This is a genomic window from Paracoccus luteus (genome assembly GCF_004522155.1).
Classification (GTDB): Bacteria; Pseudomonadota; Alphaproteobacteria; order Rhodobacterales; family Rhodobacteraceae; genus Paracoccus; species Paracoccus luteus.
On the sequence record NZ_SDEA01000008.1, the window covers coordinates 1 to 55,363 of the forward strand.

General features: G+C 70.0%; 55 protein-coding genes and 1 tRNA gene (1 of these 56 cut by a window edge). 29 read left to right on the forward strand and 27 right to left on the reverse strand.

Translation table 11 applies throughout. The annotated features are described in order from the left end of the window. Window positions 1–395 (forward strand): ribosomal RNA small subunit methyltransferase A (locus EPA64_RS10675; protein WP_281278573.1); only part of this gene is annotated, 395 nt, incomplete at its 5' end. 117 nt (window positions 396–512) lie between these two features. On the opposite strand, the gene EPA64_RS10680 is transcribed toward EPA64_RS10675, so the two are convergent. The 3 genes from EPA64_RS10680 to prfA form a co-directional block, all read right to left on the reverse strand. Beyond that, complete coding sequence (locus EPA64_RS10680; RefSeq protein ID WP_134726346.1) at window positions 513–1,436, reverse strand: DUF4167 domain-containing protein; 924 nt, start codon at window positions 1,434–1,436, stop codon at window positions 513–515. 231 nt (window positions 1,437–1,667) lie between these two features. Continuing rightward, entirely contained in the window at window positions 1,668–2,504 is an 837-nt protein-coding gene (gene prmC, locus EPA64_RS10685; RefSeq protein WP_134726347.1) for a peptide chain release factor N(5)-glutamine methyltransferase, read from the reverse strand. After that, a complete protein-coding gene (gene prfA / locus EPA64_RS10690) occupies window positions 2,501–3,556 on the reverse strand; it encodes a peptide chain release factor 1 (protein ID WP_134726348.1) in 1,056 nt (351 codons plus the stop codon). The genes prmC and prfA overlap by 4 nt, the downstream gene beginning before the upstream one ends. 150 nt (window positions 3,557–3,706) lie before the next feature. Here prfA and EPA64_RS10695 point away from each other — a divergent pair, with 150 nt between their 5' ends. Beyond that, complete coding sequence (locus EPA64_RS10695; protein ID WP_134726349.1) at window positions 3,707–5,014, forward strand: cytochrome c peroxidase; 1,308 nt, start codon at window positions 3,707–3,709, stop codon at window positions 5,012–5,014. Between the two features lie 85 nt (window positions 5,015–5,099). Here the strand turns inward: EPA64_RS10695 and EPA64_RS10700 are convergent, their stop codons facing one another. Next, the gene (locus EPA64_RS10700) at window positions 5,100–5,813 is read right to left on the reverse strand and encodes a YceI family protein (protein WP_246026718.1); all 714 of its coding nucleotides are present in this window, start codon (window positions 5,811–5,813) and stop codon (window positions 5,100–5,102) included. A 309-nt stretch (window positions 5,814–6,122) separates the two neighbouring features. On the opposite strand from EPA64_RS10700, the gene rpsF reads away from it, so the two are divergent. The 6 genes from rpsF (at window position 6,123) to EPA64_RS10735 (ending at window position 10,254) form a co-directional block, all read left to right on the forward strand. Next, entirely contained in the window at window positions 6,123–6,629 is a 507-nt protein-coding gene (rpsF, locus tag EPA64_RS10710; RefSeq protein ID WP_134726352.1) for a 30S ribosomal protein S6, read from the forward strand. An 18-nt stretch (window positions 6,630–6,647) separates the two neighbouring features. Next, window positions 6,648–6,875 carry a 30S ribosomal protein S18 gene (rpsR, locus tag EPA64_RS10715; RefSeq protein ID WP_025061827.1) on the forward strand — a complete coding sequence of 76 codons (228 nt, stop codon included), beginning with the start codon at window positions 6,648–6,650 and terminating at the stop codon, window positions 6,873–6,875. Window positions 6,876–6,886: 11 nt separating this feature from the next. After that, window positions 6,887–7,468 carry a 50S ribosomal protein L9 gene (gene rplI / locus EPA64_RS10720; protein ID WP_134726353.1) on the forward strand — a complete coding sequence of 194 codons (582 nt, stop codon included), beginning with the start codon at window positions 6,887–6,889 and terminating at the stop codon, window positions 7,466–7,468. A 426-nt stretch (window positions 7,469–7,894) separates the two neighbouring features. Then, window positions 7,895–8,113, forward strand: coding sequence for a hypothetical protein (locus tag EPA64_RS10725; RefSeq protein WP_134726354.1), 219 nt, complete (start codon window positions 7,895–7,897; stop codon window positions 8,111–8,113). A gap of 106 nt (window positions 8,114–8,219) precedes the next feature. Then, window positions 8,220–9,008: a hypothetical protein gene (locus EPA64_RS10730; RefSeq protein WP_134726355.1), complete on the forward strand. Its 789-nt coding sequence runs from the start codon at window positions 8,220–8,222 to the stop codon at window positions 9,006–9,008. Between the two features lie 73 nt (window positions 9,009–9,081). After that, window positions 9,082–10,254 carry a YihY/virulence factor BrkB family protein gene (locus EPA64_RS10735; RefSeq protein WP_134726356.1) on the forward strand — a complete coding sequence of 391 codons (1,173 nt, stop codon included), beginning with the start codon at window positions 9,082–9,084 and terminating at the stop codon, window positions 10,252–10,254. 65 nt (window positions 10,255–10,319) lie between these two features. On the opposite strand, the gene tig is transcribed toward EPA64_RS10735, so the two are convergent. From tig to EPA64_RS10755, 4 genes are all read right to left on the reverse strand, one after another. Then, window positions 10,320–11,654, reverse strand: coding sequence for a trigger factor (tig, locus tag EPA64_RS10740; protein ID WP_134726357.1), 1,335 nt, complete (start codon window positions 11,652–11,654; stop codon window positions 10,320–10,322). A 154-nt stretch (window positions 11,655–11,808) separates the two neighbouring features. Beyond that, window positions 11,809–12,654 carry a polysaccharide pyruvyl transferase family protein gene (locus EPA64_RS10745; protein ID WP_167626652.1) on the reverse strand — a complete coding sequence of 282 codons (846 nt, stop codon included), beginning with the start codon at window positions 12,652–12,654 and terminating at the stop codon, window positions 11,809–11,811. 23 nt (window positions 12,655–12,677) lie between these two features. Continuing rightward, window positions 12,678–12,762: transfer RNA gene (locus EPA64_RS10750), tRNA-Leu, on the reverse strand. An 83-nt stretch (window positions 12,763–12,845) separates the two neighbouring features. Continuing rightward, window positions 12,846–14,450 carry an NAD(P)H-hydrate dehydratase gene (locus tag EPA64_RS10755; protein WP_246026719.1) on the reverse strand — a complete coding sequence of 535 codons (1,605 nt, stop codon included), beginning with the start codon at window positions 14,448–14,450 and terminating at the stop codon, window positions 12,846–12,848. Between the two features lie 137 nt (window positions 14,451–14,587). Here EPA64_RS10755 and EPA64_RS10760 point away from each other — a divergent pair, with 137 nt between their 5' ends. The 6 genes from EPA64_RS10760 to gap all read left to right on the forward strand — a co-directional run bounded on the left by EPA64_RS10760 (window position 14,588) and on the right by gap (window position 20,535). Continuing rightward, entirely contained in the window at window positions 14,588–14,926 is a 339-nt protein-coding gene (locus tag EPA64_RS10760) for a P-II family nitrogen regulator (RefSeq protein WP_134726359.1), read from the forward strand. A 66-nt stretch (window positions 14,927–14,992) separates the two neighbouring features. Next, the gene (gene glnA, locus EPA64_RS10765) at window positions 14,993–16,399 is read left to right on the forward strand and encodes a type I glutamate--ammonia ligase (RefSeq protein ID WP_134726360.1); all 1,407 of its coding nucleotides are present in this window, start codon (window positions 14,993–14,995) and stop codon (window positions 16,397–16,399) included. Window positions 16,400–16,614: 215 nt separating this feature from the next. Next, a complete protein-coding gene (gene purB, locus EPA64_RS10770) occupies window positions 16,615–17,922 on the forward strand; it encodes an adenylosuccinate lyase (protein WP_134726361.1) in 1,308 nt (435 codons plus the stop codon). Between the two features lie 69 nt (window positions 17,923–17,991). Continuing rightward, window positions 17,992–19,029, forward strand: a complete 1,038-nt coding sequence (locus tag EPA64_RS10775) for a flagellar motor switch protein FliG (protein ID WP_134726362.1) — start codon at window positions 17,992–17,994, stop codon at window positions 19,027–19,029. A 147-nt stretch (window positions 19,030–19,176) separates the two neighbouring features. Then, the gene (locus EPA64_RS16320; protein WP_167626653.1) at window positions 19,177–19,320 is read left to right on the forward strand and encodes a hypothetical protein; all 144 of its coding nucleotides are present in this window, start codon (window positions 19,177–19,179) and stop codon (window positions 19,318–19,320) included. A gap of 192 nt (window positions 19,321–19,512) precedes the next feature. Then, window positions 19,513–20,535 carry a type I glyceraldehyde-3-phosphate dehydrogenase gene (gap, locus tag EPA64_RS10785; RefSeq protein WP_134726364.1) on the forward strand — a complete coding sequence of 341 codons (1,023 nt, stop codon included), beginning with the start codon at window positions 19,513–19,515 and terminating at the stop codon, window positions 20,533–20,535. Between the two features lie 49 nt (window positions 20,536–20,584). Here the strand turns inward: gap and EPA64_RS10790 are convergent, their stop codons facing one another. Continuing rightward, window positions 20,585–20,890 (reverse strand): antibiotic ABC transporter, encoded by a 306-nt coding sequence (locus tag EPA64_RS10790; protein ID WP_134726365.1) that lies wholly within the window; start codon window positions 20,888–20,890, stop codon window positions 20,585–20,587. 151 nt (window positions 20,891–21,041) lie between these two features. Between EPA64_RS10790 and pyrC the strand changes: the two genes are divergently transcribed. From pyrC to EPA64_RS10830, 8 genes are all read left to right on the forward strand, one after another. Next, window positions 21,042–22,085 carry a dihydroorotase gene (gene pyrC / locus EPA64_RS10795; RefSeq protein WP_134726366.1) on the forward strand — a complete coding sequence of 348 codons (1,044 nt, stop codon included), beginning with the start codon at window positions 21,042–21,044 and terminating at the stop codon, window positions 22,083–22,085. Beyond that, entirely contained in the window at window positions 22,082–22,750 is a 669-nt protein-coding gene (locus tag EPA64_RS10800) for an orotate phosphoribosyltransferase (RefSeq protein ID WP_134726367.1), read from the forward strand. The genes pyrC and EPA64_RS10800 overlap by 4 nt, the downstream gene beginning before the upstream one ends. 142 nt (window positions 22,751–22,892) lie before the next feature. Beyond that, window positions 22,893–24,383 (forward strand): replicative DNA helicase, encoded by a 1,491-nt coding sequence (locus EPA64_RS10805; RefSeq protein WP_134726368.1) that lies wholly within the window; start codon window positions 22,893–22,895, stop codon window positions 24,381–24,383. Continuing rightward, window positions 24,374–24,730, forward strand: coding sequence for a DMT family protein (locus EPA64_RS10810; RefSeq protein WP_134726369.1), 357 nt, complete (start codon window positions 24,374–24,376; stop codon window positions 24,728–24,730). The genes EPA64_RS10805 and EPA64_RS10810 overlap by 10 nt, the downstream gene beginning before the upstream one ends. Continuing rightward, window positions 24,708–25,892 carry a multidrug effflux MFS transporter gene (locus EPA64_RS10815; RefSeq protein WP_246026720.1) on the forward strand — a complete coding sequence of 395 codons (1,185 nt, stop codon included), beginning with the start codon at window positions 24,708–24,710 and terminating at the stop codon, window positions 25,890–25,892. The genes EPA64_RS10810 and EPA64_RS10815 overlap by 23 nt, the downstream gene beginning before the upstream one ends. A 142-nt stretch (window positions 25,893–26,034) precedes the next feature. Continuing rightward, window positions 26,035–27,432: a helix-turn-helix domain-containing protein gene (locus tag EPA64_RS10820; RefSeq protein ID WP_134726370.1), complete on the forward strand. Its 1,398-nt coding sequence runs from the start codon at window positions 26,035–26,037 to the stop codon at window positions 27,430–27,432. A 217-nt stretch (window positions 27,433–27,649) separates the two neighbouring features. Next, window positions 27,650–28,924 (forward strand): DUF5930 domain-containing protein, encoded by a 1,275-nt coding sequence (locus EPA64_RS10825; protein WP_134726371.1) that lies wholly within the window; start codon window positions 27,650–27,652, stop codon window positions 28,922–28,924. A 64-nt stretch (window positions 28,925–28,988) separates the two neighbouring features. Next, window positions 28,989–29,411 (forward strand): bactofilin family protein, encoded by a 423-nt coding sequence (locus EPA64_RS10830; RefSeq protein WP_425467028.1) that lies wholly within the window; start codon window positions 28,989–28,991, stop codon window positions 29,409–29,411. A gap of 207 nt (window positions 29,412–29,618) precedes the next feature. On the opposite strand, the gene EPA64_RS10835 is transcribed toward EPA64_RS10830, so the two are convergent. From EPA64_RS10835 to EPA64_RS10850, 4 genes are all read right to left on the reverse strand, one after another. Then, window positions 29,619–30,521, reverse strand: a complete 903-nt coding sequence (locus EPA64_RS10835) for a DUF2189 domain-containing protein (RefSeq protein ID WP_134726373.1) — start codon at window positions 30,519–30,521, stop codon at window positions 29,619–29,621. 56 nt (window positions 30,522–30,577) lie between these two features. Continuing rightward, complete coding sequence (gene coaD, locus EPA64_RS10840) at window positions 30,578–31,087, reverse strand: pantetheine-phosphate adenylyltransferase (protein WP_134726374.1); 510 nt, start codon at window positions 31,085–31,087, stop codon at window positions 30,578–30,580. Between the two features lie 80 nt (window positions 31,088–31,167). Then, complete coding sequence (locus tag EPA64_RS10845) at window positions 31,168–31,608, reverse strand: CBS domain-containing protein (RefSeq protein WP_134726375.1); 441 nt, start codon at window positions 31,606–31,608, stop codon at window positions 31,168–31,170. A gap of 57 nt (window positions 31,609–31,665) precedes the next feature. Then, on the reverse strand, window positions 31,666–32,586 hold the full coding sequence (locus tag EPA64_RS10850; RefSeq protein ID WP_134726376.1) for a LysR family transcriptional regulator: 921 nt from the start codon (window positions 32,584–32,586) through the stop codon (window positions 31,666–31,668). 109 nt (window positions 32,587–32,695) lie between these two features. Here EPA64_RS10850 and EPA64_RS10855 point away from each other — a divergent pair, with 109 nt between their 5' ends. From EPA64_RS10855 to EPA64_RS10875, 5 genes are all read left to right on the forward strand, one after another. After that, window positions 32,696–34,195, forward strand: coding sequence for a CoA-acylating methylmalonate-semialdehyde dehydrogenase (locus EPA64_RS10855; protein ID WP_134726377.1), 1,500 nt, complete (start codon window positions 32,696–32,698; stop codon window positions 34,193–34,195). A 149-nt stretch (window positions 34,196–34,344) separates the two neighbouring features. Next, window positions 34,345–35,490: an acyl-CoA dehydrogenase family protein gene (locus EPA64_RS10860; RefSeq protein WP_134726378.1), complete on the forward strand. Its 1,146-nt coding sequence runs from the start codon at window positions 34,345–34,347 to the stop codon at window positions 35,488–35,490. After that, window positions 35,490–36,491, forward strand: a complete 1,002-nt coding sequence (locus EPA64_RS10865) for an enoyl-CoA hydratase/isomerase family protein (RefSeq protein ID WP_134726379.1) — start codon at window positions 35,490–35,492, stop codon at window positions 36,489–36,491. The genes EPA64_RS10860 and EPA64_RS10865 overlap by 1 nt, the downstream gene beginning before the upstream one ends. A 1-nt stretch (window position 36,492) precedes the next feature. Further along, window positions 36,493–37,368, forward strand: coding sequence for a 3-hydroxyisobutyrate dehydrogenase (gene mmsB / locus EPA64_RS10870; RefSeq protein WP_134726380.1), 876 nt, complete (start codon window positions 36,493–36,495; stop codon window positions 37,366–37,368). A 100-nt stretch (window positions 37,369–37,468) separates the two neighbouring features. Continuing rightward, window positions 37,469–37,987, forward strand: a complete 519-nt coding sequence (locus EPA64_RS10875; protein WP_167626654.1) for an RcnB family protein — start codon at window positions 37,469–37,471, stop codon at window positions 37,985–37,987. A gap of 19 nt (window positions 37,988–38,006) precedes the next feature. Here the strand turns inward: EPA64_RS10875 and recN are convergent, their stop codons facing one another. The 8 genes from recN to murB all read right to left on the reverse strand — a co-directional run bounded on the left by recN (window position 38,007) and on the right by murB (window position 48,163). After that, window positions 38,007–39,662: a DNA repair protein RecN gene (recN, locus tag EPA64_RS10880; RefSeq protein ID WP_134726382.1), complete on the reverse strand. Its 1,656-nt coding sequence runs from the start codon at window positions 39,660–39,662 to the stop codon at window positions 38,007–38,009. Window positions 39,663–39,686: 24 nt separating this feature from the next. Next, entirely contained in the window at window positions 39,687–40,532 is an 846-nt protein-coding gene (locus EPA64_RS10885) for an outer membrane protein assembly factor BamD (protein ID WP_134726383.1), read from the reverse strand. A 116-nt stretch (window positions 40,533–40,648) separates the two neighbouring features. After that, window positions 40,649–41,602: a UDP-3-O-acyl-N-acetylglucosamine deacetylase gene (gene lpxC, locus EPA64_RS10890; RefSeq protein WP_134726482.1), complete on the reverse strand. Its 954-nt coding sequence runs from the start codon at window positions 41,600–41,602 to the stop codon at window positions 40,649–40,651. A 209-nt stretch (window positions 41,603–41,811) separates the two neighbouring features. After that, window positions 41,812–43,428 (reverse strand): cell division protein FtsZ, encoded by a 1,617-nt coding sequence (gene ftsZ / locus EPA64_RS10895; RefSeq protein WP_134726384.1) that lies wholly within the window; start codon window positions 43,426–43,428, stop codon window positions 41,812–41,814. Between the two features lie 197 nt (window positions 43,429–43,625). Then, window positions 43,626–44,972, reverse strand: coding sequence for a cell division protein FtsA (ftsA, locus tag EPA64_RS10900; protein ID WP_134726385.1), 1,347 nt, complete (start codon window positions 44,970–44,972; stop codon window positions 43,626–43,628). Between the two features lie 28 nt (window positions 44,973–45,000). Continuing rightward, window positions 45,001–46,065, reverse strand: coding sequence for a cell division protein FtsQ/DivIB (locus tag EPA64_RS10905; RefSeq protein WP_134726386.1), 1,065 nt, complete (start codon window positions 46,063–46,065; stop codon window positions 45,001–45,003). Beyond that, window positions 46,053–46,988: a D-alanine--D-alanine ligase gene (locus tag EPA64_RS10910; RefSeq protein WP_134726387.1), complete on the reverse strand. Its 936-nt coding sequence runs from the start codon at window positions 46,986–46,988 to the stop codon at window positions 46,053–46,055. The genes EPA64_RS10905 and EPA64_RS10910 overlap by 13 nt, the downstream gene beginning before the upstream one ends. A 239-nt stretch (window positions 46,989–47,227) precedes the next feature. After that, window positions 47,228–48,163 carry a UDP-N-acetylmuramate dehydrogenase gene (murB, locus tag EPA64_RS10915; RefSeq protein WP_134726388.1) on the reverse strand — a complete coding sequence of 312 codons (936 nt, stop codon included), beginning with the start codon at window positions 48,161–48,163 and terminating at the stop codon, window positions 47,228–47,230. 153 nt (window positions 48,164–48,316) lie between these two features. On the opposite strand from murB, the gene choX reads away from it, so the two are divergent. Together choX and betC are read left to right on the forward strand one after the other, a co-directional pair. Then, a complete protein-coding gene (choX, locus tag EPA64_RS10920) occupies window positions 48,317–49,258 on the forward strand; it encodes a choline ABC transporter substrate-binding protein (protein WP_134726389.1) in 942 nt (313 codons plus the stop codon). A gap of 94 nt (window positions 49,259–49,352) precedes the next feature. Then, window positions 49,353–50,855 (forward strand): choline-sulfatase, encoded by a 1,503-nt coding sequence (gene betC, locus EPA64_RS10925; RefSeq protein WP_134726390.1) that lies wholly within the window; start codon window positions 49,353–49,355, stop codon window positions 50,853–50,855. A gap of 2 nt (window positions 50,856–50,857) precedes the next feature. Here betC and EPA64_RS10930 read toward each other — a convergent pair whose 3' ends face one another. From EPA64_RS10930 to EPA64_RS10955, 6 genes are all read right to left on the reverse strand, one after another. Then, window positions 50,858–51,289, reverse strand: a complete 432-nt coding sequence (locus EPA64_RS10930) for a DUF1801 domain-containing protein (protein ID WP_134726391.1) — start codon at window positions 51,287–51,289, stop codon at window positions 50,858–50,860. 61 nt (window positions 51,290–51,350) lie between these two features. Further along, window positions 51,351–51,632, reverse strand: coding sequence for a hypothetical protein (locus tag EPA64_RS10935; RefSeq protein ID WP_134726392.1), 282 nt, complete (start codon window positions 51,630–51,632; stop codon window positions 51,351–51,353). A 4-nt stretch (window positions 51,633–51,636) separates the two neighbouring features. After that, window positions 51,637–51,903, reverse strand: a complete 267-nt coding sequence (locus EPA64_RS10940) for a DUF2484 family protein (RefSeq protein ID WP_167626655.1) — start codon at window positions 51,901–51,903, stop codon at window positions 51,637–51,639. 9 nt (window positions 51,904–51,912) lie between these two features. After that, window positions 51,913–53,337 carry a UDP-N-acetylmuramate--L-alanine ligase gene (murC, locus tag EPA64_RS10945; protein WP_134726394.1) on the reverse strand — a complete coding sequence of 475 codons (1,425 nt, stop codon included), beginning with the start codon at window positions 53,335–53,337 and terminating at the stop codon, window positions 51,913–51,915. Next, window positions 53,334–54,437: a UDP-N-acetylglucosamine--N-acetylmuramyl-(pentapeptide) pyrophosphoryl-undecaprenol N-acetylglucosamine transferase gene (locus EPA64_RS10950; protein ID WP_134726395.1), complete on the reverse strand. Its 1,104-nt coding sequence runs from the start codon at window positions 54,435–54,437 to the stop codon at window positions 53,334–53,336. The genes murC and EPA64_RS10950 overlap by 4 nt, the downstream gene beginning before the upstream one ends. After that, window positions 54,434–55,363, reverse strand: the 3' portion of a protein-coding gene (locus EPA64_RS10955; RefSeq protein WP_134726396.1) for a peptidoglycan glycosyltransferase FtsW. The gene runs 237 nt beyond the window's last position; only the last 930 of its 1,167 coding nucleotides appear in the window; its start codon lies beyond the right edge, outside the window — the gene reads right to left on this strand; the stop codon is at window positions 54,434–54,436. Before EPA64_RS10955 ends, EPA64_RS10950 begins: the two co-directional genes overlap by 4 nt.

Sequence of the window (55,363 nt, forward strand, 5' to 3'; positions counted from 1 at the left end):
TCCAGCGCGAGGTCGCCCAGCGCATCGTGGCGCGGCCGGGCGGCAAGGATTACGGGCGGCTGGCGCTGCTGGCGCAGTGGCGCTGCGACGCGCGCATCGTGCTGACCCTGCCGCCGCAGGCCTTCGTGCCCGCGCCCAAGGTCGAATCGGCGGTGGTCCACCTGACCGCCCTGCCCCGGCCGCGCTATCCGGCCGATGCCAGGGTGCTGTCCGAAATCACCTTCGCCGCCTTCAACCAGCGCCGCAAGATGCTGCGGGCATCGCTGCGCGGCGTCCATCCGGCGATCGAGCGCCTGCTGGAGGATGCCGCCATCCCCCCAACCGCGCGCGCCGAAGAGATCGGGCTGGACCGGTTCTGCGCGCTGGCGCGCGGCGTCGCGGCGGCGCGCGGCTGATCCGACAAGCGAACAGGCGCGCACTGTCGCGCGGCGGCGCAGCGGCTGATCCGATACGCGAACGGGCGGCCACCAGGGCCGCCCGTTTCGTTTTGCCGCGTTGACCGGCGTGTGCGGTCAGTCGGCCGCGGGCGCGGGGGTGTCGGCACCCTCGGGTTCGGCGCGCTTGCGCGTCCGGGGGGCCCGCGGCGCGGCGGGCGCGCCGGTGTCACCGGTCGCGGCCTTGCGCGGCGCGCGGCGGGGGGCGCGGGCGGGCGCCTCGGCCGGCTGCGCGGCGGCGGCGGTTCCCGCCGCGGCGGCAGGCTCGTCCTGCGGCGCAGGGTCGGCGCCGCGATCCTCGGGGGTTTCGACGGGGCCGTCCTGCGGGTCGATCGCCTCGGGGATGCCGCGATCCTCGGGCGCGCGGCGCAGGAAATCGGGCGCCGAATCGTCGGTCAGCGAGGCGGGTGCCGCCGCCGGCCGGGCCGGGGCGTCGCCGCGGTCGCGGCGGTCGTCGCCCCGTTCGCCCCGGTCGTCGCGGGCGCGCTGCTGGTTGCGGTCCTGCCGGTCGTCGCGGCGGTCGCGGTCCTCATTGCGGGGGTTCTGGCGGTCCTGCCGGTCGTCGCGGCGGTCCTGCCGGTCGTCGCGGCGTTCGCCCGACGGCTGGCCACCCTGCGGCTGCGGGTTGCCATAGCCGGCATGTCCGTTGCCGTTCCCGTTCCCGTTGCCGCCATTCCCGTTCTGGGCCGGACGGTCGTCGCGGTCGTCGCCCTGCCCGGCATAGTTGCCGCCGAACTGGCCCTGGCGCTCGGCCTGCTCGCGCTGCGCCTCGCCCAGCATGCGGGTGTAATGTTCGGCGTGCTGGAAAAAGCTCTGCTCGGCCACGCGGTCGCCGGACAGCTGCGCGTCACGCGCCAGCGCCAGGTATTTCTCGATGATCTGCTGGGGCGTTCCGCGAACCTTCCCCTCGGGGCCGGAACTGTCGAAGACGCGGTTGACGACGTTGCCCAGCGACCGGGGGTTGCGGGACTTGTTGCGCGAACGGGATTTGGAAGATCTCATCGGGCCAATGTCTTAGTCCGGCGCACGGGCGCCCGGATGGGGTTGGGGTCGGTGTTCGGCAACATGGCCCGGTTGAACCCGGGCAGTTCGCGGAAGCAGTCCGGCAGCTTGTGCGGGATGACCCGTGCAGGGGCGCCAAGGCCCCCGTCACCCGGCCTGCTAACCATGCGGATCGCGCCGTGGCAAGCAAAAACCGCCCTTAATCGCAGCAATGTGTCGCGGGGGCGGCATTCAGCCGCCGTTCTGGCCCAGCACGACCCGGTCGCGGCCGTCCAGGTCGCGGCGGACGTCGATCGCGGCCAGCCCCGACCCTGCGAACAGCGCCGTCACGGCAGCGGCCTGCGTCGGCCCGATCTCGACCGCCAGCCAGCCGCCGGGCGACAGATGCGCGGGCGCACCGGCCGCAATCGCGCGATAGGCCCCCAACCCGTCGTCCCCGTCGGTCAGCGCGCCCGCCGGTTCCCAGTCGCGCACCTCGGGCGCAAGCGCGGCCATCTCGTCCGCCGCGATATAGGGCGGGTTCGACACGATCAGGTCGAACCGCCCGCGAACGTCCGAAAACCAGTCCGAGACGGCAAGGTCCGCCGCGACGCCCAAGCCTGCGGCGTTGCCCCGCGCGACCTCGACCGCCGCGGCTGACACATCCACCCCAAGCCCCCGTGCACCCGGCCGTTCCGCCAGCAGCGACAGCAGGATCGCGCCGGTGCCGGTGCCAAGATCCAGCACCGACCGCCACGGCAGGTCCAGCACCGCCGCGACCAGCGTTTCGGTTTCAGGGCGCGGGTCCAGCGTGTCGCGGGTGACGTGGAAGCGGTGCCTCCAGAAATCGCGGGTGCCGGTGATCTGGCTGACCGGCTGGCGCGCGCCGCGCATGGTCAGATATGCGTCCAGCAGCGCGTCCTGGTCGGCGGTCATCCGGTCGTCCCCGATCAGGCCCAGCCGCGCGGGATCGACGGCCAGCGCATGGGCCAGCAGGCGGCGCGCGTCGGCGGCCGGGTCGGGAACCCCGGCCATCTTCAGCCCGGCCGCCGCCGCGTTCAGCGCCTGCCGCACGGTGCGCCGGCTCATCCCTCGGCCTCGGCCAGCCGGGCGGCCTGATCGTGGGCGGTCAGCGCGTCGATGATCTCGGCCAGGTCGCCCTGCATCACGCGGTCCAGCGCATACAGCGTCAGGTTGATCCGGTGGTCGGTCACCCTTCCTTGCGGAAAGTTATAGGTGCGGATGCGCTCGCTGCGGTCGCCCGACCCGACCTGCGACCGCCGGTCGGCGGCGCGTTCGGCATCGGCGCGCGACCGTTCCATGTCATAAAGCCGCGCCCGCAGCACCGCCATCGCGTTGGCGCGATTCTGATGCTGCGACTTTTCGGACGAGGTGACGATCAGCCCGGTCGGCAGGTGGGTGATGCGGACCGCCGAATCGGTGGTGTTGACGTGCTGGCCCCCCGCGCCCGACGCGCGCATCGTGTCGATGCGGATGTCGGCGGCGGGGATGTCGATGTCCACGTCCTGCGCCTCGGGCAGGACGGCGACGGTGGCGGCGCTGGTGTGGATGCGGCCGCCGGATTCCGTCTCGGGGACGCGCTGCACGCGGTGGACGCCGGATTCGTATTTCAGCCGCGCGAACACGCCGTCGCCCGAGATGCGGGCCATCGCCTCGCGCACGCCGCCCAGTTCCGACTGCGCCAGTTCCAGCAGCTCGAACCGCCAGCCCTGCATCTCGGCGTGGCGCTGATACATCCGCAGCAGGTCGGCGGCGAACAGCGCCGCCTCGTCCCCGCCGGTGCCGGGGCGGATTTCAAGGATCGCGGGGCGCGCGTCGGCCGCGTCGCGGGGCAGCAGCGCCAGCCGCAGCGCCTGTTCCAGGTCGGGCATCGACGCGCGCAGGCGGTGCAGCTCATCCTCGGCCAGCTCGCGCAGCTCGGCGTCGGCCAGCATGGCCTGCGCGTCCGCGACGCCCGCCTGCGCGGCCTGCCATGCGGCGATCTGGGCCACGACCGGCTTCAGCTCGGCGTATTCGCGGCTGACGGCCGCGATCTCGTCAGGGGGCGCGCCCGCGTTCAGCCGCGCCTCGAGATATTCGAAACGCTGGACGATCTGGATCAGGCGGTCGGCGGGCAGCATGGCGCGGGGATACCGGCAGGGCCCCGCCGCGGCAAGCCGTCGCGGATCGGCCGGAACCAGCCCGACGCGCAATGTTGATCTGGGTCAGGGGCGAGTCACGCCGCCACCCTTATACTGGCGGCCAACCGCACAGTTCCCAGCGAGGTAGCCATGATTTTCCGTTCCGCCCTCTTCCTGACCACCGCCTGCCTGTCCGCCCTGCCCGCGCTGGCGCAGCAGGCTGCGACCGACCCCGCCGCCGCGCAGGTCGAACAGGCCGAACAGGCCCAGCAGGTCGAGGGCGGGAACACGCCCGCCGCCGATCCGGCCGTCGCCGCCAAGGCGCAGGGCACCGATGCGCCCGTCGCCCGCGATGCGGCCACGGTCGCGGCGGAAACCAAGGTCTCGCCCGCGCCGGTCGGCGCCGCCGCCGCTGCCGCCGCAGCCCTGGCCGCGTCGCCGGACGCCGAACTGCGCGCCGCCGCCGCCGCGCTGTTCGAGCCGATCCCGATGAGCGGGCCGACGTTGCAGGGCAACACCATGACCCGCGACAAGATCCAGCTGGGCACGATGCTGTTCTTTGACCCGCGGATGTCAAAATCGGGCGTCTTCTCGTGTCAGTCCTGCCACAACATCGGGATGGGCGGCGTGGACGCGCTGGAAACCTCGATCGGGCACGGCTGGCAGGCGGGGCCGCGCAACTCGCCCACCATGCTGAACGCGGTCTTCAACATCGCCCAGTTCTGGGACGGACGGGCCGAGGATCTGGCGGCGCAGGCCAAGGGTCCGGTTCAGGCCGGGGTCGAGATGAACAACACGCCCGACAACCTGATCGCCACGCTGCAGTCGATGCCCGGCTATGTCGAGGCGTTCCAGGCCGCGTTCCCCGGCCAGCCCGAGCCGATCACCTTCGACAACTTCGCCCAGGCGATCGAGGCGTTCGAGGCGACGCTGGTCACGCCCAACGCGCGGTTCGACCAGTGGCTGACCGGCACCGATGGCGCGATGGACGAACAGGAAAAGCGCGGGCTGCAGGCGTTCATCGACACCGGCTGCGCCACCTGCCACGCCGGCGTGAACCTGGGCGGGCAGGATTATTTCCCCTTCGGCCTGGTCGAGGCGCCCGATGACGAGGTGCGCCCCGAAGGCGACGCCGGCCGGTTCACCGTCACCAACACCGCGGGCGACGAATACGTGTTCCGCGCGGCGCCCCTGCGCAACGTGGCGATCACGCCGCCCTATTTCCATTCCGGCAAGGTCTGGGATCTGGCCGAGGCGGTGCAGGTCATGTCGAACGCGCAGCTTGGGACCGAACTGGCCGACGAACAGACCGCCGACATCGTGGCGTTCCTGGAAACGCTGACCGGCGAACAGCCGCTGGTCGTCCACCCGATCCTGCCGGCCCGCACCGTGGACACGCCCCGGCCCGCGCCCATCGACCTGCCGGCGGCGTCCGCGGTTCCCGCCACGTCGAACTGATCCCGCGCGGCTGGAAGGCCCACGCAAACGGAACAGGTCGCCCAAAGGGGCGGCCTGTCGCATTTTCGGCAAGGGTCGCGCGGGGTCAGCCCTTGCTGGCCTCGACCGCGATGTCGAACTCGATTTCGTCCTCGATCGCCGGCGCCATCGCGCCTAGGTTGAAGTCCGAGCGCAGCAGCTTGCCCTCGATGTGGAAACCGACGGTGGGCTTGCCGCCCATCGGGTGCGGGCCGGCCTTGTTGACCTCGACGTCCAGCGTGATCGGCTTTGTGATGCCGTTCATGGTCAGGTCGCCGGTCACCTTCGCCTCGTCGTCGCCATCCGGTTCGACGCTGGTGGACTTGAAGGTGACCTGCGTGTCGCCCGCGGCGTTGAAGAAATCGGCGCTGAGCAGATGATCGTCCAGCTGCTGGGCGATGGTCACCATCGCCGACAGCGGGAACTGCGCCTGAACCGACGAATTGGCCGGGTTCGCCTGGTCCAGCATGACCGTGCCGGTCACGCCGTTGACGATCCCGTGCGAGGTCGAGAACCCGAGGTGGTCGTATTCGAACACGATCTGGCTGTGCGCGGGGTCGAACGCATAGGTGCCGCTCATGTCGCCGGCCGCGGCCGCATCGGCAGCGGGGGCAGCGGCCGGCGCGGCTGCAGGCGCTGCGGCGTCGGCGGAAGGTGCCGCGGCGGCATCGGCCGGGGCGGCCGCAGCCGGGGCGGCGGCGTCGGGCGCGGGGGCCGTCTGGGCGAACGCGGGGGCAGCCAGCGCCAGGCTGATCGCCAGCGCGGAAATCGTCTTCGACATTCAAACTCTCCTTGTGACGGGCACGGGTGGCAGACACGGCGGGACAGGCGGGACCGGGCCACGCCGATCCGCCGCCAACACCGGCCAACCCGTTGACGCGGCGATGGTTCCGGCGAACCGCGCCGCTCTCGCGGCTGTGAAAGGGCGCGCGCGGCCTGATCCCCGGCGACGGGAATCGGCTTGCATCGCGGGGCGCGGACTGTATAAGACCGCATCCTTCCGCACATTGCGAAACCGGCGCAGCCTCTCGTGGCGGGGCGCGGAGGGTTTGACCCGCCTATGAAGCGCGCCCGAGACGAAAGGGATGCCATGCCGCTTTACGAGCATGTGCTGATCGCCCGCCAGGACCTGTCGAACACGCAGGCCGAAGGGCTGATCGAACATTTCTCGACCGTGCTGTCCGACAACGGCGGAACGGTCAAGGAAAGCGAATACTGGGGTGTGCGCACGCTCGCCTACAAGATCAACAAGAACCGCAAGGGCCACTATGCCTTCCTGCGCACCGACGCGCCGTCGGCCGCCGTGCAGGAAATGGAACGCCTGGCCCGCCTGCATGACGACGTGATGCGCGTGCTGACCGTGCGCGTGGACGCCCACAACGAAGGCCCGTCCGTGCAGATGCAGCGCCGCGACGAGCGTGACCGCGGCGACCGTGGCGACCGTCGCGATGGCGACCGCCGTGATGGCGACCGGGGCGGCGACCGCCGTTCGGCCGACCGTGGCGATCGTGGCGAACGCGGCGGCGACGACCGTGGCGAGCGTGGCGGCGACCGTGGCGAGCGCAGCGAACGCGCCCCCCGCGGCGACCGGTTCTGATCCGAAGGAGAGCAAGACATGGCAACCAAGCCGTTTTTCCGCCGCCGCAAGGTCTGCCCCTTCTCGGGCGACAACGCGCCGGCCATCGACTACAAGGACACGCGTCTGCTGCAGCGCTATATCAGCGAGCGCGGCAAGATCGTGCCTTCGCGCATCACCGCCGTCTCGGCGAAAAAGCAGCGTGAACTGGCCCGCGCCATCAAGCGCGCCCGGTTCCTGGCGCTGCTGCCTTACGCCGTGAAGTGAGGGGCTGAATCATGCAAGTCATTCTGCTGGAACGCGTGGCCAAGCTGGGCCAGATGGGCGAAGTGGTGCGGGTCAAGGACGGGTTCGCCCGCAACTTCCTGCTGCCGCAGGGCAAGGCGATGCGCGCCAACGACGCCAACATCGCGGCGTTCGAGGCCCGCAAGGCCGACCTGGCCGTCCGCAACGATGAAACCCGCGCCGACGCCGAAAAGATCGCGGCCTCGCTGGGCGGCGCGTCCTTTGTCATCATCCGCTCGGCATCCGACGCCGGGGCGCTGTATGGCTCGGTCACGCCGCGTGACGTGGCCGACGCCGCCGTGGCCGAAGGCTTCGCGGTCGAACGCCGCCAGATCGTGCTGGCCGGCCCGATCAAGGATCTGGGCCTGCACGACGTCAAGGTGCACCTGCACCCCGAGGTTGACGTCCAGGTGACCGTGAACGTCGCCCGTTCGCCCGAAGAGGCCGAACTGCAGGCGTCGGGCAAGTCGATCCAAGACCGCGCCGCCGAGGAAGAAGCCGCCGCCGAGTTCGAGATCGCCGAACTGTTCGACGACATCGGCTCGGCCGGCCGCGACGACGACGCGTCGGCCTGACGCGGGCCGTCACCGCGGGACATAAGGGGCCGCGCCGGGATCACCGGCGCGGCCCTTTCCTTTTCGCCGTGACTGATGCGCCTGCCTGACGCGGGCCGTCACCGCCGGGCATAAGGGGCCGCGCCGGGATCACCGGCGCGGCCCTTTCCTTTTCGCCGTGACTGATGCGCCTGCCTGACGCGGGCCGTCACCGCCGGGCATAAGGGGCCGCGCCGGGATCACCGGCGCGGCCCTTTCCTTTTCGCCGTGACTGATGCGCCTGCCTGACGCGGGCCGTCACCGCCGGGCATAAGGGGCCGCGCCGGGATCACCGGCGCGGCCCTTTCCTTTGTGCCGAGGGGCGGCCCGCGGCGCGCGATCCGGGGGAACGAAGCCGCGCGCCTGCGGGTTGATCCGTGCAGCGCCCCGCTGTCCGAAGGATTGGCCATGACTGACCCCCGCGTGCTGAAATCCCTGCTGACCGGCGAGATGGACGACGACCCCGCCGCCCGGACGACGCTGGACGTCGAACAGGATCTGGCGATCCCCGACACGGAAACCGTGCCCACCAACCCCGACGAGGCGCTGGGGATCGCGCCGTCCAAAACCTCGGGGGACGCCGGCGGCGACCCCCCGGACGACACGCGGGACGATAGGGGCCGCTGACCGGACCGCCCGGCCGCCCGGTCCGGGAACATTCCGCCCGCGTGGCGGTTTTCACGGCAGGTCAACGCGCGACGGAACACCGCCGCCATCCCAGAAAGGTATTTCGATGTCCATGTCCGACGGCCCCGTGATTGGCGCGCCCATCGACCGCAGCCAGGAAACCTATCGCCCCTCTCCCTATCCGCCGCAAAAGACGCTGCCGCATGGCGACGTGTCGCCCGACGGCAGTCGTGCGTGGCCCGAGCCGTCGATGACGTCGCGCGTGCTGGTCTATGGCGGGGCCGCGGTCGCGGCGGCCGCGGTGACGGCGGGCGCGGTGCTGGCGGTCCGCAAGGTCGCCGACATGGTCAGCGGCAACGACGAGATTCACGACGATGCCGAACGCGCCGCCGAACGCGCGCGCGAGCGGGTGTATGGCGCCGCCCGCCGCGATGGCCCGACCGAACGCGAACGCGAGGCGATGCGCGCGCGCGCCCGGTCGCGGATGCAGCACGACGACGACAGCCACCGCTTTGGTCCCCGGGGCGACGGGGGGCAGCACCGGCGCACCGACCGCCCGCGCCCGTCGCGCCCGCCCCGCACCTCGATGAGCTTCATCTCCGAGATCGAGGATACCGCGCAGCGCCTGTCGGGCAATCTCAACAGCATCATCGCCGCGGTGGGCGGGGCGATGAACGCGTTCCGTGCAGTTGCCGAAAACGCCGAAGGGGTGGTGCGCGACTTTTCCGGCACCGCCGATCAGATCCGCAGTTTCCTGAACACCGGTGCCGACCAGGCCCCGCGCCCGCAAGGGGGGCAACAGGCGGGCGGGTTCCAGCGGCCGCGCAAATCGGACGTCGTGGATCTGCGCGACGGCGGCATCGCGGGTGCCGAGACACGCACCCACCGGCTGTAGGCCCGGCCCCGCCGCCACGCCCGGCCGCGCCAGAACGGCGCGGCCTTACCGCCCTGACCCCTGCGAGCGCACCATGCCCGACCGACCCGATCCTGCCCCGACCCGGCCCGACGTCTATGACGCCCTGTTCGGCCCACTGCCCGCGGGCTGGCGCGAGCGCAAGGGACTGCCGCCCGATGGCGCCGCACCGGACCCGGCGAAGGATGCAAGGCAGGGGCACAGGCCGCCCGCGTCCGGTTCGGGCACCGACACCCTCGACGCCGACGAACGCGCCGACGCCGCAGCGGTCGTCAAAAGCGATGCAAAGACGGCTGCGGCGAACGCCGCCCCCCCGCCCCGCGTTCCCGGCGCGCCCGAGACGCCGTGGCAGCTGGGCCGGTCAAGCTGGATGACCGTGCTGAAGCGGACCGCGACCGAGTTCGGCAAGGACCGCGTGACCTCGGTCGCGGGCGGCGTCACGTTTTTCGCGCTGCTGGCGCTGTTTCCGGCGATCACCGCACTGGTGTCGCTGTATGGCCGCGTGGCGGACCCGGCCACCATCTCGGACAACCTGGCGATGCTGAACCGCATCCTGCCGGAAAGCGCCATCGACCTGGTCGCGGGTCAGGTGACGGCCATCGCCTCGGCTCCGAAAACCGCGCTGTCGATCGCCGGGATCATCAGCATCCTGGTCGCGCTGTGGTCGGCGAACGGCGGCATGAAGGCGCTGATCGAGGCGCTGAACATCGCCTGGTTCGAAACCGAAAAACGCGGGTTCATCAAGCTGAACGTCGTGTCGCTGGCGATGACGTTGGGCGCCATCGTCGGCATCATCGTCATGCTTGGCGTCATCACGGTCCTGCCTGCCGTGCTGGAGGCGGTGCTGGCCGGCAGCGCAGCCGAGACGGTGATGAAGCTGTTGCGCTGGCCGCTGATGGCGGGCCTTCTGCTGGCCGGGCTGGCGGTGATCTATCGCTTTGGCCCCAGCAAGGACGATCCGGCGTGGCAGTGGATCTCGCCTGGGGCGATCCTGGCCACGGTCGGGCTGCTGGTCGCATCGCTGCTGTTTTCCTGGTATGCTGCGAACTTCGCCAACTACAACGAGACGTATGGCTCGCTGGGCGCGGCGATCGCCATGATGATGTGGCTGTGGATCGCGGCCATCGTCGTGCTGACCGGGGCCGAGCTGAACTCGGAGGTCGAGCGCCAGATCAAGATCGAGAACGGCGTCGAGCCGAAGGGCGACGAGGATCTGGCGCAGCGCTGAGGCGCGGCGCGCAGGAGAAAGGCCGCCCAACCGGGCGGCCCTTTCCGTTCTGCGCGGCGAAACCCTCAGGCTTCGTCCAGCGATTCCAGCGCCTTTTCCAGCTCTTCCTTGGTCACGGTGCGGTCGGTGACCTTGGCGCCGGCGATGATGTGATCGACGACCTTGTCCTCGAAGATCGGGGCGCGCAGCTGCTGCTGGGCGGCCTGGTTCTGCTGGATGAACTCGAAGAACGCGCGTTCCTGGCCGGGGAAGTTGCGGGCCTGGCGCATGACCGCCTGGGTCATCTCCTGGTCGCCCACGGTGATTTCGGCCTTTTGCCCGACTTCGGCCAGCAGCAGGCCCAGCCGCACGCGGCGTTCGGCCAGCTTGCGGTGCTCGTCGGTGGTCTCGATCTCGCCGTGGTTGTGGCCGTGCTCTTCGGGGTGTTCCTCGTGCCACAGCTGATGCGCGATCTGGCCCGCCTCGGCCTCGACCAGCGAGGGCGGCAGGTCAAAGCTGACCAGCTCGTCCAGGCGGTCCAGCAGGGCGCGTTTCATCAGCGCGCGGCTGGCGTCCTTGTATTCCGATTCCAACCGCTCGCCGATCTGCGCCTTCAGCGCGTCCAGGTCGTCGGCGCCGAAGCGCTTGGCCAGCGCGTCGTCGATCTCGGCCGCTTTCGGGGCCTTCACGGCCTTGACCGTGGTTTCAAACACCGCGTCCTTGCCCTTGAGGTGGGGCGCGCCGTAATCGTCGGGGAAGCGCACGTTGACGTTGACCGAGTCGCCGGCCTTGACGCCCGCCAGCTGATCCTCGAACCCCGGGATGAACGACCCCGAGCCCAGCACCAGCGGATAATCCTCGGCGGTGCCGCCCTCGAACGCCTCGCCGTCGACCATGCCCTTGAAGTCGATCACGACCTGGTCTCCGGTCTCGGCGGCGGCGCCCTCGTCGCGGTCGTCGAAGGACTGGGCGTTCTTGGCCAGATTCTCCAGCGCCTCGGTCACGGCCGCATCCTCGGCCTTGACGGTCAGGCGCTCAAGCTCGACGCCGGACAGGTCGGTGTCCGGGATTTCGGGCAGCAGCTCATAGCTGACGTTCACGACGACGTCGTCGCCTTCCTTCCAGCCTTCGCCGTCCTGCATCTCGATCCTGGGCTGCATGGCCGGACGGACCTTGTTTTCGTCCATGTGGACACGCAGCGCGTCGTCGATGGATTTCTGCATGGCGTCGCCCATGACCCGCGGGCCATAGGTCTTTTTCATCAGCGCCATCGGCACCTTGCCCTTGCGAAAGCCCTTCATCTCGACGTTGGGCCGGGCCTCGGCCAGCTGGCGGTCCACCTCGGCCGCCAGATCGGCCGCCGGCAGGGTAAGGCGATAGCCGCGCTTGAGACCTTCGTTCAGGGTTTCCGTGACCTGCATTGGGGTTCCTTTGTCATGTCCAACGGGCCGCGACCAAGGCGACCGTGCATTTGTTCGACCTTCTAGGCATCGCGGCGACGGCGTGCAAGCGGCGGTGTCGGCCCGGTCGAGGAAGCCTGGGCGCCTGCACGCGGGTGTTCTGTGGCGGGGCTGATCAGAACGGGCATGCTGCAAGCAGGCGGTCGGCCATGCGGCCGACGTCCACGGCCGGCAGCGTCAGGTCGTCCGCATAGTCGCCCAGATCGAACGGCAGCGCGATCTTTCGCCGGTCCGACGCGGACAGGTCAAGACCGACGGACTGGAAATAGTCCCTGAACTTGAAGTCATTCTCCAGCTCGGCCGAGAACGAGGCGGTCCAGCAGGTCGGCACACCATAGGCGTGGGACACGATCAGCCCGTGCAGGGACGTCGACAGCGTCGCCTCGCACGACGCGATCACGTCGATCACGCTTTCGAACGGATCGGTCAGATCGATCAGAACCGCGTCGGCGGGCAGCAGATTGCCGTTCTGCTTCCAGAACGGCATGTCGTAGACGTGCGGGATCAAGCCCAGCCGATACGTCTTGCCCGTGCTTGCAGGCATGTGGAACCGGGGCAGGCACAGACCCGGATCGCCGATCACCTCGGGCACATCAAGGCGGCGGCTGTCCAGCACCTGCTGCGTCAGCGGCCCGCGGACCGCCCTCATCTCCAGCGGGCGGGCAAACCACGCGTCCGGCTCCTTGATGCCGGTGCCCCAGACCACCGCGCGGTTCTTCCTGCGGATCTTGTGCATGATGCTGCCGCAGGTGAAGTGAACCGGAACGCCCTCGGGCACGTGGCCCGGCGCGCAATAGCGCGGAAGCCGGCCGGTCCGCTGACGATACAGATAAGGGCCAATCCAGTCGCCGAAGTTCCTGAAGTTGCCCCACCAGGCCCACCACATGTTGTCACTTGCGATCTCGCCGCGGGCCAGCATTTCGCGTTCGGCGGGGCCGGGCTTTTCAAGCGAATCAAACATGGCCAATCCCTGATGACATGGCATGGTGCGGGTGAAGGGACTTGAACCCCCACGCCTTGCGGCGCCAGAACCTAAATCTGGTGCGTCTGCCAGTTTCGCCACACCCGCAATGCGTCAGCCGGGCAGGCCGCGCGGCCCGCCAGCAAATCCGCGCCCTCTTAGCAAAGCGGGGGCTGGCGCGCGAGCGGAATCTACAGCCCCAGGTCGCGGAAGACGCCGGGCAGCTGGTCGGGCAGGTCGTCGGCGATCAGGCCGGGGCCAAAGCGGCGGGCGGCGGCGGCGTGCAGCAGGGCGCCGGTTGCGGCGGCGTCCGCCGGGGCCAGCCCGCGGGCCAGCAGCCCGGCGACAATGCCGGCCAGCACATCGCCCGTGCCCGCCGTCGCCAGCCAAGGCACGTCCAATGCCGCGACCAGCGTCGGGGGGCTGCCCGCGTCGTCGGCGATGACCGATGTCGGGCCCTTGTGCAGGATCGTCGCGCCGGCCTCGCGCGCCGCGTCGCGGACCGTGTCGATCAGGCTGGTCCGCGACCCGGGACGGTCTGCGGACTGGAACAGCCGCTGGAACTCTCCGGCGTGGGGGGTCATCACCACCGGCCACGGCCCCATCAGGTCGAACAGCGTCCGGGCGTCGCCTGCGAATGCGGTCAGCGCATCGGCGTCCAAAACCAGGGACGGGCGACGCCGCCCGCGCGGATGGCGCAGCGCCGCCAGCGTCATGGCGCGCGCACGCTCGATCCCCAGCCCGGGGCCGATGCAGACCGCGTTGATCCGCTCGTCCTCCAGCGCCGCGGTCAGCGCGTCAGGCCCGTCGATCACCCGCCGCATCAGCGCGTCGGGGCCGCCCCCGGCCAGGTCTTCCGGCAGCGGCACGCCCAGCGTGACCAGCCCCGCCCCCACGCGCAGGGCCGCCCGCGCCGCAAGGCGCGCCGCGCCCGCGCGCTCGGGCGGACCCGACAGCACCAGGACATGACCGTGGTCATACTTGTGCCGCCCCACGGGCTTTGCCAAGGCGCGACCGCCCAGCGCCATGTCCGGCCCGAACACCAGGGCGGCCTTGCGCTGGAACCGCCAGCCGATGCCGTTGCTGTGGTTCCAGGCGTTGTTCAGACCCAGATCCGCCACCATCACCGTGCCCGAAAGGCTGGGGCCGCGGCCAAGCACATGCCCCGGCCGGCCGCGGTGGAACGTCACGGTCAGGTCCGCCCCATCCCCGCCCTCGCCCTGCCCCGTGTCCAGATCCAGACCGCTGAAGCAGTCGATCGCGACCAGACGCTCGGAATCCTCGGCGAACGCGTCACGGGTCCGGCGCCACCCGGGCGGCAGGGGGCATCGGCCGCCGGCGCCGACGATGGCGTCGATCAGCACGTCATAGAACGTCGAGACCATGTATCCGGGAAACTCCCCCTCCGGGTCGCGACAGTCATCCACCTCTCCGCCCGCATCGAGAAAGCGCTGCCGGGCCGCGGCCGCGTCCTGCGGCAGTGACGCCTGGTCGCCCAGGCCGATCACGTCCAGGGACCAGCCCCGCTCGTGCAGCAGGCGCGCCACTACATACCCGTCGCCGCCATTTTTTCCGGGCCCGCACAGCACGACAGCCTGCCCGCCGCCCGGCTCTGCCGGGGGGAAAAGCTCGGGCCAGCGGCGTTCGATGGCGGCGACGACCGCGCTGCCCGCGCGCTCCATCAGCTCGGCGCCCGTCGTCTCGCCGCTGGCGATCACGGACGCCTCGAACTGGCGCATCTGGCTGCAGGTTATCAGCTGGCTTGTTGCGCCGCCGCTTCCCAGAATGCCCATCATCCTCTCACCGTGCCTATATTTTGTGCAGCCGCCCCCGGCAGCGCAGGACACCGCGCGTCGGGGGCGGCCAGCCATTGACCCTGATTTCGGCATAATCCACCACCACCTCGACGCAAGCCGGACAGGAGTTGCTGGGCATGAAAAAGGTCGAGGCGATCATCAAGCCGTTCAAGCTGGACGACGTGAAAGAGGCCCTGCAGGAAGTGGGCGTGCAGGGGCTTTCCGTGACTGAGGTCAAGGGCTTCGGCCGCCAGAAGGGGCACACCGAACTGTATCGCGGCGCGGAGTATGTGGTCGATTTCCTGCCCAAGGTGAAGGTCGAGATGGTGCTGCCCGACGACATGGTCGATGCCGCGATCGAGGCGATCATCGCCGCCGCCCGCACCGACAAGATCGGCGACGGCAAGATCTTTGTCAGCCCGGTCGAGCAGGCGATCCGCATCCGCACCGGCGAAACCGGCGAGGACGCGGTCTGACGCCGGACGGGACTTAACCAGATATCAACGATTGGCCGGTATCCCGGCCCAACCGAAGGAGCGGCCATGACGGTCAACGAAGTTCTGGAACTGATGAAGTCGGAGGAGGTGGCCTATGTCGATGTCCGCTTCACCGATCCCAAGGGCAAGCTGCAGCACGTCACCCTGGTCGCAGACCTGGTGGACGAAGAGTGGTTCGAGGAAGGCTTCATGTTCGACGGCAGCTCGATCGCGGGCTGGAAGTCGATCGACCAGTCCGACATGAAGCTGATGGCCGATCCGTCCAGCGCCTATATCGACCCGTTCTATGCCGAAAGGACGCTGTGCCTGCACTGCAACGTGGCCGAGCCGGACACCGGCGAGCCGTATTCCCGCGACCCCCGCGGCACCGCCGTCAAGGCCGAGGCCTATCTGAAATCGACCGGCATCGGCGACGATTTCTATTGCGGCCCGGAAGCCGAGTTCTTCATCTTCGACGACGTGCGCTATTCCGTGACGCCGCAGAAGGTCAGCTATCAGATCGACGCCGCCGACGCCGCCTGGAACACCGACACCGAATACGAGATGGGCAACACCGGCCATCGCGCCCCCCACAAGGGCGGGTATTTTCCGGTGAACCCCATCGACGCGGCGCAGGATCTGCGCGGCGAGATGCTGTCCACGATGAAGCGCATGGGCATCCGCGTCGACAAGCACCACCACGAGGTCGCCACCGGCCAGCACGAGCTGGGGATGATCTTTGGCGGGCTGGTCGAGCAGGCCGACAACATCCAGAAATACAAATACGTGATCCACAACGTGGCCCACGCCTATGGCAAGTCCGCGACCTTCATGCCGAAGCCGATGAAGGGTGACAACGGGTCGGGGATGCACGTCAACATGTCGATCTGGAAGGACGGCAAGCCGCTGTTTTCCGGCGACAAATACGCCGACCTCAGCCAGGAGGCGCTGTGGTTCATCGGCGGCATCCTGAAACACGCCAAGGCGCTGAACGCGCTGACGAACCCGTCCACCAACAGCTACAAGCGGCTGATCCCGGGGTTCGAGGCGCCGGTGCTGCGGGCCTATTCGGCGCGCAACCGCTCGGGCTGCGTGCGCATCCCGTGGACCGAATCGCCGAAGGCCAAGCGCGTCGAGGCGCGGTTCCCCGACCCCGCCGCGAACCCCTATCTGGCCTTTGCCGCGCTGCTGATGGCGGGCCTGGACGGCATCCGCAGCAAGATCGACCCCGGCCCGGCGTCGGACAAGGATCTGTATGACCTGCCGCCCGAGGAACTGGCCGAGATCCCGACCGTCTGCGGTTCCCTGCGCGAGGCGCTGGAGGAGCTGGAGAAGGACATGGACTTCCTGCTGCAGGGCGACGTCTTCACCCGCGACCAGCTGGAAAGCTATATCCGGCTGAAGTGGGAAGAGGTCTATGCGTTCGAGCATACGCCCCACCCGATCGAGTATGCGATGTATTACAGCTGCTGAGGGGCGGCGCCCCTGTTCAGCCTCATGCCTCCGGCGGCGCCCCGCCGGGGGTTTTCCACCCCCGGCCACTGCCGTGGCCTTCCTTGCTGGAAACGGTCACCGGACCGTTTCCAGCAAGGAAGGCCCAAAGGATATTTCCGCAAGGAAGAACGGGCAGGTTGCGCCCGGCGGCCCTGCGGGACTAAGCGGGCATGAGTTCCTGCACGAGGCCCGCCATGATCCCCCGCTATTCCCGCCCCGAGATGGTCGCCATCTGGTCGCCCGAGACCAAGTTCCGCATCTGGTACGAGATCGAGGCCCATGCCTGCGACGCGCAGGCCGATCTGGGCGTGATCCCGCGCGAGAACGCCGAGGCGGTGTGGCGGGCGAAGGACGTGCAGTTCGACGTCGCCCGCATCGACGAGATCGAGGCGGTGACGAAACACGACGTCATCGCCTTTCTCACCCATCTGGCCGAACATGTGGGCGCCGATCAGGCGCGCTTTGTCCATCAGGGCATGACCAGTTCCGACGTGCTGGACACCACGCTGAACGTCCAGCTGGTGCGCGCCGCCGACATCCTGCTGGCCGACATGGACCGGGTGCTCGCCGCGCTGAAAACCCGCGCGTTCGAGCACAAGGACACCGTCCGCATCGGCCGCAGCCACGGCATCCACGCGGAACCCACCACGATGGGCCTGACCTTTGCCCGCTTCCACGCGGAAATGGCGCGCGGCCGCGAACGGCTGGAACGCGCCCGCGATGAGGTCGCGACCGGCGCGATCTCGGGCGCGGTCGGCACCTTCGCCAACATCGATCCGGCGGTCGAGGAGCATGTCTGCGCGAAACTGGGCCTGCGCCCCGAGCCGATCAGCACCCAGGTCATCCCCCGCGACCGCCACGCGATGTTCTTCGCCACGCTGGGCGTCATCGCCAGCTCGATCGAGAATATCGCCATCGAGATCCGCCACATGCAGCGGACCGAGGTGCTGGAGGCGGAGGAGTATTTCTCGCCCGGCCAGAAGGGCAGTTCCGCGATGCCCCACAAGCGCAACCCGGTGCTGACGGAAAACCTGACCGGCCTTGCGCGGCTTGTCCGCATGGCCGTCATCCCGGCGATGGAGAACGTGGCGCTGTGGCATGAACGCGACATCAGCCACTCCAGCGTGGAACGCGCCATCGGCCCGGACGCCACGATCACGCTGGATTTCGCGCTGAACCGGCTGGCGGGGGTGATCGAAAAGCTGGTCGTCTATCCCGACAACATGCTGGCCAACATGAACAAGTTCAAGGGCTTGGTCATGTCCCAGCGGGTGCTGCTGGCGCTGACGCAGGCCGGAGTCAGCCGTGAGGACGCTTACCGCCTGGTCCAGCGCAACGCCATGAAAGTCTGGGAACAGGGCGCCGATTTCCGCGAGGAACTGCTGGCCGACGCCGAGGTGACGGCCGCGCTGTCGCCCGCCGAGATCGAGGAGAAGTTCGACCTTGGCTATCACACCAAGCATGTCGACACGATCTTCCGCCGAGTTTTCGGCGAAAGCTGAGCCGCTGTTCACGGTTCGTTAGCGGGCCGGCGCGATACTGCCCCCACGACGCGCGATTCGGGGGCGATCATGTTCATGGCGGGACCGGGGCTGACGCCCCGGCAAAAGGCGGCGATCGTCGTGCGGCTGATGGTGGCGGACGGGGCGGACATGGCGCTATCCTCGCTGCCGCCCGACATGCAGGCGCTGCTGGCGCAGGAAATGGCGACGATGCAGGTCGTGGACCGCGCGACCTGCGATGCGGTCCTGAACGAGTTCTGCGACAATCTGGAACGCGTCGGCGTGACCTTCCCGCGCTCGATCGACGGGGCGCTGGATTTCCTGGGCTCGCATCTGTCGCCCGACACGACGAACCGCCTGCGCCGGATGGCGGCGCTGAACGGATCGGGCGACCCGTGGGACCGCATCGCCGCCCTGCCGCCGCCGCAACTGGCCGCGCTGTCGCGGTCCGAGGCCGTCGAGATCGCGGCGGTGATGCTGTCGCGCCTGCCCGTCGCCCGCGCGTCCGAGGTGTTCGCCCTGCTGGACCCCGGACTGGGCCGCCGGATCGCGCTGGCCATGTCGCAGACCGGCGGGATCGAGGCGCCGGCCCTGCGCCGCATCGGGCTGGCCCTGATGCACGCCATCGACGCCCTGCCGCAGCCGGCGATCGATGCCCAGCCGGTGGAAAAGGTGGGCGCGCTGCTGAACTTTGCCCCCGCCACGACCCGCGACAGCGTGCTGGCGGGGCTGGACCAGGACGACGCCGAGTTTGCCGGCAAGGTCCGCAAGGCGATCTTCACCTGGGCCAACATTCCCCGCCGCATCGACCCCCGCGACATCCCCCGCGTGCTGCGCGAGGTGGACGCGACGGTCGTGTCCAAGGCGATGGCGGGGTCGCGCGGCGACAATGCCGCCACGGTCGATTTCCTGCTCTCCGGCCTCAGTTCCCGCCTGGCCGAAAGCATGCGCGAGGAGATGGCGGGGCTTGGCAGGGTGTCGGGCAAGGATGCCGAGGATGCCATGAACGAGGTCGTGGCGACGATCCGCCGGATGGAGGCGGCGGGCGAGCTGTTCCTGATCGTCGAGGCCGAGGAGGACGAGATCACCATCGCCACGGCGCAATGACGCCGGGACGGGCGCGCCTTGCGTGGCCGACGATGCCCCGCAAAGCCTGCCGCCGGCTTGCCCCCCAAGGGCGCGGGGGCTAAGGCCGGCGGCAGTGGCGGCGCGGTCGGACCGGGCGGCTCGCCCGCGCTGGTGGAAGGGGACGGCATGACGAACGGCATCGCGATTGTGCTGGCGACCCTCGTGGCCGGGGTGTTCCTGCTGGACGCGACCGTCCTGCACCTGGGCCTGCCGATCCTGATCGGCAAGCAGTTCGCCTCGCTGGTCGAATGGGCCAGCTTCTGGCGCTGACCCCGATCGGCTGAGGCCGGCGCGCCGGTGCCGCGATGGATCGGCGCCGGCCGCCCCCGTCGCCACCTTGCGCCAGCCGCACGCCCCGCACCCCGCCGCCGCCCGCGCTTTCCCCCTCCCTTCCTCGGCTGATTGCAATCCGCCGCCGTTTTCGGCATGGAACCCGCGGATAACCAGCGGTTGGAGGTTTTCATGGCTGTAAAGGTGGCAATCAACGGTTTCGGCCGGATCGGGCGCAACGTGCTGCGGGCGATTGTCGAATCCGGGCGGACCGATATCGAGGTGGTGGCGATCAACGACCTGGGTCCGGTCGAGACGAACGCCCATCTGCTGCGCTATGACAGCGTGCACGGCCGCTTTCCGGCGCAGGTGACGACCACCGCCGACAGCATCGACGTGGGCCGCGGCCCGATCCGCGTCACCGCCGAACGCGACCCGGCCAAGCTGCCGTGGGGCGACGTGGACGTCGCGATGGAATGCACCGGCATCTTCACCGACGGGGCCAAGGCCGCGATCCACCTGCAGAACGGGTCCAGGCGGGTGCTGGTCTCGGCGCCGGTGTCGGGCGAATGGTCCACGGATCGCGCGCTGAAGACCGTCGTCTATGGCGTCAATCACGACACGCTGGAATCGGAAGACCACGTCGTGTCGAACGCGTCCTGCACGACGAACTGCCTGTCGCCGGTGGCCAAGGTGCTGAACGACACGATCGGCATCGCCAAGGGTTTCATGACCACGATCCACAGCTATACCGGCGACCAGCCGACGCTGGACACGATGCACAAGGATTTGTATCGCGCCCGCGCCGCGGCGCTGTCGATGATCCCGACCTCGACCGGGGCGGCCAAGGCGGTCGGGCTGGTGCTGCCAGAGCTGAAGGGCAGGCTGGACGGCGTGGCGATCCGCGTGCCGACGCCGAACGTGTCGGTCGTGGACCTGACGTTCGAGGCGGCCCGCGACACCTCGGTCGAGGAGATCCAGGCCGCGATCCGCGCTGCCGCCGACGCCGGGCCGCTGCAGGGCATCCTGGGCTATACCGAGGAAAGCCTGGTCTCGATCGACTTCAACCACGACCCGCGCAGCTCGATCTTCCACATGGACCAGACCAAGGTCATGGGCGGCCGGATGTGCCGCATCCTGACCTGGTATGACAACGAGTGGGGCTTCTCGAACCGCATGTCCGACACGGCCGTCGTCATGGGCAAGCTGATCTGAACCGACCCAGCCACAGGCCCGGCGCCTTGCCGGGCCTGTTCGGCGCCCTTCAGGCCGAGCGGCTGAGCCTGCGGGCGTTGACCCGGGTGCGGCGGCCATAAGGCTTCAGCGCCGCCGCCAGCACCTCGTCCGCGCGCGACCCCAGCGCCGCCGACCGGAACGCCGCGCCAAAGGATTCCCGCGCCGCGTCGCCCTTTTCCACGACCATGCGCAGATTCTCGCCCTGGCGCTGCGGCATCATCCCCATCATCCCGGCCATCCGCACGCCCATGACGTACTGCGCCTCGCACGTCATTCGCATGACATCGCCCCACAGCTTCATCGAGGCGGCGGGGTCACACAGCATGTTGTTCATTCCTTCGTCCCTTTCGCAGTTCTGCTGCGATGCAGAGCCATGTGCTGCACCCGCGGGCCGGGGAATGGCAACCCCTGCCTTGGGCTGGATACGGCCCCGGTTCGACGGGTCCGCGCTGGCTAACGTCCAAGGGCTGCTATAGATGCATCTGATGACCAAAAAGTTGACGATCGCGCGCCCCGACGACTTTCACCTGCACCTGCGCGACCAGAAAATGCTGGCCGCGGTGGCCCCCTGGTCGGCCCGGCTGGGCCGCGCCATCATCATGCCGAACCTTGTGCCGCCGGTCGTCACAGGGGCGCAGGCCGCGGCCTATCGCGACCGCATCACCGCCGCCCTGCCCGCGAATGCGATGTTGCGTCCGCTGATGACGCTGTATCTGACCGAAACGACCGACCCCGCCGATGTCGTGGCCGCCCATGCCGCCGGCATCATCGCCGCCGTCAAGCTGTATCCGGCGGGCGCGACCACGAACTCGGACAGCGGCGTGCGCGATTTCGACCGCGTCCGCCCGGTGTTCGAGGCGATGGCCGAGGCCCGCATCCCGCTGTGCGTCCACGGCGAGGTGACGGACCCTGCGGTGGACATCTTCGACCGCGAGGCGGTGTTCATCGACCGCGTGCTGGACCCGGTGCGGCGGGCCACGCCGGGACTGCGGGTCATCATGGAACACATCACCACGCGGGACGGCGTCGATTACGTCCAGGCGGGCGGCGACATCGGCGGCACGATCACCGCCCATCACCTGGTCATCAACCGCAACCACATCCTGGCGGGCGGCATCCGGCCGCATTATTACTGCCTGCCGGTCGCCAAGCGGGAAACCCACCGGCTGGCGCTGGTTCAGGCCGCGACCGGGGGCGACGCGCGGTTCTTTGCCGGGACCGACAGCGCCCCCCACCCCGACCACGCGAAGGAAAGCGCCTGCGGCTGCGCGGGCTGTTTCACCGCGCCGAACTGGCTGGAAATCTGCGCCCATGTGTTCGAGCAGGCGGGCGCGCTGGACCGGCTGGAGGGCTTCACCAGCCTGAACGGCGCCGCGTTCTATGGCCTGCCTGCGAACAGCGACAGCATCACCCTGACCCGCCGCGACGAACCCGCGACCTGGCCCCCTCGCATCGATGCGGGCGGCGAGACGGTCACGGTTTTCGACCCCGGCTTTCCCATCCACTGGCACGTCGAGGATGCCGCATGACCCTGACCTTCCCGACCGCCGACGAAATCGCCCGCCTGACGGCACGGATGCTGCTGGAAATCAAGGCGGTGCATTTCTCGGCCGATCCGTTCACCTATGCCTCGGGGCTGAAGGGGCCGACCTATATCGACTGCCGCAAGCTGATCTCATATCCCCGCATCCGGGGCACGCTGATGGATTTCATGGCCGCGACCGTCTGCCGCGACGCGGGGTTCGAGGCGTTCGACAACATCGCGGGCGGCGAGACGGCGGGCATCCCATTCGCCGCGATGGTGGCCGAACGCCTGGGCCTGCCGATGACCTATGTGCGCAAGAAACCCAAGGGCTACGGCCGCAACGCCCGGATCGAAGGGGCGATGACCGAGGGCCAGCGCGTCCTGCTGGTCGAGGATCTGACCACCGACGGCGGGTCCAAGCTGTCCTTCGTCGATGCCATCCGCGAGACGGGGGCCACCTGCGCGCATACGGCGGTGATCTTCTATTACGGCATCTTCCCCGAAACGACGCAGCGTCTGGCTGACCACGGTGTCGCGCTGCATCACCTGTGCAGCTGGTGGGACGTGCTGGCCGAGGCCAAGGCGCAAGGGTCGTTCGACAGCGCGACCATCGCCGAAGTCGAGGCTTTCCTGAACGATCCCCGCGGCTGGCAGGCGGCGCATCCCTGATTATCCACAGCCTGTCCACAGCTTTGCCGGGCGGCGTTCCACCGCGCCGCCCCCAGCAAAAAGCACCGCATCCGGCGGTGGGTCGTGGACCCGTGCGGCCCGGCATGAGATAACCCGCCGCATCTGATTCAAGGACATCGCGATGACCGAACTCCGCGCGCTCGAACGCCGGCCGGCGGCGGCAGAGGACATGGATACCCCCGCCGTCCCTTTCTCGATCGAGGCCGAACAGCAGCTGCTGGGCGCGCTGCTGACCAACAACGACGTGTTCGACAGCGTCACGCGGCTGATCCGGGGCGAGCATTTCTATGACCCGGTGCATCGCCGCATCTTTGACCTGTGCGCCGAGCGCATCACCCGCAACGCGCTGGCCAGCCCGGTGACGATCAAGGCGTTCATGGAACATGACGCCGGGCTGAAGGAACTGGGCGGTCCGGCCTATCTGGCGCGGCTGGCGGGGGCGGCGGTGTCGTCCTATGCGGCGCGCGACTATGCCCGGATGATCCGCGAGTTCGCCATGCGGCGCGAACTGATCACGCTGGGCCACGACATCGCCGCGCGCGCGGCCACCGTCGCCATCGACGACGACGCCGAGGAACAGATCAAGGTCGCCGAGCAGACGCTGTACAAGCTGGGCGAGCAGGGCGTCGCGGAACGCGGATTCCAGTCGTTCCTGCAGGCCGTCACCGGCGCGGTTCAGGCCGCCAACGCCGCCTATGCGCGTGACGGCGGGCTGTCAGGCATCTCGACCGGTCTCGTCGATCTGGACGCCAAGCTGGGCGGGCTGAACAAGTCCGACCTGCTGATCCTGGCCGGGCGTCCGTCGATGGGGAAAACCTCGCTGGCCACCAACATCGCCTTTAACGTCGCCAAGGCGCACCGGATGGGCGACCTGCCCGACGGCAGCCGCGGCACCGTCGATGGCGGCGTGGTCGGGTTCTTTTCGCTGGAAATGTCCTCCGAACAGCTGGCCGCCCGCATCCTGTCCGAGGCGTCCGAGGTGCCCAGCGAGATGATCCGCCGCGGCGACATGAGCGAGGAGGAGTTCCGCCGCTTTGTCCAGGCCGCCAACGATTTGCAGAACTGCCCGCTGTATATCGACGACACCCCCGCGCTGCCGATCAACCAGCTGGCCGCCCGCGCCCGCAAGCTGAAACGGACGATGGGCCTGGACGTGCTGATCGTGGACTATCTGCAACTGCTGCGCGCCGCGTCGGCCAAGGACAGCCGCGTGAACGAGGTGTCCGAGATCACCCAAGGCCTCAAGGCCGTGGCCAAGGAACTGAACATCCCCGTCATCGCCCTGTCGCAGCTGTCCCGCCAGGTCGAGAACCGCGAGGACAAGCGCCCGCAGTTGTCCGACCTGCGCGAATCCGGGTCCATCGAGCAGGACGCCGACATCGTGATGTTCGTCTATCGCGAGGAATACTACGAGGAACGCAAGAAGCCGGGCGACCACGAGCTGGACAAGATGGCCGAGTGGCAGAGCCGGATGGAGCAGGCCCACGGCAAGGCCGAGGTCATCATCGGCAAGCAGCGCCACGGCCCCATCGGCACCGTCGAGCTGAGCTTCGAGGGCCGCTTTACCCGGTTTGGCAACCTTGTGCGCCATCACGTGCAGCAATGGGGCTGAGCCTGCCGGTTCCGGTCGTCACCGTCGGGCTGCTGGTCCTGTCGAACCTGTTCATGACGCTGGCGTGGTATGGCCATCTGCGGTTCAAGGCCGCGCCGCTGGTGCTGGTCATCGCGGTCAGCTGGCTAATCGCGCTGCCGGAATACGCCCTGCAGGTGCCCGCCAACCGCGCCGGCCACGGGCATTTCAGCGCCGCCCAGCTGAAAACCATTCAGGAAGTCATCAGCCTGACCGTCTTTGCCGGGTTTTCATGGCTTTATCTTGGTGAAAAGCTGGGCTGGCAACATGGCGTGGGCTTCGCGCTGATCTGTGCGGGGGCTTGGTTTGTCTTTCACGACTGGGGCTAGGACGCCGCCGCACATCCTGACGCTGGTCGCGCTGGGGGGTCTGGGCGCGCTGTCGATGAACGTGTTCCTGCCCTCGCTGCCCGGCATGGCGCGGGATTTCGGCGTCGATTACGGTCTGATGCAGCTGTCGGTGTCGGCCTATCTGGCGGGCGCTGCTGTGGTGCAGCTGCTGGCCGGGCCGATCAGCGACCGTTTCGGCCGCCGGCCGGTGATGCTGGGGGCGCTGGCGATCTTTCTTGTGTCCAGCGTCGGCACCTGGGCCGCGCCGACCGCCGGCTGGTTCCTGTTCTTTCGCATGATCCAGTCGGCCATCGCCACGGGCATGGTGCTGTCGCGCGCGGTCGTGCGCGACATGGTCGCGGGCGACGCGGCCGCCAGCCGCATCGGCTATGTCACGATGGGGATGTCGGTCATCCCCATGCTGGCCCCGGTCCTGGGCGGCATCCTGGACGAGGCGTTCGGCTGGCGGGCCAATTTCTCGATGCTGGCGATTGCCGGGGCCGCGGTCATGGCGCTGGCGTGGGCCGACATGGGCGAGACCGCGCGCGGCGGCGGCCTGCCGATGGCCGCGCAGATCCGCAACTATCCGGCGCTGGCGCGGTCGGGGCGGTTCTGGGGCTATGCCGCGGCGGCGACGCTCGCCTCGGGGGCGTTCTTCGCCTATCTGGGCGGCGCGCCCTTTGTCGGCGAGACGGTGTTCCACCTGCGCCCGGCCGAGGTCGGATACTGGTTCGCCGCGCCGTCCATCGGCTATCTGGCCGGGAACTTCATCTCGGGGCGCTGGTCGATGAAGATCGGCATGAACCGGATGATCCTGTGGGGCGCGATCCTGACCGTGGCGGCGCTGGCCGTCGCGCTGACGGCCGATCTGGCCGGGCTGCACCACCCGCTGATGTTCTTCGGCGCCGTCGCCGTCACGGGTCTCGGCAACGGCATGGTCCTGCCCAACGCCAACGCCGGCATGATGAGCGTGCGCCCCGAACTCGCCGGCACCGCCAGCGGTCTGGGGGGCGCGATGGCGGTGGCGGGGGGCGCCGCGCTGGCGGCGCTGGCCGGGGCGCTGCTGGTGCCGGGCGCGGGGGCCGCGCCGCTGCTGGTCATCATGCTGCTGTCGGCGGTGGGGTCGCTGGCGGGCGTGCTGGCCCTGATGCAGGCGCGTTAACCGGATCTTTGCGGCTTTGCTCCAGGGTCGGGGCATGAGCCGCCGATTCGCCCTGACCCTGTTGCTGACCTGCGTCCTTTGCGCGCTTGCAATGGCGGCTTTGCAAACGCTATCCCCGGCCCTGGCAGCCAATGGACCCGCGATGGCCACCCACAAGATCTATGCCGGCGCGGCGCTGCGCGAAACGCGCAGCCGCCACGGCCTGACGCAGCGGCTGTTCGCCGACCGGCTGGGCGTCTCGCTGCCCTATCTCAGCCAGATGGAAAACAACCACCGGCCAGTGTCGGCCGGGGTGCTGCTGCGGCTGGCGTCAGAGTTCGCGGTGGACGTCGGCGCGATGGCGGCGGGCGACGCCGACCGCATGGTGCTGGACATGGCCGAGGCGCTGGCGGACCCCCTGTTCGACGCGCCGACGCCGCTGGCCGACCTGCGGCTGGCCGCGTCCAACACGCCGTCGCTGGCCCGCGCCTTTCTGGACCTGTATCGCGCCCACCGCGAGGGGCAGGACCGCCTTGCCGCGCTGGACGAGGCGCTGGGGGCCACCGGCCAGAACGCCCTGACCTCTCCGTGGGAGGAGGTGCGCGACTTTTTCCATTACTGCGACAACTATATCGACGCGGTGGACCGTGCCGCGGAACGCTTTGCCTGCCCCGACGGCAAGCGCGCCGACCCGATGGCCCGCGCGCTGGCCGCGCTGTCGTCGCGCGGAATCACGGTCGACCGCGCCGAACTGCCGCCGGGCGCGGTGTTTCGCCGCGACGGCAACCGGCTGACCCTGAACGTATCCGCCGAACACGCCAGCCAGGTGTTCCAGCTGCTGAACCTTGTCGCGCGCGAGACCCGCGGCGACCTGCTGGACGCGACGCTGGACCTGGGACGGTTCCGCAGCCAGGCCGCCCGCGACATCGCGCGGGTGGGGCTGGCCAATTCCTTTGCCGGGGCGGCGCTGCTGCCCTATCGCGCGTTCCTTGCCGCGGCGCGGGCGGAACGCCACGACCTGGAACGGCTGGCGCATCTGTTCGGCGCGTCGCTGGAACAGGTCGCGCACCGGCTGTCCACCCTGCAGCGCCCCGGCGAAAAGGGCGTGCCGTTCTTTTTCGTCCGCGTCGATCAGGCCGGCACGATCACCAAGCGCCATTCCGCCACGCGGCTGCAGTTCGCGCGCTTTGGCGGGGCCTGCCCGCTGTGGAACGTCCACCAGGCGTTCCAGACGCCGGGCCGGTTCCTGCGCCAGCTGGCCCAGACGCCCGACGGCGTGCGCTATCTGTGCCTCTCGCGCGAGGTGGCCAAGCCCGCGGGGCAGTTCCGCGCGCCCATCCGCCGCTTTGCCATCTGCCTGGGGTGCGAGATCACCCACGCCCGCGACATGGTCTATGCCGACGGGCTGGACCCGGGGAATCCGCACTCCTATGAACAGATCGGGATTTCGTGCCGCATCTGCCCGCGCGCCGATTGCCACCAACGGTCCGTGCCGCCCATCGACCGCGACATCGTGGTGCCCCGCGACCGGCAGGGGCCGCTGCCCTATGCCATCGGCTGACCGGATGCGCGGCAATGCGGCGCGAGGTCGCGGGTTCCCGCCGGCCGGCAGGTTTCTGCCAGCCGCGGCGGGGTTCCGCCGACACCACCCCCGAAAAGGATCAGCCATGTTGCAGGACGGCCACGCTTTCCCGTAACCACCCCGTGACTTTGCCGGGTTTCGTCCCCGGTTTCCCCAGGAATGGAGAACCCCAGTGCCGCGCCATCTTGCGAACCGCATGTCCTCCGTTTCCGGGCAATCCGCGCCGGAACAGCGCCCCGGCGCCCGCCCCGCCCGGTTGCGGTCCGGCACGCGCGCGCTGGCGTGGGTCGGCGGCGGGCTGGTGCTGGGCTGGACCGTCATCGCCAGCTCGATCCTGGCGATCGACGCGGCCGGCCTGGGATCGTCGCGCGATCAGGCGCAATCCTCTCAGGCCGCGTTCGAGCAGCGGCTGGCGGAACTGTCGGCCGAACGCGACGCCCGCGCGGCCGAGGCCGCGGCGGCGCAGCACCGGTTCGGCGTGGCGCTGGCCCAGGTGTCGCAAATGCAGTCGCAGCTGCTGACCTCGGAAGAACGCCGGCGCGAGCTGGAATCGGGCATCGGCGCGATCCAGGCCTCGCTGCACGACGCGATGGCCGACCGCGACGCGGCGCAGCGCCAGCTGGCCCTGACCGAGGAAACCGTCGCCACCGAAACCCTGCCCCAGGCCGAGCGCGCGCAGGAGTTTTCCGTCGCGCTGGACATCCTGTCGGGCGAGCTGCAGTCCGCCGCCGCCGAACGCACCGCGGCGCAGGCCAAGGCCGCCGAGGCGCAGCGCACCGCCCAGGCGCTGGCCGTCGAACGCGACGCCATCGTCGCCCGCAACGAGGAAATCTTCGCCCAGCTCGAGGATGCGGTCGAGATGTCGGTCAAGCCGCTGGACGACATGTTCCGCAAGGTCGGCATCGACGGCGACAAGCTGCTGGCGACCGTGCGCGAGGGCTATTCCGGCCAGGGCGGTCCGCTGACGCCGATGGGCTATTCATCGCGCGGGAACGCCGCCATCTCGGAATCCGAGGCGCGGGCGAACGAGGTCATGGTCTCGCTGGGCGACGTCAACAAATACCGCATCGCCGTCAGCAAGCTGCCGCTGGCGATGCCGGTGAAATCGGCCTTCCGCTATTCGTCGGATTTCGGCCGCCGCTGGGGCCGCGCGCACGAGGGGATCGACATGGCCGGCCCCGTCGGCACGCCGATCTATTCGACCGGCGACGGCGTCGTGACCTATGCCGGCTGGCAGCGCGGCTATGGCAATCTGATCAAGATCCAGCACGCTTTGGGCACCGAAACCCGCTATGGCCACCTGTCCAAAATCGGGGTCAAGGTCGGGCAAAAGGTGTCGCGCAACAGCCTGATCGGTGCTATGGGCAACACCGGCAGATCGACCGGCCCGCATCTGCACTATGAAGTGCGGGTCAAAGGTCGCGCCGTCGATCCCATGAGCTTCATCAAGGCCGCACAGAATGTTTTCTAAGACCCGTGTCACCGAACCTGGCCCGCGCAGCCCCAGCCCAGAGACCGATCTGAACCGCCCCGCAATGGACCACCACTATGACCACCCCCCGCAACAGCAGCTGCGCACCCGGTCGGGTCCGTCGGTCCTGTCGTCCGACCTGACCGTCAAGGGCAACATCACCACCCAGGGCGACGCCCAGATCGAGGGCACGGTCGAGGGCGACATCCGCGCCCACCAGCTGACCGTCGGTGAAAGCGCGACGATCCGCGGCGAGATCGTGGCCGACGAGATCATCGTGAACGGCCGCGTCGTGGGCCGCGTCCGCGGCCTCAAGGTGCGCCTGTCGGCCACCGCGCGGGTCGAGGGCGACATCGTCCACAAAACCATCGCCATTGAATCCGGCGCGCATTTCGAAGGATCGGTCCAGCGCCAGGAAGACCCGCTGGGCAATGGCGTGACCCCCAAGCTGGCGCCGCCCAGCCCGGCCGCGCCCAAGACCGAGTGATCGCGCCGCCCCGGCAGCTCGCGCGGCGTCCCACCGGGGCGCCGTTCTGGTTTTCTTAGGGCCGCAGCGGCGCATGGCTCGGGTTTTCAGGGCATCCCGCCGGAACTCTGTTCCGGCCTTCGGGACGCCCCACCGGCAGGGACCGGCCATCCCGCTTGCAAAACATTGCGCGCTGCCTTGTGACCGCCCGCGCGGGTGCGGCCCGCCTCAGTCCCAGTCGGGGATCAGGCGGCGATACATGTGCCAGCTTGCGTGGCCCAGCACCGGCAGCGCGACGAACAGCCCCAGAAACAGCGGCGTGATGGCCGCGAACAGCAGCAGCGCCACCACGACCGCCCAGGCCAGCGCCACGGCAAGGTTCGCCGCGACCGCGCCGACGCTGGCGATGATGGCGCTGATGAAATCGACCTCGCGGTCGAGGATCAGCGGCAGCCCGGCGACAGTCATCGCAAACAGCACCGCCGCAAAGCCCGCGCCGATCGCCGTGCCGACCGCCAGCATCGCCAGCCCCCGCCCCTGCAACAGCAGTTCGGGGGACGAGGTGATGTTGGTCAGCGCCTGCACCCCCATGAACAGCGCGAAGATCGTGTGCGCCACGAACACCCAGAACATGAACATCAGCAGGATCACCATCGCCATCGACGGCACCTGCCGGTCCTTTTGCCCGAAGACGACGCCCATGACGGACAGCCAGTCCAGCGCCTCGCCGGCCTCGATCCGGCGGCTGACCTCGTAGAGGCCGACGGCGGCGAAGGGGGCGATCAGCGGAAAGCCCACGACAAAGGGGATCAGCCACCATTCCTGCCCGGCGGCGAGCGCGACCGCCGACAGCACCAGCCCGCCCGCGACGTAAAAGGCCGAGAAGAACAGCCCGAACCCCGGCGCGCGGCGGAAATCGCGCCAGCCGTCGCGCAGCGCGCCGCCGATGGCGTCAAAGCCGATCAGCGCGGGGGGCGGAATCTCGTCGGCCGCCCTGTGGCCCGCCCCGTGACCCGCCCGGTGGGCCGGCCCATCGCCCGGTCCGGGGTCGGGCATCGGGTCGGGCAACGGCGGGCGGGTCGGGTCGGGCAGCGGATGCGGACGCGGCACCGGGTCGGCGGGATGGGTCATCGCTGTCTCTCCTGTGGTGGCCGTGTGTCCCTGGCCGCGCCCGCCTGTGGCCGGCCTCAGCCTTGCGCGCCCGGCTGGGCGTAACGGTCGCGCAGCGCCGCGTTCACCGCCGGCGTCACGAACTTGGACACGTCGCCGCCCAGCCGGGCGATTTCCTTGACCAGCTTGGACGCGATGGCCTGCCGGCGGGCGTCGGCCATCAGGAACACGGTTTCCACGCTGGAATCCAGCGCCCGGTTCATGCCGACCATCTGGAACTCGTATTCGAAATCCGCCACCGCCCGCAGGCCGCGCACGATGATGCCCGCGTTGACGTCGCGGGCGGCGTCGATGAGCAGATTCTCGAACGGGTGGACGACGATCTCGCCCCCGGTTTTCTGCACGATGGCCTGGCATTCCGCCTCGACCATCGCGACGCGCTGTTCCAGGGTAAAGGTCGGGCCCTTGTCGCGGTTGATCGCCACGCCGATCACCAGCCGGTCCACCAGCGCCATCGCCCGCTGGATGATGTCCACATGTCCCAGCGTGACCGGGTCAAAGGTGCCAGGGTATAGGCCGATGCGCATGGGCGGCTCCGTTCACGGCGATGTCATACGGAAAGCCGGAAACCGCGCGATTGGCAAGCGCCGCGCGGCCGCAAATCCGGTCAGTTGCCCATGATCATGCCGGTCAGCGCCTCTTTCTCGGCCGAAAGCTCTTTCAGCCGGGCCGAGACCGCGTCGCCGATGGACACCACGCCCAGCATCTGCCCGTGGTCGTCCACCACCGGCAGGTGGCGGAACCGGCCGTCGGTCATGCGCTGCAGCACGGTCAGCGCGTCCTCGGCGCAGACGCAGGTGGACACCTTGCGGGTCATCATCTCGCTGACCTTGCGGCCCATCACCTCGGCGCCCGACCGGCCCAGTTCGCGCACGATGTCGCGTTCCGACAGGATGCCGTCCGGGGTCTTGCCGTCGGTCGAGACGACCACCGCGCCGATCCGGCGTTCCGCCAGCAGCCGCACGGCGTCGGCGACAAAGCTGTCGGGCGTCACCGTCACCAGTGTCTCGGGGCCGGTCTTCATCGCGAGAATCTGTTTGACGATCATCTGCCATTCCCCCAATCGCATCCGTTCCCGCCAGCGTTGCCGCGGCGCGGGCCAGCGTCAAGTGCGACCATCGCCGGGCGGCGGATCGGTCGCACCCGCCAGCAGCTCCAGCCGCGCGACCTCGCGCCGGATGCCCGCGGCCACGGCGTCGGCCAGCCGGGTCAGGCGGTCCGACCGGCGGTCGTCGGCGTGGCGGATCAGCCAGAACGACCGGGTCAGCGCGATGTCGCGGGCCAGCACGCGCCGGACGCCGGGCGCGAAGGGGATGGCGAAATCATGCACGATCCCCAGTCCCGCCCCGGCGCGGATCGCCTGCATCTGGACGCTGACCGAGTTCGAGGACAGCACCGCGCGGTCGGCGCCCGTCTCGGTCAGATAGTCCAGTTCGCGGTCAAAGATCATGTCGGCGATATAGCCGATCATCCGGTGCCCCTTCAGGTCGGAAGGCGACCGGATCGGCGGGTGCCCGGCCAGGTAATCGGCGTGCCCGGCCAGGTGCAGGTGATAGTCGGTGATCCTTTGCACCGCGGCCCGGCCGGTGTCGGGCCGGCTGACGGCGACGGCCATGTCGGCCTCGCGCCGCGACAGGTTGAACACGCGGGGCAGCGCGACGATCTGGATGTCCAGCCCCGGATGATCGGCGACCATCTGCGCGCAGATTTGCGGCAGGACATAGTTGGCGCAGCCGTCCGGCGCGCCGATCCGCAGCTGGCCGGTCAGCCCGGCGGTGCCCGGGCCCTCGGCGGCGGCGGCGGCGGCGGCCTCGGCCGCCTCGGCGTGGGGGATCAGCGCGGCGCCGTCGGCGGTCGCGGCATAGCCCTGCGGCGTCTTGGCGAACAGCACCCGCCCCAGCGCGGTTTCCAGCCGCGCCACCCGCCGCCCCACGGTCGACGCGTCCATCCCCAGCCGGCGGCCCGCGCGGGACAGCGATTCCTCGCGCGCGACGGCCAGAAAGACGCGCAGATCGTCCCAGTCCACGCGGCCCCCCTTTGCATTTCCGCAAAACGCTTTGGCGGCATCGTCGCTTTATTCCGCGTATTCGCAAGACTAGATTGCCCGCAACATGGGCCCAAGCGGAGGAATCGCGATGCGTCAGGTAAACCACTGGATCGACGGCAAGGAAGCGGCGGGCACGTCGGGCCGCACCGCCGACGTCTATAACCCCGCCACCGGCGAGGTGCAGGCCAAGGTCGCGCTGGCCAGCAAGGCCGACATGGACGCGGCCATCGCCCGCGCCGCCGAGGCGCAGGTGAAATGGGGCGCGACCAACCCCCAGCGCCGCGCCCGGGTGATGATGAAGATGGTCGACCTGATCAACCGCGACATGGACAAGATGGCCGAGGTGCTGTCGTCCGAACACGGCAAGACCTTTCCCGACGCCAAGGGCGACATCCAGCGCGGGCTTGAGGTCATCGAGTTTTCGGTCGGCGCGCCCCACCAGCTGAAGGGCGAGTTCATCGACGCCGCCGGCCCCGGCATCGACATGTATTCGATGCGCCAGCCGCTGGGCGTCGTGGCCGCGATCACGCCGTTCAACTTTCCGGCAATGATCCCGCTGTGGAAACTGGGCCCGGCGCTGGCATCGGGCAACGCCGTGATCCTGAAGCCGTCCGAGCGTGACCCGACCGTCCCCAACATGCTGGCCGCGCTGTTCCAGGAGGCCGGGCTGCCCGACGGTGTGCTGCAGGTCGTGCACGGCGACAAGGAGGCCGTGGACGCGATCCTCGACTCCGAGGTCATCCAGGCCGTGGGTTTCGTCGGCTCGACCCCCATCGCGCAGTATATCTATGAACGCGCGGCGGCGACCGGCAAGCGGGCGCAGTGCTTTGGCGGCGCCAAGAACCACATGATCATCATGCCCGACGCCGACCTGGACCAGGCCGCCGACGCGCTGGTCGGCGCCGGTTTCGGCGCGGCGGGCGAACGCTGCATGGCGATTTCGGTCGCCGTTCCGGTGGGCGAAAAGACCGCCGACGCGCTGATCGAAAAGCTGGTGCCGCGCATCGAAAAGCTGAAGGTCGGGCCGTGGACCGCGGGCAACGACGTGGACTATGGCCCCGTGGTGACCAAGGCCGCGCGGGAAAACATCCTGCGGCTGGTGGAAACCGGCGTCGAGCAGGGGGCCGAGCTGGTCGTCGATGGCCGCGACTTTGCCCTGCAGGGATACGAGGACGGGTTCTTCGTCGGCCCGCATCTGTTCGACCGCGTGACGCCCGACATGGACATCTACAAGACCGAGATCTTCGGCCCGGTCCTGTCCACCGTCCGCGCCGCGTCCTATGAGGACGCGCTGAAGCTGGCGATGGACAACGAATACGGCAACGGCACGGCGATCTTTACCCGCGACGGCGACACCGCCCGCGACTTTGCCAGCCGCGTCAACGTGGGCATGATCGGCGTCAACGTCCCGATCCCGGTGCCGCTGGCCTATTTCACCTTTGGCGGGTGGAAAAAATCGGGCTTCGGCGACCTGAACCAGCACGGGCCGGACGCCTTCCGGTTCTATACCCGCACCAAGACCGTGACCTCGCGCTGGCCGTCGGGGATCAAGGAAGGCGCGGCCTTCAACTTCAAGGCGATGGACTGACATCACCGCAAGGACCGGGGGCCAGCCCCCGGACCCCCGGAGTTTCAGGCCAAGAAGAAGGGGCGTGGCCGGGCGCCCCTTTCGCTGCAACAGTGATGCAACACTGACCGGATAGCCCCGACACCGACCGCCACGCGAAGGGAGAGCGCATGGATTTCGCCTTGTCCGAGGAACAGCAGGCCATCTTCGACATGGCCCGCGATTTCGGCCAGTCCGAGATCGCGCCCCATTCCCACGAATGGGAAGCCGCCGGCACGATCCCCAAGGCGCTGTGGCCCAAGGCCGCCGCGCTGGGGTTCGGCGGCCTTTATGTGTCCGAGGAATACGGCGGCTCCGGCCTGACCCGGCTGGACGCGACCTTGGTGTTCGAGGCGCTGGCGATGGCCGATCCCGCCGTAGGGTCGTTCCTGTCCATCCACAACATGTGCGGCGGCATGATCGACAAGTTCGGCAAGCCCGAGGACAAGGCCCGCTGGCTGCCCGACCTGTGCAGCATGGACAAGGTGTTTTCCTATTGCCTGACCGAACCCGGCAGCGGATCGGACGCCGCCGCCCTGCGCACGCGGGCCGAGCGCACGAACGAGGGCTGGCGGCTGAACGGCACCAAGGCCTTCATCTCGGGCGGGGGCTATTCCGACGCCTATGTCTGCATGGTCCGCACCGGCGAGGACGGGCCCAAGGGCATTTCCACCGTCGTGGTCGAGGAGGGCGCGCCGGGCCTGTCGTTCGGGGCGCTGGAACGCAAGATGGGCTGGCAGGCGCAGCCCACGACGCAGGTCCAGTTCGACGACTGCGCCATCCCCGCCGACAACCTGCTGGGCGAGGAAGGCCGCGGTTTCACCTATGCGATGGCCGGTCTGGACGGCGGGCGGCTGAACATCGCGGCCGGCGCGCTGGGCGGCGCGCAGGGGGCGCTGGACCGCACGCTGGCCTATATGGGCGAGCGCCGGGCATTCGGCAAAACGCTGGACCAGTTCCAGGCGCTGCAGTTCAGGCTGGCCGAGATGGAGGTCGCGCTGCAGTCCGCCCGCGTCTTCCTGCGGCAGGCCGCGTGGAAGCTGGACAACAAGACACCGGACGCGACAAAGTTCTGCGCGATGGCCAAGATGTATGTCACCGACCGCGCGTTCGACGTCGCCAACCAGTGCCTGCAGCTGCACGGCGGCTATGGCTATCTGGCGGATTACGGCGTCGAAAAGATCGTCCGCGACCTGCGCGTCCACCAGATCCTCGAAGGCACGAACGAGATCATGCGCCTGATCGTCAGCCGCGCCCTGCTGGCGGAACGCGCGTGATGGCCGATCTGTCGATCCGCACCGACCGCCGCGCCGGCCGCATCACCCTGACCCGGCCCGGCGCGCTGAACGCGCTGAGCCACGACATGGCCAACGATATCAAGGCCGCGCTGGACGGCTGGCGCGACGATCCCGCCGTGGCGCTGGTCATCATCGACGCCGAGGGCGACCGCGCCTTTTGCGCCGGGGGCGACATTGCCGCCGTCTATCACGGCGGGCGCGCGGGCGATCACGGCATCGGCCAACGGTTCTTTGCCGACGAATACCGCATGAACGCCTCCATCGCGGATTACCCCAAGCCGGTCGTCGCCTTCATGCAGGGCTTCGTGATGGGCGGTGGCGTCGGCATCGGCGGCCACGCCAGCCACCGCGTCGTCGGCGACAGCACCCAGATGGCGATGCCGGAATCGGGCATCGGGCTGATCCCCGACGTGGGCGGCACCTGGCTTTTGTCGCGCGCGCCGGGCCGGATCGGCGAATATCTGGGCCTGACCGGCGCGCGGATGGGCGCGGGCGACGCGATCCACGCGGGTTTCGGCAATCTGTATCTGCCGGAATCGGAATGGCCGGCGGCCAAGGACCGGCTGGCCGAAACCGGCGACGTCAGCGTGCTGAAGGGGCGGACCCCGCCCCCGGCCGCGCTGGAAGATCGCGACCTGTCGGCGTTCGGCGGCCGCAGCGTGGCCGAGATCATGGCGGCGCTGCAGGCGGCCGGCGACGACGAGGCGCTGAAGCCGATGCGCCGGAACTCGCCCCTGTCGATGGCGGCGACGCTGGCGATGGTGCGGGCGGCGCGCGGCGACCAGCGGATGCAGGACAGCCTGTCGCGCGAATACCGCTTTACCCACCGCGCCACCGCCGATTCGGATTTCGTCGAGGGCGTGCGCGCCCAGATCATCGACAAGGACCGCAACCCGGCCTGGTCGCGCCCCGCCGACCCCGCGGCGGTCGATGCGATGCTGGCGACGCTGGGCGACGCCGAACTGAACTGGGAGGATTGAGATGCAGATCGGGTTCATCGGACTGGGCAACATGGGCGCGCCGATGGCGCTGAACCTGCTGCGCGCGGGGCACGAGGTCCGGGGCTTTGACGTGTCGGGCACCGTCCCGGACGGCATCATCGCGGCCGCCAGCGCGGCCGACGCCGCCCGCGGCGCGGATGTCGTCGTCACCATGCTGCCCAACGGCCAGATCCTGCGCACCGTCGCGGCCGAGGTCATTGCCGTCATGCGCCCCGGCGCGGTGCTGTGCGACTGTTCGACCGTGGACGTCGAAAGCGCCCGCGCGGTCGCCGCTGATGCCGCAGCGGCGCGGCTGGGGGCGCTGGATGCGCCGGTGTCGGGCGGCATCGGGGGCGCGGCCGCGGGCACACTGACCTTTATGGTGGGCGGGCCGGACGACGCCTTTGCGACCGTGCGCCCGCTGTTCGACGTGATGGGCCAGAAGGCCGTGCATTGCGGCGCCGCGGGCGCGGGGCAGGCCGCCAAGATCTGCAACAACATGATCCTGGGCGCGACCATGATCGCCACCTGCGAGGCGTTCGCGCTGGCCGACAAGCTGGGGCTGGACCGGGCGCGGATGTTCGACGTGGTGTCCACCTCATCAGGCTACAGCTGGTCGTTGAACGCCTATTGCCCGGCGCCGGGGGTGGGGCCGACCTCGCCCGCCGACAACGGCTATAAGCCCGGATTTGCGGCGGAACTGATGCTGAAGGATCTGCGGCTGTCCCAGCAGGCGGCCGAGGCGGTCGATGCCGACACGCCGATGGGCCAGCTTGCGACGCGGCTTTACACCGATTTCGTCGAGACCGAAGGCGGGCGCGGCCGGGATTTTTCCGCAATGCTGCCGCGGCTTGCAGCGCGCGGCCGGCAGGGCTGAGGGGCGGGTCCGCCCCGGCTCGCGGTCTTTTGCGGTGTCGCCGGGAAACGCCGTGGTGCATCACCGCGTTTGCATTGGCCACGACAGAAGGATGCCGGCCATGATCCGATCCGCGCTGCTCGCCGGCCTGATGGCCGCGACCCTGCCGCTGTCTGCGCTGGCCGACAAGCCCGCGCACGCGGGCGGCAATAACAGCGGCAACGGCAACAAGGGCCAGTCCCAGCACTCGGCCAAGGCCAGGGACCACGCGCCGCAGCTGCGCCGCGCGCCCGTGGTCGTCATCCGCGACACCGACCGCCGCCGCGACCCCGTGGTGGTGGTGGACCCCGACCGCCCCGCCCGCACCCTTGTCCAGCGGGCCTGTCCGCCGGGTCTGGCGAAGAAAAGCCCGGCCTGCGTTCCGCCCGGACAGGCCAGAAAGATGGACGGCCGGGTCGTCGTCGGCGACCGCATCGACTGGAATCACGTCCATGTCGTCACCCGCCCCGGCCTGTATGGGCTTACCGAGCCGCCGCGGGGGCAGCGTTACGCCATCGTGGACGGCCGCCTTGTCCGCGTCGATTCCGGCACCGCGCGCATCCTGTCGATCATCCGGCTGGTCGAGGCGTTGCTGGACTGACCGGCGCGGCGCGCGGGCGTCAGCCCTGCAGCAACGCCTGTGCCGCGGCGCGCGCGGCGGGGGTGATCGCCTCGCCGGCCAGCATGCGCGCCAGTTCCTCGACCCGTTCCGCCTGCGGAAGGGGCGTCACGGTCGATGTGGTCATGTCGTCCGCGACCGCCTTGGCGACCCGGAAGTGCCGGTCGCCGCGCGCCGCCACCTGCGGCGAATGGGTCACGACCAGCACCTGCGCCCCCTCGGCCAGCCGCGCAAGGCGGCGGCCCACGGCGTCGGCGGTGGCCCCGCCCACGCCGCGGTCGATCTCGTCGAAGATCATCACAAGGCTGTCGCCGCCCCGCGCCAGGCACACTTTCAGCGCCAGCAGGAACCGCGACAGCTCGCCGCCGGATGCGATGCGGTCCAGCGGACCCGCAGGCGCGCCGGGGTTGGTGGCGACGGTAAAGGCGACGGTGTCGCGGCCCTCGGGTCCGGGGTCGCCGGGGGTGACGCGGGTCTCGAACACCGCGCGCTCCATCTTCAGGGGCGCAAGCTCGGCGGCCATCGCCGCGTCCAAGCGGCCGGCGGCCCCGGTCCGGGCGGCGGTGACGGCGGCGGCGGCGGCATCATAGGCGGCGTCGGCGGCGCGCACGGCCTGCGTCAACTCGCCCAGCCGCGCGGTGCCCGCGTCCAGCGCCTCCAGCCGGTCGGCCAGGGTCGCGGCCAGCCCGGCCAGGTCGTCGGCCAGCACGTCATGCTTGCGGGCCAGCGCCCGCAGGGCGAACAGGCGTTCTTCGGTCGCCTCAAGGGTGGCGGGGTCGTGGTCGGCCGCGGCCAGCGCATCCTCGATCCCGCGCGTGGCCTCGCCCAGTTCGATCAGCGCGCGCCCCAGCGCGGCGATGGGCGCGTCCAGCGCGGCGGCGGCGCCGTCGTCGCCCTTGGCGGCCGCGCCCTCAAGCCAGCGCACGGCCTCGACCATCGCGCCCTCGGCCCCCTCGACGCCAGCCAGCTGCAGCGCGCGGGCGACGTCGCCGCGGATGCGTTCGGCGGCCTGCATCTGGCGCCGGGCGATGTCCAGCGCCGCCTCTTCGCCGGGCTGGGGGTCCAGCTTGGCCAGCTCGGCCACGGCGTGGCGCAGGAAATCCTCCTCGCGCCGCGCCGCCTCCAGCGCCGCCTCGGCCTCGGACAGCGCCGCCGCCGCCTGCCTGCGCGCGGACCATGCGGCCCGCAGCGGCGCAAGGTCGATCGCGGCGAACGCGTCCAGCAGCGCGCGGTGGCCGCGCGGGTTCAGCAGCCCGCGGTCGTCGTGCTGGCCGTGCAGTTCGACCAGCGCGTCCGACAGCGCCCGCAGCACCTCGCCCGAGACGCGGCGGTCGTTCACCCAGCCGGTCTTGCGACCGTCGGCGGCGTTCACGCGGCGCAGGATCAGCTCGTCCTCGGCGTTGATGCCGGCCTCGTCCAGCACGGCGCGGGCGGGGTGGCCCGCGGGCAGGTCGAACACCGCCGTCACCTCGCCCTGGGTCGCGCCGGCGCGCACCAGTTCAGCGCGGCCGCGCCAGCCCAGCACGAACCCCAGGCAGTCCAGCATGATCGACTTGCCCGCCCCGGTTTCGCCGGTCAGCACGTTCAGGCCGGGCGCGAAATCCAGCGCCAGCCGGTCGATCAGCAGCATGTCCCGGATGTCCAGCGACCGCAGCATCGGATCACACCCTTGCGGCCGGGGTCAGAGCCACCGGCCCTGGATCACCTGACGATAGACGTTGGTCAGCCACGAACTGCCCTGCGGCGTCGCGGTCAGGCCGCGACCGCGCAGCTGGGCGTAGGCGTCCTGATAGAACGGCGAGGACTGGAAGTTGTGGCCCAGGATCGCGCCCGCGGTCTGCGCCTCGTCGGTCAGGCCCAGGGCCAGATACGCCTCGACCAGCCGCATCAGCGCCTCGGGGGTGTGGGTGGTGGTCTGGTAATCCTCGACCACGACGCGAAAGCGGTTGATCGCGGCAGTGTGATGCCCGCGCTTGAGGTAATAGCGCCCGATCTCCATCTCTTTTCCGGCCAGATGGTCGAAGGCCAGGTCGAACTTCAGCACCGCCGAGCGCGCGTATTCGGTGTCGGGATACTGCTCGATCACCTCGCGCAGCGATTGCAGCGCCTGAAAGGTCAGGCCCTGGTCGCGCCCGACCTCGTCGATCTGGTCGTAATAGGACAACGCCAGCAGATACTTGGCATAGGCCGCATCCTCGTCGCCGGGATAGGCGTCGATGAACCGCTGGGCGGCGCCCCGCGCCTCGTCATACTGGCGGGCCTTGTGGTGCGAATAGGCCTGCATGATCAGGCCGCGCTTGGCCCAGTCGGAATAGGGGTAAAGCCGCTCGACCTCGGAGAAGTAATGGACGGCGTCGCGGGGCTTGTTCTCGTTCTCAAGCTCGAACTCGCCGCGCTTGTAGATTTCCTCGGCGGTGAAGTTGTCCAGCGGCTGCTTTGTCGCGTTGCCGCCGCGACCGCAGCCGGCCAGCAACGACACCGAGACGACCACCGCCAACAGCAACGGTCCCGCTTTTCTGACTGCCATGTCCGTCCTGTCCGTTCGCGTCCCGCGGCTGCCTAGCACAGAATATCAGGCCGCGCAAAAGGGCAAGGTTGGCGGGTGCCCGGCGGAAAAGCCGCCGCCCGCCGGGTGCGCCCGGTTCAGGCGACGGCGCGCGCCGCGATGCCGGCGCCCACGGTTCCCGCGTCATAGCGGTCGACGCCCGCGCCCGGCAGGCGGGCCTGCAGATCGTCGGAACAGGTGGTCCATTCCCACGCGCCGGGCGTGTCGAACAGCGCCCGCAACAGGCGGTTGGTCATCGCGTGGCCTGCGCGGTGGCCGGTATAGCGGCCCAGCAGCGGTGCGCCCGCCAGCGCCAGGTCGCCCATCGCATCCAGCATCTTGTGGCGCACGGCCTCGTCGGCGTGGCGCAGCCCGCCGGGCGACAGCACCCGGTCGCCGTCCACGACGACGGCGTTGAAATAGGTGCCCCCCAGCGCAAGGCCGCTGGCCTTCATCGCGTCCACGTCCGACTGGCGGCAAAAGGTGCGGCTGTCCATCAGCTCGCGCAGGAAGGCGCCGTTGGCCATGTCCAGCCGCTTTTCCTGATGGCCGATGGCGGCGTCGGCAAAGTCGATGGCGAAGTCGATTTCCAGATGGTCGGCGGGGGCCAGACGGGCGAACGCCTCGCCCTCGCGCACCTCGACGGCCTTCAGCACGCGGATCGCGCGCAGGGGTTTGCGCTGCATCCGCAGCCCGGCGCGCAGGATGCCCGCGACGAACGGCGCCGACGATCCGTCAAGGATCGGCACCTCGGGTCCGTCGATGTCGATCAGCGCGTTGTGAACGCCGGTCCCGGCCAGCGCCGCCATGACGTGTTCGACCGTGGACACCGTCGCCCCGCCCGCGCCCTGCAGCAGCGTGCACAGCCGCGACGGCTGCACCAGATCCCAGAGGGCGGGGATCAGCGCCCCGCCCTGCCCCTGCGCCAGGTCGGTGCGGCGGAACACGATGCCGTGCCCGGCCTGCGCCGGCCGGATGGTCAACCGCGCGGGGGCGCCAGAGTGAAGCCCGGCGCCTTTGAATTCCGCCGTGGTGGCAAGGGTGGCCTGCATGGTCGTCGTCCGATTCTCGTTGGGGGCCACGCGGCCCCGGTCGATCATCAGTTAGGCCTGCGGGCCGTGCGTCTCAATTAACCTTTTGTAACAGCTTGAAACATCCGGGCTGGCCGGGCCGGTCGGCGACCCGGCCGCCCGACGATGCGCGAAAGGGGCCGCGGTGGCGGCCCCTTTCGGCATTTTTCGGTCGCTGAGGCGTGATCGCGTCAGTTGGCCTGACGGCGCAGGAAGGCGGGGATTTCCACGTTGTCCTGTGCCGCGTCGGGCGAGGCCAGGTCGTCGAAGTCGCCGTCGGCCGTGCGGCTGCGCGACATCCGCTCGCTGACGCGTTCGGCGATGGTCGCGGCCTGCGGGCGTTCGGCCGCGGGTTCGTGCGACCCCGACAGCCGTTCCATGATCCGGCCCAGACCGGCCATGCGCTGGGTGCCCTGCGGCGCGGGCGCGGGCGCGGCGACCGGAGCCGCGCGGCGCTGGTGCGCCTCGGCGGCGGCGGCTTTCACGCGGTCCAGCCGCTCGCGCATCGTGTCGCCCTGACCGGCGCGCGGACGCGACGGCGCGGTAAAGCTTTCGGCGGCGTCGTTCAGCCGGCTGGAGGTCGTGCGCAGATCGGCCGGGCGGGCGGGTTCCGCCCGCAGCTCGACGCGCGGCTCGGCCCGGAACTCGACCCGTTCGGCGGGCTGATAGGCGGGCGCGGGCAGCTCGTCCTCGACGGGCGCGCGGGGCGCCTCGGCGACGATCCGGCGCTGCGGGACCAGCGGCTCCTCGTGCGCGGCGGCGGCCGCCTGCGCGACCGAGGGGTTCTGGGTCAGCGGCTCGCGCATGCCGCGGCGCGCCACCGGCACGTCGGTGGCGGCGACGGCCGCGTCGATGCCGGTCGCCACGACGGACACGCGGACGCTGCCCTCCATCGACGGATCGAGGGTCGAACCCACGATGATGTTGGCGTCGGAATCGACCTTTTCCCGGATTTTTTCCGCGGCCTCGTCCATTTCGAACAGGGTCAGGTCATAGCCGCCGGTGATGTTGATCAGCACGCCCTTGGCCCCGTGCAGGCTGATTTCGTCCAGCAGCGGGTTGGCGATGGCCTTTTCGGCGGCCTGCACGGCGCGGTTCTCGCCCGTGGCCTCGCCGGTGCCCATCATGGCCTTGCCCATCTCGTCCATCACGGCGCGGACGTCGGCAAAGTCCAGGTTGATCAGGCCCGGCCGCACCATCAGGTCGGTCACGCCCTTGACGCCCTGATACAGCACGTCGTCGGCCATCGCGAAGGCTTCGGTGAAGGTGGTCTTTTCGTTCGCCAGCCGGAACAGGTTCTGGTTGGGGATGATGATGAGGGTATCGACGACCTTCTGCAGCGCCTCGACGCCCTCGTCGGCCTGCCGCATGCGCTTGCTGCCCTCGAACTGGAAGGGCTTGGTCACGACGCCGACGGTCAGGATGCCCATCTCGCGCGCGGCTTGGGCGATGATCGGGGCGGCGCCGGTGCCGGTGCCGCCGCCCATGCCCGCGGTGATAAAGCACATGTGCGCGCCCATCAGGTGATCGACGATGTCCTCGATCGTCTCCTCGGCGGCCTTGGCCCCGATCGAGGGCTTGGCCCCCGCGCCCAGCCCCTCGGTCACTTTCGGGCCCAGCTGGATGCGCTGTTCGGCGCGGCTTTGCGCCAGCGCCTGCGCGTCGGTGTTGGCCACGACGAACTCGACCCCGTCGAGCTGCTGTTCGATCATGTTGTTGACGGCGTTGCCGCCCGCACCGCCGACACCGAACACGGTGATGCGCGGGCGCAGTTCGTCGTCGTCGGTCATCATCAGGTTCAGATTCATCGCCGCCTGCCCTTCCATTGGTTAGCCGGGTCGTGGCGCCCGGTCGAATCCCCTGTGCTGCCGCCAAGGGTATCAGATTTGCCCGACCCGTCACGCCGTAAACAGGACATATCCACAAAATATGGCGTGTCTGCACGCAATCATAGGCGGTATCTTGCCCATATGTCTAGGGCTAGTGGGTCAGCCCATTGACTGACTTACCAGTTGTTTCTGAACCAACGAACGGCGCGTTTCAGGCCGATCACGCCCGCCCGCTCGACCGGCATCTCGAAGTCCCACCACTCGTCCTGCGGATTGGCGGCGTGCAGCGCCAGACCCACCGTCGCGGCGTGACACGGGGCGGTGTGCTGCTGGGCCAGCCCCTGAATGCGCAGGGGCCGCCCGATGCGGACGTTCTGGCCCAGGATGCGCCCGGCCAGCGCGTCAAGGCCGGGGATCTGGCTGGCCCCGCCGGTCAGCACGACCTGGCGCGAGGGCATGTGGTCGAACCCCGCCGCGTCCAGCACCGCGCGCACGCCGTCCAGGATCTCTTCGACCCGCGGGCGCATGATGCCGATCAGGTCGGCGCGGCTGACCGTGCGGCGGTCGGTTTCCCAGTCGCCTGTCTCGGGGCCGGACACCGCGCCGACGGCGATCATCTCCATGTCGTCGCGGCCCGTCGCCTCAAGCCCGCCGTGGCGGGTCTTCAGCCATTCGGCCGTGTGCATCGGCACCCGCAGCCCCTGGCTGATGTCGCGCGTCACCAGATCGCCGCCCATGCGCACGGCATCGGCAAAGATCATGTGCTTTTTCAGGAAGATCGAGACGCCGGTGATGCCCCCGCCCATGTCGATGCAGGCGGCGCCCAGTTCCTGTTCATCCTCGACCAGCGCGGCGCGGCCGGCGGCATAGGCGGCCGATCCGACGCCCGCCAGTTCCAGGTCGCAGCGGCGGATGCACTGGACCAGGTTGCTGGCGGCGGTGCCGTCGATGGTCAGCACGTGCATGTCCACGGCCAGCCGGTTGCCGACATGGTCGCGCGGATCGCCAAGGCCCGACCGCGCGTCGACGGCAAAGTTCACCGGCTGCGCGTGCAGCACCTCGCGCCCGCGGCCGAAATCGGGGGCGTCGCACGCGGCCAGCACGGCCGCCACGTCCTGTTCGCCGACCTTGCCGGCGGTCAGCGTGATCTCTCCGGCCAGGCCATAGGAGGCGGGCCGCGCGCCCGCGATGCTGGCGATGACGTGATCGACGCGCACCCCCGCCTGTTTCTGCGCGCCCTGCACGACATGACGCACGGCGCGTTCCGTTTCGCCCATCGTGTCGATCTCGCCATAGCGGACGCCGCGCGACTGGGTGGTGAACTGGCCGATCACGCGAAAGCTGGACTGCCCGGCCATCGGGCCGACGCCGTCGGTGTCGCGGAACTGGCCGGGGCCGTCGAACTGCAGGATGATGCAGGTGATCTTGGATGTGCCGATGTCCAGCACGGCCAGCACGCCGCGCGCCATCGCATTGCGGCGCATCTGCCGCATCGTCCGCTGTGCCTGATACAGATCCCTCATCGCGCCCCTCGTGTCCCCCGCCCGATCCTCAGCCCCGTTTCGCCGCCCGGCCGTCCGCCGCGGCCGTCGTCTTGCCCCTGGCGCCGCTTGCGCCGCCCTCGTCCGGCTCGATCAGCGATCCGTCGGGGGCAAGCTCGGGCAGCCCCTGCGCGCGGCGCAGCGTGTTCTGCGCGGTCAGCCCCAGCCGCAGCACCGGCCGGGCCGGGTCGCGCAGGTCCACCGCCACCACGTCGCGCGCCAGCAGGTCGCCGTCGCGCGCCATCGCCAGCGCCTGTTCCAGCGCGGCGACCGCGCGATCCTCGGGCAGCATGATGCGCTGGCCGCGGTCCAGCACCACGTCCCAGCGCCGCTCGCCCATGCGTTCCAGCCCGCGCAGCCGCGGCAGCACGGGGCCGGCGGCGTCGATCAGGGCCATCGCCTCGGACGCATGGGCGCCCGCGCCCTCGCCCGCGATCATCGGCAGGTCGCGGCGCACGTCGCGCGACGTGACCGACGCGACGCGGTGCCCGCCCTTGTCCAGCAGGTCGATGCCGCGCGCGTGGCGCCACAGCACGGCGGGCTGGCGTTCGGTCACATGCGCCGACAGGATGCCGCCGGGCTTGATCCGCAGTTCCACCTTTTCGATGGCGTCCAGCCGCTCGACCTGCGCGCGCAGCCCGTCCAGGTCGATGTCAAAGCTGGACGCGGGCAGCGTGACCGGCAGCATCGCGGCCAGGCCCTTCTCGACGGCCGGGGATGCGCCGGTGATCTCCATTCGGTGGACCATGAACGCCTCGCGCGTCTGGACCTTTTCGACCAGCGTGGTCACGCCCCCCTGCAGCGACGCGCGGCGGGTTTCGTCCGACAGCCAGATGCCCGCGACCATGCAGACCAGGAAGGCGGGCAGGCCCACGCGGATGAACCGGCGGTAAAGCGGCGTCAGCCACATGCGCGTCAGCCGATAGGCCAGCCGTGACGGCGCCGGATCGCGCCGCTGCGGCCGCGCCGCCGTGGCGACGCCCTGCGCGGGTTGCGGACGCTGGCCCGCCGGGCGCGCGGGCGCGGGGCGCGCGCCCCAGCCCAGCGGGTGGGTCAGGCGGTTCAATCCCGGCATAGCGCGTCCTCTACCATCCAGCGGACCAGCGCCGGGAAATCCATGCCGGCCTGCGCGGCCTGTTCGGGCGCAAGCGAGGTGGGCGTCATCCCCGGCTGGGTGTTGGTTTCCAGCAGCACCAGCCCCGCCAGCCCGCGGCTGTCGTCCCAGCGGAAGTCGGTCCGGCTGAGGCCGCGGCACCCCAGCGCGCGATGGGCGCGCAGGGCATAGTCGCCGCAGGCGGCGGCAATGTCGGCGGGGATGTCGGCGGGCACGACATGGCGCGACCCGCCGGCGGTGTATTTCGCGTCATAGTCATACCAGCCGTCGGTGATGATCTCGGTCACGCCCAGCGCCCGGTCGCCCAGCACGGTGGTCGTCAGCTCGCGCCCCGGCGCATAGGTTTCGACCATCACATGCGCGGGCATGGCACCGGACAACTGCGGCGGGCCGCCCGCGCCGTCATGGACGATATAGACGCCGATCGACGACCCCTCGTCGTTGGGCTTGACCACATAGGGCGGCGGCAGGACATGGCGGGCGCGCACCTCGTCCGCGCAGGCGACCACGCTGTCCACCACCGGCAGGCCCGCGTCGCGGAACGCCTGCTTGGCGCGGGTCTTGTCCATCGCCAGCGCCGACGCCAGCACGCCCGAGTGGGTATAGGGCAGGCGCAGCCATTCCAGCAGGCCCTGGACGCAGCCATCCTCGCCCCAGCGGCCGTGCAGCGCGTTGAAGACGACGTCGGGCGCGGCCTCGGCCAGCCGCGACGGCAGCGTCGCGCCGTCATCGGGGCCAAGAGCGATCTCGACCACCGTGTATCCCGCCACCCGCAGCGCATCCGCGCATTCGCGACCCGACGACAGCGACACCTCTCGCTCGACCGAGGGGCCACCCATCAGGACTGCTACGGTGTGGGCTGTCCTGCTCGACCTGCCCGCCACAACTGCCTTTTCCGCCCCGGTTGGCCGGGGACCGTTGCGGGGTGGTTCACCCCGAATCCGCGCGCCGTTGGCGGCGCTGCGTCACGGCCATGATAGTCACAAGCGCGGCATCGGGGAAAGGGGGTTTCTGTGGAAAGGAACGCCGCCGCGTCAGCGGCTTGCCCGCCGGATCGGACAGGCCGCCGGGGCGATGGCGGGCGGCGGTGGCGCGGGGCGGCCTCGCGCGTCCATCGCGCCGCTCAACCTGCGCGTGTGTGCGCCGGGTCGCCGATGCGGATGACCTCCCACGTCAGCTCGTGCCCCGAGGCGGCGCGGACGCGGTCGCGGACCAGCTCGCCCAGCGCCTCAAGCTCGGCCGCGGTCGCGCCGCCGGTGTTGATCAGAAAGTTGGGGTGCTTCTCGCTCATCTGCGCGCCACCCAGGCGTTGGCCGCGCAGGCCGGCGGCGTCGATCAGCGTCCACGCCTTCAGCGCGTGGCTGTCGTCGGCGCGCCCGGTGGAACTGTGCCCGGCAGGGTTGCGGAAGGTCGATCCGGCGCTGCGGTCGCGGGTGGGCTGGCTGGCGTCGCGGCGGGAAAGCTGGTCGTCCATCCGCGTGGCCAGCGCATCGGGGTCGCCGTGTTCGGCGCGGAAACTGGCGCGGGTGACGACCCAGCCGGGCGGGATCTCGGCGTGGCGATAGGCGAACCCCAGCTCGGCCGCGCCCAGCGTCACCGCCGCCCCGTCGCGCGCGACCAGATCGGCGCTGACCAGATGATCGGCCACATAGCTGCCATAGCAGCCCGCGTTCATGCGCACCGCGCCCCCGATGCTGCCGGGGATTGTGCGCAGGAACGTCAGGTCCAGCCCGGCTTCGGCCGCGCGGCGGGCGACATGGGCGTCCAGCGCGGCGGCGCCCGCGTGGACCAGATCGCCGTCGATCTCGATGCCATTGAAGCCGCGGCCAAGGCGGATCACAACGCCCCGGATGCCGCCGTCGCGCACGATCAGGTTCGACCCGACGCCCATCGGAAAGACCGGCACGGCGGGATCGAGGGCGCGCAGGAAGGCCGACAGGTCGTCCGCGTCGGCGGGCTGGAACAGCCAGTCGGCCGGGCCGCCGACGCGCAGCCAGGTCAGGTCGGCCAGCGCGCGGCCGGGGGTCAGGGCGCCGCGCGGGCTGGGTAGGTCGGTCATCGGCACCTCGGGTCTTTGCGCGCGTTACTAGGGGCGCGCGCTGCGACCGGCAAGCGGGCCGCGCGGGTTGCAATCCATCCCATGCGGCGGCACGATCCGCGCCGCAGACCGCCCGCATCCCGCGCGGCGGCCCCCTTTTGGCGAGGCTTGCCCATGACCACCCGCCTTTTGATCCCGCTGACCGTGCTGGCCGCCCTGTCCACTTCGGCCGCGCTGGCCGCCGACGACCCCGCCGCCTGCGGCACGATCCGGCTGTCGGACCCCGGCTGGACCGACATCACCGCGACCAACGGCGTCGCCGCCACGGTGTTGGACGCGCTGGGATATCAGGCCGACGTGCAGACCCTGTCCGTGCCGATCGGATACGAGGCGATGAAGGGCGGCAACATCGACGTGTTCCTGGGCAACTGGATGCCCGCGCAAAAGGCGTTCCGCGACGATCTGGACAAGTCTGGCGCCGCGGTCGAACTGGTGCAGAACCTGACCGGGGCCAAGTTCACGCTGGGCGTCAACAAGGCCGGCGCCGATCTGGGCGTGACGGATTTCTCGCAGCTCGACGCGCAGCGCGACGCCTTTGACGGCAAGATCTACGGGATCGAGCCGGGCGCGCCCGCCAACCAGTCCATCGCCAAGATGATCGCCGACGACAAGCACGGGCTGGGCGACTGGGAACTGGTCGAATCGGGCGAGCAGGCGATGCTGGCGCAGGTCACGCGCAACGACCAGGCGGGCACGCCCACGGTGTTCCTGGCGTGGGCGCCGCACCCGATGAACGTCGCCCACCAGATCACCTATCTGTCGGGCGGCGACGCCGAGTTCGGCCCCGATTTCGGCGGCGCGACGGTCCACACGCTGGCCCGCACCGGCTGGCCGGAACAATGCCCCAACGCGGCCAGGCTGCTGACCCAGATGACCTTTGACGTGGACATGGAAAACGCCCTGATGGGCGGCATCCTGAACGACGGGCAGGACGGGCGGACCGCGGCCAAGGCGTGGCTTGCGGCGAACCCCGCCCCGCTGGCGGGCTGGCTGGACGGCGTGACCACGCTGGACGGACAACCGGGCCTTGCCGCGGTCGAAGCCGCGCTGAAGTGACGCAAGGGGCGGGCGGTCCCTCCGGCCGCCCCCGCATCATCCGCCCCAGGCCGCACGGCCCGCGGCCCCCTGCCGCTTTGCCCCAAAAGGCCCCATGTCCCGCCCCAACATCCTGATCCTGATGGCCGACCAGCTTTCGGGGGTGCTGTTCCCCGATGGCCCCGCGCCGTTCCTGAACGCGCCGCACCTGCGCGCGCTGGCCGAACGTTCCGCGCGGTTCGCCAACTGCTATACCGCCAGCCCGCTGTGCGCGCCCGCGCGGGCCTCGTTCATGTCGGGGCAGCTGCCGCGGCGGACGCGGGTCTATGACAACGCGGCCGAGTTCGCGTCCGACATCCCGACCTATGCCCACCATCTGCGCCGCGCGGGTTATGCCACCTGCCTGTCGGGCAAGATGCATTTCGTCGGCCCCGACCAGATGCACGGGTTCGAGGAGCGGCTGACCACCGACATCTATCCCGCCGACTTCGGCTGGACCCCCGACTATCGCAAGCCGGGAGAGCGGATCGACTGGTGGTATCACAACATGGGGTCCGTCACCGGCGCGGGCGTGGCCGAGATCACCAACCAGTATGAATATGACGACGAGGTCGCCTATAACGCCTGCCGCAAGCTTTACGACCTGTCGCGGGGGGCGGACGACCGGCCGTGGTGCCTGACGGTCAGCTTTACCCACCCCCACGACCCTTTCGTCGCCCGCCGCCGTTACTGGGATCTCTACGAAGGCGCGGCGGAGCGTGAGCCGCCCGAGGCCATCCCCTATGACGCGCACGACCCCCATGCGCAGCGCATCCTGGACGCCTGCGACTGGCGCAGCTTTGACATCACCGCCGATCAGGTGCGCCGCGCGCGGCAGGGGTATTTCGCCAACATCAGCTATATCGACGACAAGGTCGGGCAGATCATGGACGTGCTGCGCGACACCCGCCAGGACGCCATCGTCGTCGTGCTGTCGGACCACGGCGAGATGCTGGGCGACCGCGGCCTGTGGTTCAAGATGAACTTCTACGACCCGTCCGCCCGCGTGCCGCTGATGATCGCGGCGCCGGGCATGGCCGCGGGGCGCGTGGACACGCCGGTCAGCACCATCGACCTGCTGCCGACGCTGGCCGATCTGGCCGGCATCTCGCTGGCCGAGGTGTCGCCGTGGACCGACGGGGAAACGCTGGTGCCGGTCGCGGCGGGCGGGCCGCGTTCGCCGGTGCCGATGGAATACGCCGCCGAGGCGAGCGTGACGCCGCTGGTGGCGATCCGCGACGGGCGCTGGAAATACACCCGCTGCTTGGCCGATCCCGAACAGCTGTTCGACATGGACGCCGATCCGGGCGAGCGCACGAACCTTGCCCCCGATCCCGCCCACGCCGCCACGCTGGCGCGGCTGCGCGCGCTGGCGGACGCCCGCTGGGATCTGCCCGCCTATGACGCCGAGGTGCGCGAAAGCCAGGCGCGGCGCTGGGTGGTCTATGAGGCGCTGCGCAACGGCGCCTATTTCCCGTGGGATTACCAGCCGCTGATGCAGGCGTCCGAGCGTTACATGCGCAATCACATGAACCTGGACACGCTGGAGGAATCGAAGCGATTCCCGCGCGGCGAATAGGTCTACATCTTCACGCCCGGCAGGCGGCTGGCCTGCCGCACCCAGTCGGTGAACCGCGCCGCGTCGACCGTCTCGCCCTCGTGCAGGTGCCAGTAACGCACCTCGTCCTGGCGCGAGGGTTCGGGCGGCGGCGGGTCAAGCTGCGCGCCGCGAAAGAACGCGACCTTGATGTATCGCGTCAGGCAGTGCAGCCCCAGGAACCAGCCGCCGTCCCCCGGACCGTAAAGCGGCGAGTTCCACTTGACCGCCTTGGCCACCCCCGGCACCGCGGCGACGATCAGGCGGTCAAGCTCGCGCGCGGCGTCCTGTTTCCAGCCCGGCGCGGCGTCCAGCCAGGCGGCCACCGGCGCGTCGCCGTAACCCTTGGGGATCTGGGGATTGCCGCCCGCCAGCAGGCGGGGGCGCGGCGTGTCGTCGTTGGCGTCCTCGGGCATGGCGGCGTCCCTGCGTGGGGGTTTGGTCCAGCCTGCCACGGATGCCGGGCGGGCGCGACCCTCAGCGCCGCCGGTGCGCGGCCCAGAATCCGGCGACCGCGCCGGTGACCAGCGACACCAGCGCGGGCGTCACGACGAAAAAGATGATGCCCGCCTGCCGCGCCATCTGGTCCAGCGGCAGCACGTTCTGGGTGATGATCCAGCCGCCGATGGCGACCACGGCGCAGAACGCCAGCGCCATCGCCAAGCCCAGCGGCCCGTTCCGGCGCGTCAGCCACCATGCCGCAAGCCCCGGCAGGATGGCCGCGATCAGGCCCGGAACCAGCCATTCGCCCAAGATCATGACGTCAGTCCCTTTCCGCCGTTGGCAGGGCGCGGCCCAGATGCGCGTCCGGCCGCCGCGGGGGCCGCAGCAGCAGCGCCAGCCCGACCAGGAAGGCCGCCAGCCCCAGCAGCGGCCCGCATTTCCACGTCACCAGCCCCAGGATCGGCACGCCCGCGACGACCGCCGCGACCAGCGCCCGCATGTGATAGCGGTGCCGCAGCCTGCCGATCAGCAACACCCCCAGAACCCAGATCGCGCTGGCCGCCACGCACAGGATGATGTGCCCCACCGGCACCGGTCAGGCCGCCCGCGCCAGCAGGCGGTCGGGCAGCCCGTTCGCCCAGGCGCTGATCGTGCCCGCGCCCAGACAGACCACCATGTCGCCCGGCCGCGCCTGTTCGCGGACCAGCCGTTCCAGATCGCCTTCGTCCATCACCGCGCGGGCGTGGCGGTGGCCGTGGGCGATCAGCCCGGCCACCAGATCGTCGCGGCTTGCGCCGGGGATCGGGTCTTCGCCCGCAGAATAGACCTCGGCGATGGCGACGACATCCGCCTCGTTGAAGCAGGTGCAGAAGTCGTCGAACAGGTTCGACAGCCGCGAATAGCGGTGCGGCTGGTGGACGGCGATCACGCGGCCCTTGGTCGCCTGCCGCGCCGCCTTCAGGACGGCCGCGATCTCGACCGGGTGATGGCCGTAGTCGTCGATGATGGTGACGCCGCCGACCTCGGCCACCTTGGTAAAGCGCCGCCCGACGCCTGCGAACGCCGCCAGTGCGTCGCGGATCTGCGCGCGTTTCAGCCCCAGATGCCGCGCCACGGCAATGGCCGACAGCGCGTTCGAGACGTTGTGGTCGCCCGGCATCGGCAGGGTGCAACCCTCGATCATCGGCACTTCGCCGTCCTCGCCGCGCTCGCCCTGCAGGGCCACGTCGAAATGGGCCACGCCGTCTTCATAGCGCAGGTTCACCGCCCGCACGTCGGCCTGCGCGTTGAAGCCGAAGGTCACGACGCGGCGATCGGTGACGCGGCCGACAAGGCTTTGCACCTCGGGGTGGTCGGTGCAGCAGACGGCGAGGCCATAGAAGGGGATGTTCGACACGAAATCGGTGAAGCCCTTGCGCAACGCGTCGAAGCTGCCCCAGTGCTCCATATGCTCGGGGTCGATGTTGGTGACGATGGCGATGGTCGCGGGCAGGCGGTTAAAGCTGCCGTCCGATTCGTCGGCCTCGACCACCATCCATTCGCCCGCGCCCGCGCGGGCGTTCGAGCCATAGGCGTGAATCACGCCGCCGTTGATGACCGTCGGGTCCAGCCCGCCCGCGTCCAGCAGGGTCGCCACCATCGTCGTGGTGGTGGTCTTGCCGTGAGTCCCCGCGATGGCGATGTTCGATTTCAGCCGCATCAGCTCCGCCAGCATCTCGGCCCGACGCACCACCGGCAGACCACGGCGGCGGGCTTCCTCAAGCTCGGGGTTGCCCTTCTTGATGGCAGTGGAGATCACGACCACGCCCGCGTCGCCGATGTTCTCGGCCCGCTGGCCCTCGAAGACGGTGGCGCCCAGCCTTTCCAGCCGGTCGGTGATCTTGGATTTCTTCGCGTCCGACCCCTGCACGGCATAGCCCAGCGTCATCAGCACCTCGGCGATGCCGGACATGCCGATGCCGCCGATGCCGACGAAATGGATGGGGCCCAGCTCGCCGGGCAGTTTGGTGGCAGCGTTCATGCGGCAAGCTCCGTCACGAGATCATGCAGGCGGGCCGCCGCGTCGGGGCGGCCCAGCGACAGGGCGGCGGCGGCCATGCTGGCCGCGCGGGTTCCGTCCGAAAGGATGGCGTGCAGGTCGCGCGTCAGGCTGGCCGCGTCAAGCACCGATTCCGGCAGCACGACCGCCGCGCCTGCATCGGCCAGCGCGCGGGCATTGGCCGACTGGTGGTCGCCCGCCGCAGCCGCAAAGGGGATCAGGATCGCGGGCCGCCCGATGCCGGTGATGTCAGCCAGCGACGAGGCCCCTGCGCGGCTGACGACCAGCTGCGCCGCCGCGATGCGTTCGGGCACGTCGGAAAAGAACGGCCGCACCTCGGCCGCGACGCCGGCGCGGGCATAGGTTGCGGTGACGCCCTCGGCGTCCTCGGCCCGCGCCTGATGGCTGACCGACAGCCGCGCGCGCATCGCGTCGGGCAGCGCGGCGACGGCGTCGGGCACGATCTGCGACAGCACCCGCGCCCCCTGCGACCCGCCGATGACCAGCAGGCGCAGCGGCCCGTCGCCCGGCGGCGCATAGGGCGCGCCGATGCGGTCCAGCACCGCCTGGCGCACCGGGTTGCCGGTGTGGATGGCCGTCACGCCGCCGGGCATCGCGGTGGGCCAGGTGCCGCAGGCCACGGTCTGGACGCGGCGGGCAAAGGCGCGGTTGACGCGGCCCATCACGCCGTTCTGTTCATGGATCATGCGGGGGATGCCCAGGGCCAGCGCCGCGCTCATCGCTGGGATGGTCGGATAGCCGCCAAAGCCCACGACGACCGCCGGACGGTCGCGACGCATGGCCGCGACGGCGCGGGCGATCCCGACGGCGATCCGGGGCAGAACGGTCAGCTTGCCCGCCAGCCCGCCCCGCGCCGTGGTGGCCGATGGCACGATCTTGCGGATCACCGCCTCGGGGAACCCGCCGGCATAGCGCGCGCCGCGTTCGTCGGTGGACAGCGTGACGCGCCAGCCCGCCGCCAGCAGCCGTTCGGCCAGCGCCTGCGCGGGGAACATGTGCCCGCCGGTGCCGCCCGCCGCGATCAGCGCCAGCCTGCCGTTGCCGTTGTCGCCGCCGCTCATCGTCCGGCGCGCCCCAGCACGTCGGCGATCACATTCTGCGGCCGGGTGCGGGTCAGCGCCAGCAGCATGCCGATGGCGATTCCCGATGCGATGACCGACGACCCGCCATAGCTGACGAACGGCAGCGTCATCCCCTTGGCCGGCAGCAGCCGCACCGCAACGCCCATGTTGATCAGCGCCTGCACGCCGAACGCGCAGGCCAGCCCCGTGCCCGCGATCCGCGCGAACGGGTCGCGTTCGCGCAGCAGCCGCCACAGCGAGCGGGTGACGATCACGCCGTAAAGGGCGATGACGATCATCACCAGCGCAAAGCCGAACTCTTCGGCGGCCACCGCGATGATGAAATCGGTGTGCGCATCCGGCAGCGACCATTTGACCGACCCCTCGCCCACGCCCACGCCGAAGAACCCGCCCTCCTGGATGGCGTTGGTGGCATAGCCGATCTGGGTGCGCGGATCGACCTCGGCCGACAAGAAGCCGTTGATGCGGCGGGCGAAATGTTCCGAGCTGTTGTAGGCGAAGAACCCGCCCGCCCCGGCCAGCGCCACGGTGCCCGCGATCAGCGACACCGGCGCGCCGGCGACGAAATACATCACCAGCCACGCGAACAGCACGAGCGACGCCTGCCCGAAATCGGGCTGCAGCGCCAAAAGGACGATGACGACGGCGGCGACCACAAAGGAATACAGCCGCCCCGGCGGTCCGCCCACCGACTGCGAGGCGGCCATGAACCACGCGCACAGCGCGACAAAGCCGGGCTTGAGGAACTCGGACGGCTGCACCGAGGCAAAGCCCAGCGACAGCCAGCGCGTCGCGCCCTTGCCGAAATCGGTGCCGATGAAGGGCAGCAGGATCACCGTGCCGATCGCGCCCAAAAACAGCACCACGCCCAGCCGCCGCACCTGCACCGGCGACAGCATCGAGAT

Excerpts from the sequence above, each read along its gene's own strand:
- EPA64_RS10680 (WP_134726346.1), bottom strand. The coding sequence starts at position 1,436 with ATGAGATCTTCCAAATCCCGTTCGCGCAACAAGTCCCGCAACCCCCGG.
- prmC (WP_134726347.1), bottom strand. The coding sequence starts at position 2,504 with ATGAGCCGGCGCACCGTGCGGCAGGCGCTGAACGCGGCGGCGGCCGGG.
- prfA (WP_134726348.1), bottom strand. The coding sequence starts at position 3,556 with ATGCTGCCCGCCGACCGCCTGATCCAGATCGTCCAGCGTTTCGAATAT.
- EPA64_RS10695 (WP_134726349.1), top strand. The coding sequence starts at position 3,707 with ATGATTTTCCGTTCCGCCCTCTTCCTGACCACCGCCTGCCTGTCCGCC.
- EPA64_RS10700 (WP_246026718.1), bottom strand. The coding sequence starts at position 5,813 with ATGTCGAAGACGATTTCCGCGCTGGCGATCAGCCTGGCGCTGGCTGCC.
- rpsF (WP_134726352.1), top strand. The coding sequence starts at position 6,123 with ATGCCGCTTTACGAGCATGTGCTGATCGCCCGCCAGGACCTGTCGAAC.
- rpsR (WP_025061827.1), top strand. The coding sequence starts at position 6,648 with ATGGCAACCAAGCCGTTTTTCCGCCGCCGCAAGGTCTGCCCCTTCTCG.
- rplI (WP_134726353.1), top strand. The coding sequence starts at position 6,887 with ATGCAAGTCATTCTGCTGGAACGCGTGGCCAAGCTGGGCCAGATGGGC.
- EPA64_RS10725 (WP_134726354.1), top strand. The coding sequence starts at position 7,895 with ATGACTGACCCCCGCGTGCTGAAATCCCTGCTGACCGGCGAGATGGAC.
- EPA64_RS10730 (WP_134726355.1), top strand. The coding sequence starts at position 8,220 with ATGTCCATGTCCGACGGCCCCGTGATTGGCGCGCCCATCGACCGCAGC.
- EPA64_RS10735 (WP_134726356.1), top strand. The coding sequence starts at position 9,082 with ATGCCCGACCGACCCGATCCTGCCCCGACCCGGCCCGACGTCTATGAC.
- tig (WP_134726357.1), bottom strand. The coding sequence starts at position 11,654 with ATGCAGGTCACGGAAACCCTGAACGAAGGTCTCAAGCGCGGCTATCGC.
- EPA64_RS10745 (WP_167626652.1), bottom strand. The coding sequence starts at position 12,654 with ATGTTTGATTCGCTTGAAAAGCCCGGCCCCGCCGAACGCGAAATGCTG.
- EPA64_RS10755 (WP_246026719.1), bottom strand. The coding sequence starts at position 14,450 with ATGATGGGCATTCTGGGAAGCGGCGGCGCAACAAGCCAGCTGATAACC.
- EPA64_RS10760 (WP_134726359.1), top strand. The coding sequence starts at position 14,588 with ATGAAAAAGGTCGAGGCGATCATCAAGCCGTTCAAGCTGGACGACGTG.
- glnA (WP_134726360.1), top strand. The coding sequence starts at position 14,993 with ATGACGGTCAACGAAGTTCTGGAACTGATGAAGTCGGAGGAGGTGGCC.
- purB (WP_134726361.1), top strand. The coding sequence starts at position 16,615 with ATGATCCCCCGCTATTCCCGCCCCGAGATGGTCGCCATCTGGTCGCCC.
- EPA64_RS10775 (WP_134726362.1), top strand. The coding sequence starts at position 17,992 with ATGTTCATGGCGGGACCGGGGCTGACGCCCCGGCAAAAGGCGGCGATC.
- EPA64_RS16320 (WP_167626653.1), top strand. The coding sequence starts at position 19,177 with ATGACGAACGGCATCGCGATTGTGCTGGCGACCCTCGTGGCCGGGGTG.
- gap (WP_134726364.1), top strand. The coding sequence starts at position 19,513 with ATGGCTGTAAAGGTGGCAATCAACGGTTTCGGCCGGATCGGGCGCAAC.
- EPA64_RS10790 (WP_134726365.1), bottom strand. The coding sequence starts at position 20,890 with ATGAACAACATGCTGTGTGACCCCGCCGCCTCGATGAAGCTGTGGGGC.
- pyrC (WP_134726366.1), top strand. The coding sequence starts at position 21,042 with ATGACCAAAAAGTTGACGATCGCGCGCCCCGACGACTTTCACCTGCAC.
- EPA64_RS10800 (WP_134726367.1), top strand. The coding sequence starts at position 22,082 with ATGACCCTGACCTTCCCGACCGCCGACGAAATCGCCCGCCTGACGGCA.
- EPA64_RS10805 (WP_134726368.1), top strand. The coding sequence starts at position 22,893 with ATGACCGAACTCCGCGCGCTCGAACGCCGGCCGGCGGCGGCAGAGGAC.
- EPA64_RS10810 (WP_134726369.1), top strand. The coding sequence starts at position 24,374 with ATGGGGCTGAGCCTGCCGGTTCCGGTCGTCACCGTCGGGCTGCTGGTC.
- EPA64_RS10820 (WP_134726370.1), top strand. The coding sequence starts at position 26,035 with ATGGCCACCCACAAGATCTATGCCGGCGCGGCGCTGCGCGAAACGCGC.
- EPA64_RS10825 (WP_134726371.1), top strand. The coding sequence starts at position 27,650 with ATGTCCTCCGTTTCCGGGCAATCCGCGCCGGAACAGCGCCCCGGCGCC.
- EPA64_RS10830 (WP_425467028.1), top strand. The coding sequence starts at position 28,989 with ATGGACCACCACTATGACCACCCCCCGCAACAGCAGCTGCGCACCCGG.
- EPA64_RS10835 (WP_134726373.1), bottom strand. The coding sequence starts at position 30,521 with ATGACCCATCCCGCCGACCCGGTGCCGCGTCCGCATCCGCTGCCCGAC.
- coaD (WP_134726374.1), bottom strand. The coding sequence starts at position 31,087 with ATGCGCATCGGCCTATACCCTGGCACCTTTGACCCGGTCACGCTGGGA.
- EPA64_RS10845 (WP_134726375.1), bottom strand. The coding sequence starts at position 31,608 with ATGATCGTCAAACAGATTCTCGCGATGAAGACCGGCCCCGAGACACTG.
- EPA64_RS10855 (WP_134726377.1), top strand. The coding sequence starts at position 32,696 with ATGCGTCAGGTAAACCACTGGATCGACGGCAAGGAAGCGGCGGGCACG.
- EPA64_RS10860 (WP_134726378.1), top strand. The coding sequence starts at position 34,345 with ATGGATTTCGCCTTGTCCGAGGAACAGCAGGCCATCTTCGACATGGCC.
- EPA64_RS10865 (WP_134726379.1), top strand. The coding sequence starts at position 35,490 with ATGGCCGATCTGTCGATCCGCACCGACCGCCGCGCCGGCCGCATCACC.
- mmsB (WP_134726380.1), top strand. The coding sequence starts at position 36,493 with ATGCAGATCGGGTTCATCGGACTGGGCAACATGGGCGCGCCGATGGCG.
- EPA64_RS10875 (WP_167626654.1), top strand. The coding sequence starts at position 37,469 with ATGATCCGATCCGCGCTGCTCGCCGGCCTGATGGCCGCGACCCTGCCG.
- recN (WP_134726382.1), bottom strand. The coding sequence starts at position 39,662 with ATGCTGCGGTCGCTGGACATCCGGGACATGCTGCTGATCGACCGGCTG.
- EPA64_RS10885 (WP_134726383.1), bottom strand. The coding sequence starts at position 40,532 with ATGGCAGTCAGAAAAGCGGGACCGTTGCTGTTGGCGGTGGTCGTCTCG.
- lpxC (WP_134726482.1), bottom strand. The coding sequence starts at position 41,602 with ATGCAGGCCACCCTTGCCACCACGGCGGAATTCAAAGGCGCCGGGCTT.
- ftsZ (WP_134726384.1), bottom strand. The coding sequence starts at position 43,428 with ATGAATCTGAACCTGATGATGACCGACGACGACGAACTGCGCCCGCGC.
- ftsA (WP_134726385.1), bottom strand. The coding sequence starts at position 44,972 with ATGAGGGATCTGTATCAGGCACAGCGGACGATGCGGCAGATGCGCCGC.
- EPA64_RS10905 (WP_134726386.1), bottom strand. The coding sequence starts at position 46,065 with ATGCCGGGATTGAACCGCCTGACCCACCCGCTGGGCTGGGGCGCGCGC.
- murB (WP_134726388.1), bottom strand. The coding sequence starts at position 48,163 with ATGACCGACCTACCCAGCCCGCGCGGCGCCCTGACCCCCGGCCGCGCG.
- choX (WP_134726389.1), top strand. The coding sequence starts at position 48,317 with ATGACCACCCGCCTTTTGATCCCGCTGACCGTGCTGGCCGCCCTGTCC.
- betC (WP_134726390.1), top strand. The coding sequence starts at position 49,353 with ATGTCCCGCCCCAACATCCTGATCCTGATGGCCGACCAGCTTTCGGGG.
- EPA64_RS10930 (WP_134726391.1), bottom strand. The coding sequence starts at position 51,289 with ATGCCCGAGGACGCCAACGACGACACGCCGCGCCCCCGCCTGCTGGCG.
- EPA64_RS10935 (WP_134726392.1), bottom strand. The coding sequence starts at position 51,632 with ATGATCTTGGGCGAATGGCTGGTTCCGGGCCTGATCGCGGCCATCCTG.
- murC (WP_134726394.1), bottom strand. The coding sequence starts at position 53,337 with ATGAACGCTGCCACCAAACTGCCCGGCGAGCTGGGCCCCATCCATTTC.
- EPA64_RS10950 (WP_134726395.1), bottom strand. The coding sequence starts at position 54,437 with ATGAGCGGCGGCGACAACGGCAACGGCAGGCTGGCGCTGATCGCGGCG.